Raw genomic sequence first — 46,540 nt, 5'->3', positions numbered from 1 at the left:
GCTGCGGCCCTACCTGCCGCCGGAGCTGGAGCGCCGGGCGGGCACGCCGCAGGGCGACGCGGCCTTCGGCGCCTTGCGGATGATCCAGCTGCACCTTGCACGCGCCAGCGCGGCGCAGTCTTCGCCGTCTTCGCAGTCTTCGCAGCACAACGCCTAACGCCTCCCAGCAAAGGACCGACACCATGCTCGCGCAGCTCAGCGACTTCAAACCCGATGCCGAAAGTGTGACCCCGCTCTACATGCAGCTGGCGAACAAGCTGAGTTCCAGCATCGCGAGCGGCGAGTGGCGCGCCAACGAGGCCCTGCCCTCCGAGCGCATGCTGTCGGAGATGCTGAATATCTCGCGCGTCACGGCGCGCAAAGCCATCGACATGCTGTGCGAGCGCGGCATGCTCACGCGACGGCGCGGGTCGGGCACCTACATCACGCCCAAGCTGGAGCAGCCGCTGTCGCGCCTCACCAGCTTTTCGGAGGAACTGTCGCAGCGCGGCTTCACGGCCGGGTCGCGCTGGCTGGAACGCGAGATCGGCGTGGCCGCGCCGCTGGAACTGCTGTCCCTGGGCCTGTCTCCCAACATGCCGGTGGTGCGCCTGAAGCGCCTGCGTACGGCGGACGATGTGGTGATGGCCATCGAGACCACCACCATCCCCGCGCGCCACATGCCGGACCCGAACGGCGTGACCGATTCGCTGTACGGCTACCTGGAAGCGAATGGCGCGGTGCCGATGCGCGCGCTGCAGCACATCCGCGCCGTGAACGCGAGCGTGGAGCAGGCCAGGCTGGCGGGCGTGCAGCCCGGCGCCGCCATGCTGCACATCACGCGCGTGAGCTATCTTGAAAACGGCGCCGCGGTGGAACTGACCCACTCGTATTGCCGCAGTGATTATTATGAATTTGTAGCGGAGTCGCGTCGATGAACGATGCAAGAACAGGCAACATCCTCACACCCGAAGGCTGGGTCCACGGCACCATCAGCTTCGGTGAGCGCATCGATGCAATCCAGGGGGCGCCCGGCGACCCCGATGGCAACGGCGATGACTACATCATCCCCGGCTTCATCGACCTGCACGTGCACGGCGGCGGCGGCAAGGACATCATGGAAGCGGGCGATGCGCCGCACGTGATCGCGGCCAGCCATGCGCGCCATGGCACCACCAGCATGCTGGCCACCACCATGACCGCGCCGCCACACGAGATCGTAGCCGCGCTGAAGGCCATCGGCGACGCGTGCCGCGAGCGCCGCAAGGGCGCGGCCCGCGTGCTGGGCGTGCACCTGGAAGGCCCGTACATCAATTCCGGCAAGCTCGGAGCGCAGCCCAACTACGCGCGTGCCGCCACCCTCAGCGAAGTGCAGCAGCTCGAAAACTACGCGCCGCTGCGCCTCATCACGGTGGCGCCGGAGATCCCCGGCCACCTGCGGCTGGTGAAGGAGCTGGCCGATGCCGGCATCCGCGTGCAGATCGGGCATACGCTTGGCTCCTACGAGGATGGCCTCGCGGCCCTGCAGCACGGTGCCGCGGGCTTTACCCACCTGTTCAACGCCATGACCGGCCTGCACCACCGCGAACCCGGCATGGTCGGCGCCGCGCTGGCCCACGCGCAGTACGCAGAGCTGATCCCGGACCTGCTGCACGTGCACCCCGGTGCCATCAAGGTCGCGCTGCGCTCCATTCCGCACCTGTACTGCGTGACCGATTCCACCTCCGCCACCGGCATGCCGGACGGCGACTACATGCTGGGCCGCCACCGGGTGCAGAAATGCATGGGCGGCGTGCGCCTGCCGGACGGCACGCTGGCCGGCAGCACGCTCACCATGGACCAGGCGCTGCGCAACCTGGTCGGCCTGGGCCTGGACCTGGCCGACGCCGCGCGCCGCACGTCCACTTACGCCGCCGACTATCTCGGCGAACAGGAACGCGGCCGCCTGCGGCAGGGCTGCTTCGCCGACATGGTGGTCCTGGACCGCGAACTGAACATCAAAGCCGTGTATATCGAAGGAGAAGCGTGTGACCTCAATGATGCTTAAGGAAGCCCTGTCCGCGGGCGATTGCGTGGCGCAGCAGCTGGCTGCCGACGCCGAGCGCTATGCGGACCTGGGGCGGACGCTGAGGTCCACCAGCTTCAATTCCGCGCTGACCGTGGCGCGCGGCAGCTCGGACCACGCGGCGTCGTATTGCGCCTACCTGATCATGGCCCGGATGGGCCGGGTGGTGGCCTCGCTGCCGATGTCGCTGGTCACTTTGTACAAGTCCCCGCTGGCCACGCGCGACACGCTCACCATCGCCATTTCGCAATCGGGCCAGAGCCCGGACGTGGTGGAACCGATCAAGTACTTCCGCGGTGGCGGTGCCACCACGGTCGCCCTGGTCAACGACATCGATTCGCCGCTGGCCCATGCGGCCGAGTGGGCGATGCCGCTCCACGCCGGCAAGGAGACCAGCGTGGCGGCGACCAAGAGCTTCATCACCAGCCTGGTGGCCGGGGCCCGCCTGGTCGCCCACTGGCAGAACGATCCCGAATTGCTGGCCGGCCTGGACGCCCTGCCCGACGCCCTGCGCGCCGCGGCCACGGTGGACTGGTCGCCCGCGCTGGAAGTGCTCACGCCCGCCCGCAACATCATGGTGGTCGGCCGCGGCATCAGCTTTCCGGTCGCACTGGAAGCGGGCCTCAAGTTCAAGGAGACTTCGGCCCTGCAGGCGGAAGCCTTCAGCGGCGCCGAGATCAAGCACGGCCCGATGGCGCTGATCGACGACGGCTACCCGCTGCTGATCTTCGCGACCCGTGGCCCGGCCCAGGCCAGCCTGCTGCAGCTGGCCGCCGAGATGCGCCAGCGCGGCGCGCGCGTGCTGCTGGCCGCACCCGCCGACGTGGCCGAGCGCGATCTCACGCTGCCGGTGGCCGCCACGCCGGACCTCGACCCGATCGTCGCCATCCAGGCCTTCTACGTCATGGCGGCGCATCTGTCCAAGGCCCGTGGGCTGGATCCAGACAAGCCGCGCCACCTGAACAAAGTCACCAAGACCCACTGACGTACCGGCGGCGCGCATTCCATGACCCTCTCGATCACGCGCGCCACGGCCATGGCATGCCTGCTGCTGGCTGCCAGCTGGGCCAGCGCGTCCGCCGCACCCGCGAAGATCGAGTTCTGGACCTTCAGCATGAAGCCGAAGTTCACGCCCTTCTTCAACAACGTGGTGCGCGGCTACGAGGCCGCCCACCCGGGCGTGAAGGTCGAGTGGGTGGACTTTCCGTGGGACGTGATCCAGACCAAGCTGGTGACCCGCATCGTGGCCGGGACGCCGCCCGCGCTGGTCAACCTCAACGTGCCGTGGGCCGACGAATACGCGCGCGACCAGCTGCTGCAGCCGGTCGACGCCCTGCTCGGCGAGGCACGCGCCAGCTTCATCCCCAGTACCCTGCAGGACCTGACCTTCAAGGGCCACGTCTACGGCTTCCCGATGTACTCGAACGTCGCCGTGGTGGCTTATAACAAGGAGATCTTCCGAGCCGCCGGGCTGACGCGCGCGCCGCGCACCTTCGACGAGCAGCTGGCCTACGCGCGCCAAATCGCCCAGCGCACCGGCAAGGCGGGCATCTGCCCCTCGCTGGCCAAGGTGGATGGCCTGATGATGCAGCAAGGCCTGCCCCTCATCGAGAACAACCGTGCCGTCTTCAATTCCCCGCGCCACGTGGCTTTCCTGCGCAAGCTGGCCGACACCTACCGCGTGGGCGGGCTGCTGAAGGAAGGCCTCTTTTTGGAAGATAACTTCCCGTCCGTGATGAACGCCTACGAGGGCGGCCGGGTGGGCATGCTGATCGCGCCCCCGACGGCCATGAAACGCCTGCAGGCCGACGCGCCGGACATGTACGCGCTCACCGAAGTCGCGCCCGCGCCGCTCGGCCCCACCGGCATTGCCGATGGCGGATGGCTGATCCACTTCGCCGTGCCCAAAGGCGTGGACTCGAAATTGCTGCCCGAAGTCGGCCGTTTTGCGCGCTACCTGACCAACGACGCCAACCAGCTCGCGTTCGCGCGGCAAGCCAGCGTCTTCCCGGCCACGGTGAAGGCGGCCAACGATCCGTTCTTTGTCTCCACGCCACCGAACGCCGGAGCGGCCGAACGCGCGGTGGCTGCGGGCGCCGTGTCGATGCCGCATTCGCGCACCATGTACGTCGCGGGCATCGAAGACTACGACGAACTGCGGCGCGCGCTGGTCAAGGCTGTGGAAGCCGGCGTCACCGGCAAGCAGGACATCCAGGCAGCGCTGAGCGAGGCGGTGGCGATCTGGAACCGGAAGCTCGCGCAATGAACGGCATCCACAAGCGCATCACGCCCTGGCTGTTCCTCGCGCCCGCGCTGGTGCTGCTGGCCGTGTTCTCGTTCTGGCCTGTGCTGTACGGGTCCTTCCTCGCCTTCACCAACTACAGCCTGGTACGCGAGACGCATTGGGTCGGCTTCGACAACTTCCGCGCCATCTTCCAGAACGAGATGTTCGTCACGGGCCTGCGCAATTCGCTGCTGTTCCTGCTGGTGGTGCCGTTCACGCAGGTCGGCGCGATGGCGCTGGCGGTGCTGGTGAATAACCGCCTGCCCGGCATCCGTCTGTTTCGCGCCGCGTTCTACGTGCCGGTGGTGACCACCGTGTCCGTGGTCGGCATCATGTGGAGCTTCATGTTCCACGAGCAGGGGCCGCTGAACTATGTGCTCACCGCGCTTCACGCGGTGAACCAGCCGCTCGGCTGGTTGTCCGACGACGACCTGGCGCTGGCCGCCGTGATGTTCGTGACCGTGTGGCGGGGCCTGGGCTGGTACATGGTGATGTACCTGGCCGCGCTGCAGTCTATCCCCGCCGACATGCAGGAAGCCGCGATCCTCGATGGCGCCACCGCGTGGCAGCGCTTCTGGCGCATCACGGTGCCGATGCTGCGCCCGACCATCGCCGTGTGCTCCATCCTGTCGGTGCTCGCCGCCTTGAAGGCCTACCAGGAGGTCGATGTGCTCACCCAGGGCGGGCCGATGAACTCCACCTTCACGGCGCTCTACTATGCCTACGACCAGGGCCTCAAGCACCTCAAGCTGCCGCGCGCCCTGGCCGCATCGTTTGTGGTCTCCATTTTCTGCGTCGGCATCGCCCTGCTTTGCCTGCGCTGGCTGAAGCCGAGGCACCGATGAAGACCGCCGGCCACTACCTGCTGCTGCTCGCCGTGGCGGTCCTGTGCGTGTTCCCGTTCTGGTGGACGCTGGTGACGGCGCTTTCCAGCGAAGGAAACATCTTCGCCTTCCCGCCCACTTTCTGGCCCCAAGCGCCGACGCTGGACAACTTCGCCGAAGTGTTCCGCGTGATCCCGATGCTGGACTTCTTCCGCAACTCGGTTGCCATCACCGCGCTGACCGTGCTGTGGAAGCTGGTGTTCTGCTCCATGGCCGCTTACCCGCTCGCGCGCTTGCACTTCCGCGGCCGCAAGCTGGTGTTCGGGGTGATCCTGGCCACGCTGGTGCTGCCATCCGAAGTCAACTTCCTGGTCAACTTCATCACCGTGACGAAGCTGAGCCTCGTCGACACTTACACCGGCGTGATTTTGCCGAACGTGGTGACCGCGGTCGCCATTCTGCTCATGAAGCAGGCTTTCGAGGAAGTGCCGCAGGACCTGATCGACGCGGCGCGCGTGGACGGCGCCAGCGAATGGACCATCTTCCGCCGCATCATGCTGCCGCTGGTGGCACCGTGGCTGGCCACGGTCGGCATCCTCACCGCAGTCGAAAGCTGGAACGAATACATCTGGCCTTCGATCGTGATGAGCACACCGGACGAATTCCCGCTGTCAGTCGGCATCCTTTACTTGCGCGGCACCTTTGGCAGCAGCACCCGGGTGATCGCCGCCGGCACCGTGCTGGCGATCCTGCCGACCTTACTCGCTTTCCTTTTCACTCAACGATTCTTCATGCGCGGCATGGACGGAGCAGTCAAATGAGTCTCACAACCAACCAAGATTCCCGCAAGCTGGCGGGCCAGCTGATCATGATCCGCTTCCCCGGCACCGTGCTGTCGCAGGAGCAGGCGGACTTCATCCGCGACAGCGGTATCCGCGGCGTGTGCCTGTTCCGCGGGAACATGACCGATGCCCAGCAGCTGACCAAGCTGACGACGGACCTGCGCGCTGCGATGGGCAGCGAGTCCCTGATCGGCATCGACCAGGAAGGCGGCGCCGTGGTGCGCTCGCTGTGGGTGCCGGCGCCACCGGCCGCCATGGGCCTGGGCGCGGCGAACGACACCGACCTGTCCCGCCGCACTGGCGCCGCGGTGGCGCGCGCAGTCAAGGCGCTCGGTTTCAACTGGAACTTCGCCCCGGTGCTGGACCTGAATAACAACCCGGACAACCCGGTGATCGCCGAGCGTTCGTTCGGTGCCGATCCATACCGCGCCTCCGAACTGGCGCTGGCGTGGATGGAAGGCAGCGAGGCCGAAGGCGTGGCCTGCTGCGTCAAGCACTTCCCCGGCCACGGCGACACCAGCGTCGACTCGCACCGCGACCTGCCGACCGTGGACAAGCCGCTGGCGGAACTGGACCGCTTCGAGTTCGCGCCGTTCCGCGCTGCCGCACCGCACGCCCCGGCGGTGATGACGGCGCATATCGTCTACCCGCAGATCGATCCGGACAATCCGGCGACGATGTCGCGCCCCATTCTGCACGGCATCCTGCGCACGCAGTGGAACTACCAGGGCGTGATCATCACGGACGGCATGGACATGCACGCCATTGCGGGTCACTACGGCGTGGGCCCAGCGGCGGTGCGCGCGCTGGTGGCGGGAGCGGACATGGTCATGGCCCTCGGCACCACCGAGACCCAGAACGAGACGCTGGACGCCATCGCCGCCGCCATCGACGACGGCACGCTGCCGATCGAAGATGTGCAGGCCAAGCTGGCGCGCCTGTCCGCCCTCGCCCGGCGCTACCCGTGCCAGGCCCACGAATACACGCGCGATACGGCCGACCGCGCGGTGATGGCCGAAGGCTGGCGCCGCAGCCTCACCGCGCTTGGCGACGTCCAGCGCCCGGCTGCGGGCAGCAAGGTGCGCCTGGTCGCGCGGCAGGATGTGGTCAGCGATGGCGTGTCCGAAGCGGGCGTGCCCGCTGCCGTGGTGGCGGACTCGCTGCGCCGCCTGTATCCGGATGTGGAACTGGTCACCTTTGCCGATGCGGACAGCTTCGACTGGTCTGCGCTGCCGCAGGACGGCCGCTTCACCTTCCTCGCGTCGACCTCGCGCCTGCGCTACGGCGCGCACCCACGCGCGAACTGGAAGCCCGACCTGCACCTGGCGCTGTGGAATCCCTACCAGGCGCTTGATATCGATGCCCCGGCGCTGATGACCTACGGCTTCGCGCGGCCCGCGCTGGACGCCATCAACGCCTGGCTGTCGGGCGACATCGAAGCGACCGGCCGCTGCCCGGTGCCCGGCTTCTAATTCGTCTCACACGTATCCGATCCCACCACGAGGACCGCACCATGAGTCACCCCAGCCACGACGCCACCGCGCGCAAGCCCACGACCTGGGTGCCGACCCTGTACATCGCGCAGGGCCTGCCCTACTTCGCCGTCGCCACGGTCGCCATGCAGATGTTCAAGAGCATGGGCCTGACCAACGCCGAAATCGCGCACTGGACGGCCTTCCTCGGCGCGGCCTGGATCTTCAAGCCGCTATGGAGCCCCTTCCTGGAGCTGGTGAGCAGCAAGAAGAAGGTGGTGGTGTTCTTCCAGCTGGCGGGCGCGGTGAGTTTCGGCCTGGTGGGCCTGGCCCTGCACCTGCCGCTATGGCTCGGTGCCGTGATCGCGATGCTGACGCTGGCCGCGTTTTCCTCAGCCACCCACGACATCGCGTGCGATGGCCTGTACATCACCACTCTGGATGCGAAACAGCAGGCCGCCTATGCCGGTTGGACCGGCACCTTCTTCAACGCGGGCCGCGTGATCGCCGCGGGCGGCATGCTGCTGCTGGCGGACCACTTTGAAAAGAGCATGGGCGTGGTCCCAGCGTGGACCATCGTGTTCGGACTGATCGCGTTGATGATGCTGGCCCTGGGCCTGTACAACAGCTATGCACTGCCGCAGGCGCCGAACCTGCGCACCGAGGCCACGTCGGCGAAGGCCATCGCCAGCACGCTGCAGGAAGTGATCGTCGACTTCTTCCGCAAGCCGGGCGTGTGGGTGTCCATTCTCTTCATCATCCTGTTCCGCGCGGGCGAAGCACAGGTGCAGACCATCGGCCCGCTGTTCCTGCGCGATGCGGTCAGCGCCGGTGGCCTCGGCCTCTCGACCGGCCAGGTGGGCAAGGTGTATGGCACCGTGGGCACGGTGGCCTTCATCGTCGGCAGCATCGGCGGCGGCTACTTCGTGTCCAAGCTGGGCCTCAAGCGCGCCATCCTGCCGCTGATCCTGGCCGTGAACCTGCCGAACTTCGTGTTCTGGTACCTCTCCACCTTCCGTCCGGACGACCTGACCCTGATCGCGGCGGCGCTGGGCGCCGAGATGTTCGGCTATGGCTTCGGCTTCGTGGGCCTGATCCTCTACATGATGCAGGTGGTGGCCCCCGGACGCTACGCCACCGCACACTACGCGTTTGCGACCGGCGTGATGCAGCTCGGGCAGGTGCTGTTCCGCTGGATCAGCGGCGACATCCAGACCGCGCTGGGCTACCAGAAGTTCTTCGTGTGGGTGCTCATCAGCGCCATCCCGGTGGCGATCCTGTCGCAGCTGATTCCGATGACGGCGCGCACGCCGGCCGAGGGTACTGCGGCCGATGACGCGGCTCTCTCTCCGGCTGCGAGCGAGTAAGCGGAGCGCCATGGCACAGGTCAAGCTAAAGAACATCGGCAAACGGTACGACGGAGCGGCACGCGATGCAGCCCCGGTCTTGCAGGGCATCGACCTGGAAGTGCGCAACGGCGAATTCCTGGTGCTGGTCGGGCCCTCGGGCTGCGGCAAGTCCACGCTGCTGCGCATGATCGCGGGGCTGGAATCGATCAGCGAGGGTGACCTGTTCATCGCCGAACAGCGGGCCAACGATGTGCCGCCCGCGCAGCGCGGCATCGCGATGGTGTTCCAGTCGTACGCGCTGTACCCGCACATGACGGTGTTCGAAAACATGGCCTTCGCGCTGCAGCTCGCGGGGCAGAGCGCAGCGCAAGTGAAGGCGGCGGTGGAGCGCGCGGCGGAGACCCTCCAGATCGCGCACCTGCTGCAGCGCCGGCCCAAGGGCCTGTCGGGTGGCCAGCGCCAGCGCGTGGCGATCGGGCGCGCCATCGTGCGCAAGCCTGCCGTGTTCCTGTTCGACGAGCCGCTGTCCAATCTCGATGCCGGCCTGCGCGTACAGATGCGGCTCGAGCTGGCGCGCCTGCACCGCGAGCTCGGTGCGACCATGATCTACGTGACGCACGACCAGATGGAAGCCATGACCCTGGGCGAGCGCATCGTCGTGCTCAATGGTGGACGGATCGAGCAGGCTGGCACGCCGCACGAGCTGTACAACGCGCCCGCGAACCGCTTCGTGGCCGGCTTCCTCGGGTCGCCGCGCATGAACTTCCTGCCCGCGCGCGCGGATGGCGCGGGGCGCGTGCTGCTGCGCGATGGCGCCGCCGCGGTGCTGCCGCAGTATCTTGTCCTGCCGGACGGTGAGCTCACGCTCGGCATCCGCGCCGAGCACCTGCAGGTGGCCGCCGAGGGCGTGCTTCCGGCGACGGTCGGCCACGTCGAATACCTGGGCGACCAGACCCTCCTTTACACGACAGATGGCCTGGCGGTGCGGCTGGGTGCCAATGCGGCCGCCCCCCGCCCCGGAGACGCGGTGCGGCTCGGAATTCCCCCTGCACAGTGCCGCCTGTTCGGCGCTTCAGGGGCAGCCATTCCCGCAGTACAAATGGACACAATTTAGCGGCAGGTGGCGCTGGTTTGTGTGACAATATGCGTCTTTGCCCGGGTTGCCGGGCCGTTCCAACCATCGATTGAAGGATAGATCCATGTCCCAGTTCCGTCTCGCCCGAATCAGCCTGCTCCTGGCCGCGATCGGCCTGCAGGCCGCACCGGCCCTGATCACCAGCGCCCACGCGCAGTCCAAGCCGGCCGCCGAAGCGCCGAAGCCCGACACCGTCCGCGCCGAGATGTACAAGTTCCTGGACCCGAAAGTGATCCAGGAGAAGATGGCCGCCAAGGACTACGCCTACGTGCAGGACGCGATCACCAAGGCGGAGGCCTTCCCGGACCGCACGCCGTACGAGAGCTACGTGATCGACCGCATGAAGATCTCGCTGGGTTCCGCGACCAACAACAACGCGATGACCGTGGGTGCGCTGGAGCGTGCGATCGCGAGCGGCCGCCTGACGCCGGAGGAAAAGAGCACCTTCATGCTGGCGATGGCCGAGATCCACTACGACATGCAGGACTATAAGAAGTCGATCCCGGAACTGGAAGCCTACCTGGCGCAAGCCGCGAACCCGCACGCGGGCGCGCGCGGCCGCCTGGCCCGTGCCTACTACCTGAACAAGGACTACGCGAAGGCCGTGCCGATGCTGAAGGCAGCGGTGGACAGCGCCGAGAAGGCCGGCCAGCAGCCGAGCAACGAAGACCTGCGCCTGTTGACCAGCGCCGCCGGCCTGGCCAAGGACAACGACACCACGCTGTATGCGCTGGAGCGCGTGGTGAAGTATTACCCGTCGGATGACGCGTGGACCAACCTCCTGAGCCGCCTGGTGAACCGCCCAGGCTTCGACCAGAAGACCCTGATGCCGGACGTGTTCCGCCTGCAGTCGGTCGCGGTGCAGCAGATGGATGCGGCCTACATCGTCGAACTGGCCGAGACCGACCTGCTGGCCGGCCTGCCGACCGAAGCGAAGAAGGTCGTCGATGCGGGCTTCGCCTCCGGCTCTCTGGGCACCGGCCCGGATGCCGCGGCCCACAAGAAGCTGCGCGACCGTGCCAACAAGGGCGCAGCGGAAGACGCCAAGTCCAGCAACCTGGGTGAGACCTCGGCCGCCAAGGCCAAGGATGGCACGGGCCTGGTCAACGTCGGCTACGCGTACGTGTCGATGGACCAATTCGACAAGGGCATCGACCTGATTCAGAAGGGTATCGCCAAAGGCGTGAAGGCACCGGAAGAAGCCAAGATCCGCCTCGGTATCGCGTACGCGAAGGCCGGCCGCAAGGACGACGCGCTGAAGACCTTTGCGTCGGTGGGCGGCGACCAGAATACCAAGGACCTGGCGCGCTACTGGTCGATGTGGGTGAACCGTCCGGCGGGTGGCGCGGCGGCGCCGGCGGCGGCGCCGGCGGCTCCGGCTCCGGCATCGAAGTAATCACAAACCGCTGTGCGGATCAAGGCCGGGCGCGATGCCCGGCCTTTTTTTCGTCCGCTCAGCGGATCGCGCTTGAGTGTTAGTTAGCGTACATCATCCGTGCCGGGGGCACCGCATAATCGCCGTCAACCATTCGAGGGTGAGACATGCCGACCGTACGCAAAGGCCAGGCGCCCGCCAAACTGGGGCGCGATCAGTTCCACGAGGTCTTCTCCCGCAATTTTCTCGACCCGGCCTACCGGGCCGTCGCCGAGCAGCTGAAGGCGGTGGAGGATGTCGCGTGGGATGCCTACATCCACGGGCGCAAGGCGCCAGTCACGGTGAAGGCGGGGCCGGGGTATGCCGATCCTGACTACGACCTGTCGGTGGAATGGAAAGAGGCCAGCGATAAGCTGAAGGCTGCGGAGGTGCGGCACCGCGATCCGCAAGGGCGTCCGCGGGTGCTGGTGATCTGCGGCGCCTCGCGCAATGACGGGACGTGTCCGGGCGAGGTGTCCAAGACCTGGCGGCTCGCGATGCTCGCGTGCGCGGAGCTGGAGAGCGCGGAGGTCGATGTCGACCTGCTGGATTTGTCGCTGCTGACGTCCGACTACGACCGGCATATCCATCCCTGCAAAGGCTGCGTATCGACCGCCATGCCGCTGTGCCACTGGCCGTGCAGCTGCTATCCGAACCACTCGCTGCACCAGACCAACGACTGGATGAACGAGATCTACGAACGGTGGGTGCTGGCGCATGGCGTCATCATTTGCACGCCAGTGTACTGGTACCAGTCACCGTCGCCCCTGAAGCTGATGATTGACCGGCTGGTGTGCGCAGATGGTGGCAATCCCGATCCCACGTCCACGCACGGGAAGACGCCGGAAGAAGCGAAGGCGCTGGAGCTGGCCGGGTGGCCGTATCCCAAGCACCTGGCGGACCGCATCTACGGATTGGTCGTGCATGGCGACGTAGCCGGGATCGAAGGCACGCGGCGCGCGCTGGAGGACTGGCTGGACTGGATGGGCCTCATCGACGGCGGCACCTTTGCGCGGCTGGACCGCTACATCGGCTATTACGAATCGTACGCCGAGAGCCACGAAGCCTTGGACCGCGACAGCGCGCTGCAGGAAGAAGTCCGCAACGTCGCCCGCGCCGTCCATTCCGGCGTCACCGCCCTGCGCTCCGGCCACCTGACCCGCCCCGACCGCCCCCTGCGCGCCCCCCGTCCGAAATAGTTTTTCTCCCCGCGCCAGGGACGTACCCCGCTCCCACACCGGGGACGTACCCCGGCTTCTCGATGTCAGACCAATCCGAAAGATAATGCTGGGCTGTGGTCGGCTTTGGGTATTCCGCCATTCAGCTGAGCCAAGAAAAGAGAGTCGCCCAGGGCGCGATTGCCCGGGTGCGCTTTTCGAATCCGCTCAAGCCAATCGTCGTCGAGACTTTCTGCCAGCATGTCGCGATACGCGTTCAAGCGCGCAATCTTTGAGGTGCCCAGCTGCGTATAAGAAGCATGCTCGGTAATCAAATCGTCATCTTCGCCCAGCGCGTTGTGCCGATAACTCGACCATAGATACTGCCCAGGGCTTTGCACCATCCCGGCCCGCAACGGATTCTGCTCGATATATCGATAGCAGTTCAAGAGATATTCATCAGACTGGATCAACGAGGAATGAAACCGGCCTTCCCAGAGGGAGCCGGTGCGCTTTGTAGCGTGTATTGAAGTGCTGGGCGTATCGCTGGGCAAGGGGCTTCATCAGCCGGAACAGACCGTCCTCAAAGGCTGGCGATACCAGAATGTGGACGTGGTTGCTCATCAAGACATAAGCATGGACGGTGCACAAGGCTTCTTCCGAGTACTTTCGTAGCCAGTCCAAGTACACGAGATAGTCATGCTTATCGCAAAACACGCCACATCGATTATTGCCGCGATGGACGACGTGGTTGGGATAGCCGGGAACGATCACACGAGCTCTGCGAGGCATATTCGTCTCCCTGTCACAGTGAATGATGAGATAACGTTAGCCGGAGCGGCTTCGGCACCTTATGCGTGGATCAATCGTGGGCGGGGAACTTTCCCGGAAACGGGGACGTACCCCGGTGTGGGAGAGGGGTACGTCCCCCCAAAAAAACAGGCCGAGGGGTCTCGGCCTGAAACTGGGATCACACAAACAAGAGACTCACTTTGATGCTTGGGATAACTCCCGCAAGTACGCACCGGCGGCGGCGTCAAGCAGGCCGCTGCAGGTCGGACTTGCACCTTTCGCGGGTCGGGCACAGGGCTGGTCGCGGTCCAGCGACCAGTAGTGCACACCCGCCAGGTTCAGGGACTTCGCCATGGCGGCGACGGCGCGCGCGTCGGCCACGGTGAAGTCGTTGTTCGCGGTGTCGTTCACGCCGATCATCGGCGTGACTTCGATGTTCGCCAGCGGGACACCATAGCGCGCGCTGACGTTGCGTACGGCCTGCAGCGCGGAGGCGCCCATGTCGCACTGCCCGGCCTTGACCACGCACGCCTTTGGCTCCGGCACTCCGTAATCCATCACCATCAAATTCAGGACGTAGTCGTCCAGCCCGACCTTGCGGATCGCGGCCATGATCATCTCCCCCGTGGGATTAAGGCTGCGCTGGCTGCCGTCCGCCGCCGCGAACGTGGCGACGGTGAACGAGAAGCGCAGTGTCGGCCACTTGGCGCGGGCGTTCTTCGCCCGCTGGACCAGCCCTTCGATCTGCGCAGCCGATTGCCCGGCTTCGATGTCGAAATCCACGCCGATCAGATGTGCCGACGCGTAGCGCGTGATGAAGCGGTCCATGCCCGCATCGCTCGTGCAGGTGAACACGCCGCCCTGCCCGCCCGTGGAGATGATGTAGTTCACCCGCGCGGCATCGAAGGCGGCCACGTTGGCGCGCGCGACGTCGTCCGCACTCTCCTCGCCCCACACTTCGCTGCCGCATTCGCCGGTGGCGAAGGCCCAGGTCAGCGCGGGTCGGCCGGGCTGCGCGTACGGCGCGCCGCCCGCATCGCGGATCACGTGGCCGTCGCCGCGGCCCTGCGCCAGATGCTTGTAGGGGCTGAAGACGAAGCGCGGCGTGGCCAGCGCGGCACCCGCAGACCACAGTGCACCCACGGACAGCAGCAGCGCCAGCGCACGTCCAAACAATCGCGTCACGCAGCCTCCCTCATCCGGACCTGCTCATTGAGCACGGTCCGGTGGTCGCGGAAATTGAGCACGCAGCGGCGCGTGAAATCGTCGATCTGCGCCAGCGATTCGGCGGGCTGGCGTGCATCCGCGCCCAGCTGCGGGAAGGTGCCCATGCCGGCCAGCAGCGCGTACCAGGACCCGACAGGATAGTAATGTTCGATGCCCTGGTGGCGGATCTCGGCGCCCAGGTCCTTGCCCTCGATCCAGGTCTGGAAGATCCGCTTGAGCGAATCCGAAATCTTGTCGAGCCCCATGGCGTTCGCGCGCCAGTAGTCGGTGTCGGTGCGCGTGTTGGTCTTGTAGTGCGCCACGATGTAGTCGCGGTGGCCGTCGAAGTAGCCATTGACCTCGCGGTTGTATGCGGCCTGCGCCTGCTCGCCCAGCTCACCTTTTTCCAGATAGACGAGGAACAGCCCCGCCGTGGTCTGCGTGAGATACAGCGCGGTGGCCTCCAGCGGTTCGAGGAACCCTTGCGAGAGGCCCACCGCCAGCACATTGCGGTTCCAGTGCTGGGCCACGCGGCCCAGCTTCATCTTGAGGTGGCGCGCCTGCACGTCGGCGTCGCCCACGCCCGCATGCTCGCGCAGTTCGCGTTCGGCCGCGTCGCTGCTGATGAAGGAGGAGCTGTAGACGTAGCCATTGCCGAAGCGGTCGGTCAGCGGAATTTTCCACCCCCACCCGTGCGACAGTGCGGCGGAAACCGTCACCGTCGGAATGGTCTCGCCGATCGGCGTGGGCAGCGCGACTGCGGAATCGTTGAACAGCACATCGGCGTAGCTCACGAACGGCGTCTTGAGCGCCTTCTCGATCAACAGTGCCGAGAAACCGGAGCAGTCGATGAAGAAGTCCGCCTCCAGCGTCTCGCCTTCCATGGTGGAGATACTGGCCACGCGGCCCGCCACATCGAGATTGGCCTCGGTGACGTGGCAGCTCTTGTGCCGCACGCCGCAGGCCATGGCCTTCTTCTGCAGGTACTTGCCCAGCAGGCCGGCATCGAAGTGGTAGCCGTAGCCCGGATGGAAGGGAAACGACTCCGGCGGCAGCGGCGCCAAACCCTGGCGCGCCAGTTTGCTGGCGATGAAGTAGCGGTCCGGATTGGCGTCGATGTCCACGCCGCGCTGGCGCGCATGGACGTTTTGAATATAAGCCGGCAGGGTCACATGATCGAGCATGCTCCAGAACGGATGCATGTAGCTCTCGTATCCGGGCCGGGTCGACCAGTTGGGAAAGGAGATGCCGGCCTTGTAGGTCGCATGGCACTCGGGCATCCACTCGCTTTCCACGATGCCCAGTTCGTCGAAGTAGCGCTTGAGCAGGGCCGTGGATCCCTCGCCGACGCCGATGGTGCCCACGTTGGGCGATTCCACCACGGTGATCTCGACGCCCTTCTTGATCAGGGCATCGCCATACATGAGGGCCGTCATCCAGCCGGCCGAGCCGCCGCCGACAATCAGGATCCGTTTCGGTAGTGCGCTGGGCGACATGGGTCCCTCCAGGACCGGCGAGGCGCGCGCCCCGCCGAAGAAGCTCGAAAAAAACCGGCAGCACCCACCAGGTGGGCACCGCCGGCACAACACACAGACTTAGAACTTGGCTTGCAGCGACAGGTAGATCTGACGGCCGTTCTTGTACAGCGAACCTGGAAGATCCATCACGCCTGCGGTGTGGATCACCGACTTGACGGTCGGGTTGTTCAGGTCCTTGCCATCCAGGTTGATGCTGAAGTTTTCGGTCAGCTGGTAGGCGATCGACGCGGACAGCGTGCCGATCGACGACTGGAAGGCGGCGCTGTTACGGCTGGTGCCGTTCAGGAAGCCCGAACGCCAGTTCCAGGTGATGCGCGCCGACAGCTTGTCCTGTTCGAAGAAGGCGCCGATGTTGTAGGCGTTCTTCGAGGTGCCGATCAGCGTGCAATCCGGCGTGGTCACGTTACCGCACGGCGAACCCGGAGCGTGGCCGGTCTCTTCACCCAGCGTGTAGGTGTAGTTCGCGTTCACGCCGAAGCCGTTGTTGAAGGCCTGGATGTACGAGAACTCGAGGCCCTTCACTTCCGCGGTCGTGTTGACCGGGGTGCTGACCTGGTACACCGTATTCTGCTTCTGCAGCTGGTTGTAGAAGGTCGCGGTGCTGGAACCGTAGGTGACGTAGCCGTCGAGCGCCGAGTAGAAGCCGCCCAGGGACACCATCGACTTCGGCGCGAAGTACCACTCCATGCCGATGTCGAAGTTGTTGGCGCGGATCGGGCGCAGGTTCGGGTTACCGACGTTACCGGTACCCTGCACGTCACGCAGGTCGACGCCGGCCATCATGCCCAGCTCCGGACGGGCCATCGTGCGGCTGGTGCCGAAGCGGGCGACCAGGTCCTTGGTCACGTCGAGGCGGAAGTTCGCGCTCGGCAGGAAGTCCATGTAGGAGCTCTTGTAGGTGCGCGGCTCGAAGCCACCCGACGGGCCGATCTCGAAGCGCTGCACTTCCTCGGTGGTGTGCACCACGCGCACGCCGGCGTTACCCGAGAAGTTCTCCCCCTGGAAGTTCGCCATCACGTAGGCCGACTGGGTCGGTTCCTTGATGTTGAATTCGTTCTGCTTGAGCTCACCCTCGTACTTGGCGTACTTGGTCAGCCAGCCGTTGACGGCCTCCCGCGAGAAGGTCCAGTAGCCGGCGCCGTTGGCACCCAGGTCGCCGAAGCGGTCCGGGAAGGCGGTCAGGCCACCCATCGGCAGGTTGGCGACGACGTCCAGGCCCGGATTGGCGACGATGCCGATCGAGGACAGGTCACGCTTGTGCGAGGCGACGCGTGCGCCGAATTGCAGCGAGTGGACCGCGCCCCACTCGGTGGACAGGGTGCCGTCGATCTGGCCGTAGGTTTCCTTGTCGTTGGCGGTGACGTGCGAGCCGTAGGTGTACGGCACGCCGCCCGAACCACCGGGACCGCCGCCGATCGAGAACTTGTCGGCACCGGGGGTGTTGTAGATCACCGCGCTGTCCGGGCCATTGATGGTGTAGCTGCCACCGGTCCAAGGCATCCACACGCCCAGCGCGCCGGACACGGTGTTACCCAGGCCTTTGGTGGTGCCCAGCTTGGTGCTCAGGGTCAGGCGGTCGTTGGCGCGCCATTTCACGTCCAGGTTGACGAACTCGGACTGGCTCTCGGCCACCGGGCGGCTGAATTCTTCCTGCACGGCGCTGGACATCTGGAAGCAATCGGTGCCGCAGGCATTGCCCGGCGCGTTAAGCTGGGTGACGGCATTCCCGGTCACCGTACCGGTCACATTACCGGTCGGGTAGGCGCCGGTCGCCCACGACGGGCCCAGGAAGCGGCCCAGCGACTGCATGAAGTTGTGGTTGATGTTCGGGGCGTCGAGGTGCGAGTGGAACGCGGTCAGGTCGACCGACAGGTCGCGGTTCGGCTTGAACTGGACATCGATCAGGCCGCCGTTCCGGGTGCGCTCCTGTTCGAACCAGGCCGTACCACCAAGATAGTTGGCGACGGCGCCCACGGAACCGGGGATCGCCTTGCCGATCGGCGAACCGGCTTCGACGCGGTCGTACCAGATCTGGTTTTCCTGGCCCACGCGCGACAGGGTGCGCTTTTCGTGGAAGCCCTGCACCAGGACGCCGAGGGTGTTTTCCGGGTTCTTCCAGGCGATCAGGCCGTTGACCTGCGGGTCGTTCTTGTCGGCGTTGGACGAGTGCACGGCGCCGAGGCTGACCTGGGCGTTAAAGGACTTCTTGAAGTCGAGTGGCTTGCGGGTGTCGATGTCGATCACGCCTTCGGCGCCGCCTTCCAGCAGGTCGGCCTGCGAGCCTTTGTGGACGGTGACGCGGCCGATCAGTTCGGACGGGAACAGCGAGAAGCTCACCGAGCGGCCGCCGCCGATGATGTTGTCGGCGAACCAGTCGCCGCTGGAGACCGAGTGGCCGTTCAGGGTGGTCAGGGTGAGGCCGAACGGGGTGCCGCGCAGGGCCACGCGGTCGTTCTCGCCAAACGAACCTTCGCCGCCGCCGGCGGCTGCGGTGAACACGCCCGGCAGGCGCTGGAGCGAGTCAGCGACGTTCTTGTCCGGCATCTTGCCCACGTCTTCGGCGGTGATGACCTCGACCAGGCTGTCCGAGTTGCGCTTCTGGTTGATCGATTGCTGCAGCGACGCGCGAATACCAGTCACCACCACAGTCTCGGTCTGGTCTGGTGCCGTACCGGTCTGCTGGGCGGTTGCGGGCAGAGCGGCGGCGAACAGGGCCATGCCGACTGCGGCCGCGATGGGCTTGAGTTTGACAGGTGCTACTGCTGGTACTGCGTGAGCTGAAGAGCTGCGCTTCATATTTCCCCCTTGGTGTTGGCTGGACAGCCGTGTGTCGGACTTTTTTTGGTACCACAACGTTCAAAACCAATTCAACGCCAATATACAACCGTTTAATACCAGAACACTACCAATTTCGATAATTTTTTTGTATCCAAGCTTGCTTTATGCATACCGGTTCGCCGGTTTAACGAAGTGGTATGGTCTGAAGGCGACCGTTTGCGCCGCCGCAAAGGGCGGATGTGGTTCAGTGGTCTTTTTTTGGTATTATCCGAGGTCACAGCTCTTCATTTGCTTTTACGAGACAACCACGAGCCCCCACCCATGTCCAATCTGGCAGAAATCATGCAGGGCCTGGCTGTCACCAGCAGCCAGCCGCTCTATCAGCAGCTGCAGCGCGCCCTGCGCGAGGCCATCGACCGCCGCCTGTTCGGGCCGGACGAGGCCCTGCCCGCCGAGCGGGTGCTGGCGCAGGAACTGGCGATCTCGCGCATCACGGTGCGCAAGGCCATCGATGGGCTGGTGGAGGAAGGGCTGCTGGTGCGGCGGCCGGGCTCGGGCAACTTCATCAACAACCGGGTCGAGAAGAATTTCGCCAAGCTGACCTCCTTTTCCGAGGACATGCGGGCCCGCGGGCGGCACCCGCGCAGCAACTGGCTGAAGCGTTCGGAAGGCACGGTCACGCCGGAGGAGGCGCTGCGCCTGCGGCTGTCGCCGGGCGCGCCGGTGTACCGCTTCAACCGGATCCGGTTTGCCGACGAGATTCCGATGTGCCTGGAGTACGCGACCATCGTGGCGGCCTGCCTCCCCTCGCTGGAAGCGGTGGGCAATTCGATGTACGAGGCGCTGGAAGCGACCGGCCACCGGCCGGTGCGGGCGTTGCAGCGGCTGTCGGCACTGGTGCTCAATGCCGAGCAGGCGCAGCTGCTGCAGGCGAAGCCGGGCGATGCCGGCTTGTGCGTGGAACGTCTGGGCTTTTTGAAGGACGGACGCGCGGTGGAGTTCTGCCGCTCCTACTTCCGCGGCGATCTCTACGACTTCGTCGCTGAGCTGAGCACCGCCTGACCTGAGCCCGCCTGACGGCGTGCGCGCCGGTGGGCCCGTGCAGTTGCGGCTGCGCCAAACCCTGCCACCGGCCCGGTCGGGCATTCAGCCGGACAAGCTTGACGACAAGGTCAGATGGCGGTCAGGCCACCATCCACGGCCAGCTGGTGGCCGGTCACGAAGGACGCCTGGTCCGAGCTCAGCCACAGGATCGCGTTGGCCACTTCGGACACCTCCGCCACTCGCCCCAGCGGATGGATGCGCGCCACCTTGGCGGCCCGCTCGGGCTCGCGGTCCAGCGCCCGCGCCAGCAGCGCGGTGTTGACCACGCCGGGGCACACGCTGTTCACGCGGATCCCCAGCTTGGCGTACTCGGCCGCCGCGGTCTTGGTCAGGCCGACCACCGCGTGCTTGCTCGCGGCGTAGACCGCCTGGGTCGGCGCTCCGCCCAGCCCGGCGACGGACGCCATGTTCACGATCGACCCGCCGCCCTGGCGCTGCATCTGGCGCAGCTGGTGTTTCAGGCACAGCCACACGCCCTTGACGTTGACGGCCATGACGCGGTCAAAGGCCGCCTCGTCCGTATCGGCGAGGGGCAGGTGTTCCTCTTCGATCCCGGCATTGTTGACCGCGCAGTCGAGCCGGCCGTAGGTGGCGACCACCTTGTCGACCAGCGCTTCCACATCGCGGGCCTGGCTCACGTCGCAGCGCACGAACAGGGCCTTGCCGCCCTGCTCGACAATCATCCCGGCCGTGTGGTGGCCGCCGTCCACGAAGGTGTCGGCAATCACGACCGTGGCGCCGGCGGCACCGAACGCGAGCGCCGTGGCGCGGCCGATCCCGCCCGCACCGCCGGTCACCAGGACCACCTTGCCTTCGAAACTGAAGCTGTGTTGTTTATTCTTCGACATCAAACAATCCCGAATATCTTAACCTTAGGCAATTTTAATAGCCATTCGGCAAGCATAACCGGGATGATGCTAACTGGCAATGCGTAGTCACACCGAGTGGTGGCGGCGCGACGCACTGGCACCACGGAAGGGGGCCAGGCGCTCACTGGCGCATGCGCTTTTCCTGGGTCTGCTGGTAGCCGCTGATGCGCGACAGCTCGCCCATCTCCTCGGCCAGGAATTCCAGCAGGTCGTCCGCCGACACCACGCCAGTGAGCGCGCCGCGCGCGTTCACCACCGGCACCCGGCGGATCCCGCGCAGGCGCATGTGCTCGATGGTCTCGTAGATGTCGTCCTGGTCCTCCGCCACCAGCAGGTCGTCGCTCATCACGTCCCCCACCAGCAGGCTGGCCGGATCGAGCCCCAGCGCGATCACGGACACCGCAATGTCCCGGTCGGTGACGATGCCGGCGGGCCGCGCTTCACCATCGACCCGGTCCACCACGATCACGTCGCCCACGTGGTGCTTGCGCATCAGGAGCGCCGCGCCCTGGACGGTCTCGGTCCGGTCGCAACAGACGGCGTCCTCGGTGCAGATTTTTCCGATATGCATCTCCCCTCCCGCCTTGCGCGCGCACAGAAAGACCTACCCTAACCCGGGTTATCCGCACACTCCTTGAGGAGGATCAAACGGGTTCTTGGTCAGTTCAGGCTTTGTTTTCGCCCGGAATGGGCAGCAGGCAGGCGTCGACAACTTGCAGGTCGTTGTCCTTGGCGAAGTTGACGACGAAGTGGTAGGCCAGCGGCTCGAAGTCCTGCAGCGCCTTGTCGACCACCACCGCCTTGACGCCGTTGAGCACGGTCGGGCGGACATACGGGGAAAAGCGCAGGTGGCCGTTGCGGCCGCCATCAGGCTGGAAACAGGACATCACCCCGCAGAGCCGCTCGGCCCAGTCGCTCGGACGGAACTGGCGGCCATTGCTGGTCAGGCCAAGAATGAAAAACTCATTCGCGGGTTCCTTCGGGATGTCGGCTGGCTCGGCCATGGGACGCGGTACAGGGTGAATCGGAAGACCAGTATTATATCTTATAGAAGAGTTGGCGAGCCAGACTCCCCACAATAAAAACAGAAGGCGGCAACTTGGCCGCCTTTGTTGTCTGTTAGCTCATCAGCCGCCAAACCACACGGCGCCCGACAGCAGCAGGAGCAGCATCATCCATAATAACAAAGCGCGCCAGACCAGGCCGACCGTGCTTTGCAGTGCGCGCACATTCGGCTCCTCGCCGGGCAGCACTTCCGCCTCGGCGTCGGACAGGTCGACCGTGGCGGCGTCCGCCGGCAGCACGCGCGCGGCGTTCTCGTTCGGGGTGCCCAGGCGCACGCCCATGGCCCCGCCGCCCGCGGTCAGGATGATGCCGACCGCCTCGTTGGCCCAGCGGTGCGCAAAGTTGCGCCAGGCGTAGACCGCGTCCTCGAAGTTGCCGACCACGGCAAAGGCCACCGCCGTCAGCCGCACCGGAATCCAGTCGATCCAGTAGAAGGCGCGCGCCGCGAACACACCGAACGCTTCGTTGCGCATATGCTCGGGCTCGTTCCAGGCCCGCGCCAGGTATTCGGCCACGCGGTACATCACGGCGCAGGCCGGGCCCAGCGGCATCAGGAACCAGAAGAACACGCCGAACACGTTGCGGTGCGTGGTGACCAGCGACTTTTCGACGGCCACGCGCGCGATCTCGCCCGAATCCATGCCAACGGTGTCCATCTTGGTCCATTCGGCCAGCAGGGTGCGCGCGGTATGGTCGTCGCCGGCGTTCAGGGCGATCTGGATGGAGGTGAAGTAGTGGCTGTAGTGGCGGAAGCCGAGTGTCAAATAGACGATCAGCACGTTCCACGCAAATGCCGCCAGAACCAGATCGTAGCGGCGCAGGACCCAGTAGATCAGCCCCACCGGCAGCATCAGTCCGCCCACCAGCGCGAACCAGGCCATGCGCCCATGCTCCTGGTGGCCGGCGTTGAACCAGCCCTCCATTTGCATGGCCAGCTTCTTGATCCAGGCATAGATCGCGTTGTCCGCGCGCAGGGGCTTGAGTTGTTCAATCAGCAGCGCGCAGAGAATCGACAGAAAGGTCATGCAAGGTCCTTGTTGAAGCCGTGGAAATCCAATGGCCGCTACGATAGCAAACTTATTGCCCTTTTAGAATGGCGGCAGGCGGAATCGCCTTCAGGCGCGCAGGAAATGGAACAGGTTGCGCAGCATGCCCGCCGTCGCGCCCCACACGAAGTAGCGCTGGAACGGCATGGCGTAGAAGCTGCGGCGCCCGCCTTCCGGCAGGTCGAAGTACAGGCGCTGGTGGTTGGCGCCATCCATCAGGAAGGCCAGCGGGACTTCGAAGATCTCGGCCACCTCGTTGGCGTCCGGATTCAGTTCGAACGGCGGCAGCACCAGGCCCACTACCGGCGTGACGCGGTAGCCGGTGCCGGTCAGGTAGTCCGGCAGCACGCCCAGCACCTCGATGTAGCGGCGGTGCAAACCGATCTCCTCTTCCGTCTCGCGCAGCGCGGTGTCGATGGCGCCGTCGTCGTAGTCCTCCGCGCGGCCGCCCGGAAAACTGATCTGCCCGGCGTGGTCGGTCAGGTGGTCGGTGCGCAGGGTCAGCAGCACGTGCAAGCCATCGGCGCGCTCGATGAGCGGGACCAGCACCGCGGCCGGGGTCGGCTGCGGGCGGGTGGACAGCACGGCCTCGTCCGGCTTCTCGTGCTGCCAGCGCGGGGGATTGGCGAAGCGCGCGCGCAGCCAGGCCGCGTGCAGGCGTTCCGCCGGGACCGGCGGCTCGCCGGCGATGGCATCCACGGCCAGCTGCTGGGGATCGAACTTCAGTTTGGCCACACCACTCCTCACTCCTCCGACAAACCAGGCGCCGCAACAAAAAAGGGGCACCCAGCGGGCGCCCCTTTCCACACAGATCGCAGTGCCAGATTACTGGGCAGCAGCCGCGGTCTTGCGGGTAGGCAGCTTTTCCTTGATGCGTGCCGACTTGCCCGAACGCTCGCGCAGGTAGTACAGCTTGGCGCGACGGACATCACCGCGACGCTTCACTTCGATCGAAGCGATCAGCGGGGAATACAGCTGGAACGTACGCTCCACGCCTTCGCCGGACGAGATCTTGCGAACGATGAAGTTCGAGTTCAGGCCACGGTTGCGGCGGGCGATCACGACGCCTTCGTAAGCCTGGGCGCGCTTGCGGTTGCCCTCGACCACGTTGACGTTCACGACCACGGTGTCGCCAGGTGCAAAGTCGGGAATCGATTTACCCAGGCGGGCAATCTCTTCTTGCTCGAGTTGCTGAATCAGATCCATTTTTATACTCCAAAAACCATCTTGCCGGCGCTCGCGTTTCCAAAAGGCCCGGTAGAGGATGGGGTTAAACACGCACCCAAACGAGTGCGGCAAGGTACTGCTCTTTTCGGCTCACCCTTGCAGGCTGGCCAGAAACTGTTCGTCCTTCTTGCTGAGCAAGCCCGCGGCGCGCGCTTTCTCCAGCAGATCGGGACGCTTCTGCGCGGTCGCCTCCAGCATGCGCTGGCGGCGCCACTTCTGAATCTCGGCGTGATGGCCGCCCAGCAGGACGGGGGGCACGCTCACCCCTTCATACACTTCCGGACGCGTGTAGTGCGGGGCATCGAGCAGCCCGTTCACGAAGCTGTCCTCGACCGCCGAGGCATCGTCGCCCAGCACGCCCGGCAGTTGCCGCACCACCGCATCCATCAGCGCCATCGCCGGCAGTTCGCCGCCGGACAGCACGAAGTCGCCGAGGCTGATTTCCTCGTCGACGCAGCGGTCCAGCAAGCGCTGGTCCACCGCCTCGTAGCGCCCGCACAGCAGCACCAGGCCTGGCTCGTCCTTCAGCTGCATGACCCGCTCGTGCGTCAGCGGCCTGCCCTGCGGGGACATGTACACCACGCGGGGCGAAGGCAAGCCCAACTGAACCTGCCGGTCTTTCGCCGCCCCGATCGCCTGTTCCAGCGGCTGGGCCAGCATCACCATCCCGGGGCCGCCGCCATACGGGCGGTCATCCACGGTGCGGTAGTTATTGCTCGTGAAATCGCGCGGATTCCAGAGATGCAAATGCCAGCGCTGCTGCTCGATGGCGCGGCGGGTCACGCCCGACTGCGTCAGCGCCCCGAACATCTCGGGGAACAAACTCACGACATCGAAATGCATGCTTCGGACCTCAGAAGTCGAGGCCCCAGTCCACCGTCACGGTCCGGGCCTGCAGATCCACGGTCTTCACCAGCGCATCCACAAACGGGATCAGGCGCTCGCTCGCGCCCTCTTCCACCGGCGTGATCCGCAGGATGGACTGCGCACCGTTGTGCATCATGTCGGTCACCTTGCCGAGCGCTTCGCCCTGCAGGTTGACCACGTCCAGGCCGATCAGGTCGGCCCAGTAGAACTCGTTTTCGGGCAGCTTCGGAAAGTCGCTGCGCGACACGAACACGGCCGCGCCCTTGAGCGCTTCGGCCACGTCGCGGTCGGTGAGACCGGCGAGCATCACGACGACTTCGCCGCTGTGATACTTGGCGCTGCGCACCGTCACCGGCTGCAGCGTGGGCTTATCGAGCCACCACGCCTTCACCTTGAGCAGGGCTTCGGCCTCGTCGGAGAACGGCCGCACACGCAGCCCGCCCACCACGCCGAAGGCGCCGGCAATGAATCCGACCTGGACCAGGTCGTGCGGCGCTTCGGACAAAGCCTGCTCGGTCAAACCGTCAAGCCGGATTAGGCAGCGGCTTTCTTGCTCTGTGCAACCAGGCGAGCCACAGTCGGCGACAGCTGCGCGCCCACGGATTCCCAGTGTGCCAGGCGGTCGGCGGCGATACGCAGGCCATCGGCTGCGCCGTCAGCGGCCATCGGGTTGTAGAAGCCGATGCGCTCGATGAAACGGCCGTCGCGGCGGTTGCGCGAGTCGGTTGCAACGATGTTGAAGAACGGGCGCTTTTTAGCGCCACCACGTGCCAGACGAATAACGACCATAATTAAATCCAAAAAGTTAGCTGGGCGGAAAAAGCCGACTATTATAGCGCGCAATGCCGCACAGCAGCAAGCATTGTTCTCGTGAGCGCGCGGGCCGGAGGAAAACGCGCATTATCGCCCAGTTATCAGGCAGGTGCAAGACGGCGGGTTTTCGCGGATACTCGTGTTTTTCGAGCAATGACAGCCCCTATGCCCCGCCACCGCAACAAGACTCTCGCCACCTTCCTCGGCCTCTTCCTCGGCAGCCTCGGCGCCCACCGCTTCTACCTGCGCTCGCCGGTCGACCGGCTTGGCCTGCTGCACCTGATGAGCGTGCCCGTGTGCGGGCTCATCCTCGGCCTGGCGCCGCACGTGGATCCGTTCTACAAGCTGCTGCCGCTGCTCATCTCGGGGATCGCCGCCTTCCTTGAGACCCTGGTCATTGGACTCACATCGGACGAGAAGTTCGATGCCGCATACAACGCCGGCTCCGCTCGCCAGTCCGATTCGTCCTGGCCGTTGGCCCTGCTGCTGGTGCTGACCCTGGCGGTGGGCGCCACCACCGTCATCGCCACCCTGTCGCGCCTGTTCGACCTGCTGTACACGGGCGGCGCCTACGGCTGAGGCCGGAACTGACGCGTGAACGTAACAGCAACGTTGAAAGCCGTTGACTGTTACTAGCAAGAACTATTTAATGTCGGTTCACAACAAAAAGGAACCGACATGGCCGACTATCACGGCACCGCAGGGGCGGACATTCTCGACCAGGACAAGCTCGGCGTGCAGGCCGGCGAAAACCTGTACGGCGGCAAAGGCAACGACACCATCACCGCCACCGGCGCCAACATGATCGGCGAGGAAGGCAACGACACGCTCACCGCGCTCACCGCCTGGGCCGGGGCCGCCTATTGGACCTCGCCCACCGGTGTCAAAGTCAACCTGGCCACCGGCGTCGCCCAGGACGGTTTCGGCGGCACCGACAAGCTGGTCAACGTGCGCACCGTCATGGACTCCAGCCACGACGACGAAATCACCGGCAGCAGCGCCAATGAGACCTTCTGGCTCAGCTGGGGCTCGGACAAGGTGGTCGGCGGCGGCGGCACCGACAGCGTCAACTTCTACAACATGAAGTCGAGCGAAGTCGGCATCAAGTACGACATCGCCACCGACACGTTCACCCTCACCAAACACACCGCGGCGGGCGACCAGGGCGTGGTGACGCTGACCGGCATCCAGTCGATCAACTTCACCGGCCCGCAGTCCGACAACATCCTGTACTCGCGCGACATGTTCGACGACAGCAAGGGCTTCCTGCGCCAGCTGGGCACGGTGCCGGGCGCCGAGATGGGCAACGTCAACCAGCTGCGCGCGGGTGACTTCAACGGCGACGGCAAGCTCGACGTCCTGGTCACGCGCACGCGCGGCGACGTCGGCGCCACCAAGGTGCCGCTGCAGGTCCTGGTGGGCGACGGCCAGGGCCATTTCACCGACCAGACCGCGACGCTGTTCAAAGGCGGCATCCCTTACGTCAATTACGTGCCGCGCATCTTCGCCGCGGACTTCAACAAGGACGGCATCACCGACATTTTCACGCCGGACTTCGGGCTGGACACCGAGCCTTTCCCCGGCGGCCAGAACGGCCTGTGGCTGTCCAACAAGGCCACCGGCCAGCTGGAAAACGCCACCGCGACCCTGCCCCAGGGCCTCAAGCAGAACCACGGCACCTCGATCGGCGACGTCAATCACGATGGCTACCTGGACATCCTGGTCAATGCCCTGCACGAGACCACCGGCAACGCCAACCAGCTGCTGATCAATGACGGCACCGGCCACTTCCAGCCCAACCAGTCGCTGCTGCCCGCGGCCTACCACCAGCAGAAATACGACCCGGGCAATACCTGGTCGCTGCTGCAGGACTTGAACGGCGATGGCTGGGATGACATCGTCCTGGGCACCTGGGGCCCGAACAGCAAGCCCACGCAGGTGCTGCTCAACGACGGCCACGGCAGCTTTGCCAACAGCACGCCGGTCGACCTGCCGCGCACCGGCATGGCGCAGGACACGGTGGTCGGCATCAACACCATCAACCTGAACGGAGACAACCTGCCCGACCTGGTGCTGTGCGTGACCAACGATGGCGCGCGCGACGAGTTCTATCACACGCCCTACATCCAGTTCCTGGTCAACGACGGCAACGGCCACTTCCACGATGAGACCCAGGCCCGCCTGCCGCAAAGCCTCGCGCCGCAAAAGGAGATGGCGTGGATCTACTCCGCCGTGCCCACGGACGTGGACGGCGATGGCGATCAGGATCTCGTGGTGGACGGCTCGAACGCCGCCACCTCGGGTGTGTACATGAACGACGGCACCGGCAAGTTCACGCTCGGCTGGGAGGGTGCACCCAACCAGCACCTGCTGGCGGCGGACGTCAACAGCGACGGCAAGATCGACCTGGTGGAAGCGACCTACAGCGGTTTCAGCGTGCTGCTCAACAGCTTCCCGGCGCAGATCGACGCCAGCCACGTCTACCGCTTCGGCGACAGCGGCGGCAAGGTCGCCGGCAACGCGGCCAACGAGACGATCCACGGCGGCAAAGGCGCGGACACAGTCGATGGCGGCGCGGGCCTGGACACCATGGTCGTCGCGGCCGCGCGCGGCCAAGCCACCGTCAAGGCCAGCGGCACCGGCTACACCGTCACCACGGGCGGCGTCATTGACACCCTGGCCAACGTCGAGCGCATCAAGTTCGCCGATGGCACGGGCGTGGCGCTGGACCTCACCGGCACCGCGGGCCAGGCCTACCGCCTGTACCAGGCCGTGTTCGACCGCACCCCGGACCTGGAAGGGCTGGGCTACTGGATCATGAAGCTCGACACCGGCTCCAGCCTGCACGACGTGGCCCAGGGCTTCATCGAAGGCGGCGAATTCAAGAAGCTGTACGGCGCCAACCCGACCGACGCGCAGTTCGTGGATGCGCTGTACCACAATGTGCTGCACCGGAATGGCGATGCCGAAGGCGTCCAGTACTGGAACCACGTGCTCTCCATCGGTGCCGCGCGCGCCGACGTGCTCACCTCCTTCAGCGAGAGCCCGGAGAACATGAAGGCGGTGGCCACGCTGATCGGCAACGGCATCGACTACACGCCCTTCCTGGGCTGACCAGCGGTGGCATATACTCCAGGGAGTATCCGAATCTGTTTGAACCTCTCCCTGGAGCCTTTATGAAATCCCAGCTCGCGGGCGCACTCGCCGCCCTCCTCTTCACCGTCACCGGCGCGCAGGCCAACCCGGCCTCCGCACCCGGCCACAACAAGCAGGCCAAGGTCTGCCAGGACTGCGGCCGCGTCACCGGCGTCACCACCGCAGAAGTAAAAGGCGAAGGCAATGCCAAGGGCATGCTGGCGGGCGGCGTGGCCGGAGCGCTGATCGGCAACCAGGTCGGCAGCGGCACCGGCCGCGACGTGGCCACCATCGCCGGCGCCATCGGCGGCGCCTATGCAGGCAAGAAGGTGCAGGAACGGATGAACACGAAGACCGTGTGGCAGGTCCACGTCAAGTACGACAACGACAAGACCGCCGTCTACACCTTCGACAGCAAGCCCGCCTTCCTCAAGGGCGACCGCGTGCGCCGCCACGGCGGCAGCATCGAGCGCGACGCGCACTGATACGCGCCGCTCGGGGATGGCGCGCTACTGCGCCATGCACCCCCAGCCATCATTGCGGCCGCCGAAGGGGGCCGCTTCCTGTTCCAGCAGCGCTTCGTAGTCGGTGATGTTGTCGTGGGTCGGCAGCATCACCGGGTGCGCCTGCACCTGGAAAGGCAGCTCGTCGCTGCCTTCCGTGGGCGCGAACGACACCTTCTGCCCGTTCTTCAGCAAGTGCATAGCGAAGGCCAGAGCCTGCTCTTCACTGGGCAGGATCACCGAGAAGTCGATCTCGCGGGCTACCGTGAGATCGTCTCCCTGTGCCGCCATCTCGCGCAGCACATCGCCGTTGGCGTCGTCCGGAACGTCGGAGGACATCGTCAGAACTGCTCGTTGTCCAGCGCCAGCACGCCCGCGTAGCCGTCCACGATGGCCGTGCGCAGCGAACCGGCTTGCGACAGGACGTGGTCCGCGAAGAAGCGCGCGGTGGCGATCTTGGCCTTGTAGAAGCCCGCATCGCCCTCGCCCGCATTGAGCTTCTGCTGCGCGATGAGCGCCGCACGCGCCATCTGCCAGCCACCCAGCACGATGCCGGCCAAGCGCAGGTACAGCACAGACCCCGCGAACACCGCCTTGATGTCGCTCTTGGTATTCGCCACCACGAAGTCGACCACCGCCTCCAGCGCCGCCGAACCGGCCACCAGCTGCGTGCGGATGGCCGCGAAGTCCGCGCCCTGCGCATCCGCCAGCTGCGCCTCGGTCGCGCGCACCTGTGCGATGAGCGCCTTGGCCACTGCGCCGCCATCGCGCACCGTCTTGCGGCCCACCAGGTCGTTCGCCTGGATGGCCGTGGTGCCTTCGTAGATCGGCAGGATCTTGGCATCGCGGTAGTGCTGTGCCGCGCCGGTCTCCTCGATGAAGCCCATGCCGCCGTGGACCTGCACGCCGTCCCGCGCCACGTTCTCGCTCATCTCGGTCGACCACCCCTTGATGATCGGGACCAGGTATTCGTACACGGCCAGGTTCTGCTTGCGCACCTCCGCATCCGGATGGCTGTGCGCGATATCACTGATGCCCGCGCCCACGTAGGCCAGCGCGCGCGCCGCCTCGGTCTGGGAGCGCATCGACATCAGCATGCGGCGCACGTCCGGATGGTTAATGATTGCGACCGGCCCGGCGGAACCGGCGAGGTCCTTCGACTGCACGCGGTCCTTGGCATAGGCCACCGCCTGCTGGTACGCGCGCTCCGCCAGGCCAATGCCCTGCATGCCCACGCCAAAGCGCGCCGCATTCATCATGATGAACATGTATTCCAGGCCGCGGTTCTCTTCGCCCACCAGCGTGCCGATCGCACCGCCATGGTCCCCAAACTGCAGCACTGCCGTCGGCGAGGCCTTGATGCCCAGCTTGTGCTCAATGGAGACGCAGTGCGCATCGTTGCGCGCGCCCAGCGAACCATCCGCATTGACCAGGAACTTGGGCACGATGAACAGCGAGATGCCCTTCACCCCCGGCGGCGCATCCGGCGTGCGCGCCAGCACCAGGTGGATGATGTTCTCGGCCATGTCATGCTCGCCGTACGTGATGAAGATCTTGGTGCCGAAGATCTTGTAGGTGCCATCGCCATTCGGCACCGCGCGCGTACGCACGGCCGCCAGGTCGGAACCGGCTTGCGGCTCGGTGAGGTTCATGGTGCCGGTCCACTTGCCGGTGATGAGCGGCTCCAGATAGGTGGCCTTCTGCTCGTCCGAACCCGCCGTCAGCAGCGCCTCAATGGCGCCATCGGTCAGCAGCGCGACCAGCGCGAACGACAGGCTGGCCGAATTGAGCATCTCGGTGCACGGCGTGTGCACCAGTTTCGGCAGGCCCTGGCCGCCGAAATCCGCCGGGTGCTGCACGCCCTGCCAGCCCGCTTCGGCGAAGCCCTTGAAGGCCTCCTTGAATCCCTTCGAGGTGGTGACCTGGCCGTCGGTCCAGAAGCTCGGCTCCTTGTCGGAAGGATGATTCAGCGGGGCCACGACCTCGCCGCAGAATTTCGCGTTCTCTTCGAGGACCGCTTCGACAGTGTCCGCGGTCGCGTCTTCGCAGCCCGGGAGCTGGTTGATGGTGGACAGGTCGGCAAGTTCGTTCAGCACGAACAGCATGTCCTTGATTGGTGCCTGGTAGCTCATTTGATGTCTCCGAATGGCGACGTTCCCGCGGAGACCGGGGCCTGCGCGGGAACGTCGAGGGGATTATGCAATGTGACTTAGAGGGCCTTGATCAGCTCCGGCACGACCTCGAACAGGTCGCCGACCAGGCCGTAGTCCGCCACCGAGAAGATCGGCGCTTCCGGGTCCTTGTTGATGGCCACGATGGTCTTCGAGTCCTTCATGCCGGCCAGGTGCTGGATCGCGCCCGAGATGCCGACCGCGATGTACAGCTGCGGCGCGACGATCTTGCCGGTCTGGCCGACCTGCCAGTCGTTCGGCACGAAGCCGGCGTCCACCGCGGCGCGCGAAGCACCCATGGCGGCGCCCAGCTTGTCGGCCAGCGGCTCCAGGATCTTGAAGTTGTCGGCCGAGCCCATGCCGCGGCCACCGGAGACGATGATCTTGGCGCCGGTCAGTTCCGGGCGGTCCGACTTGGCCACTTCGCGGCCCACGAACGCGGACTTGCCCACGTCGGCGGCAGCAGCCACGTTCTCCACGGCGGCCGAGCCACCGGTGGCGGCAGCGGCGTCGAAGCCGGTGGTGCGCACGGTGATGACTTTCACCTTGTCCGACGACTGCACCACGGCGATCGCGTTACCCGCGTAGATCGGGCGCTCGAAGGTGTCCGGTGCATCGACCTTGGTGATCTCGGAGATTTGGGCCACGTCCAGCTTGGCGGCCACGCGCGGCAGGATGTTTTTGCCGTAGGCGGTGGCGGGAGCCAGGATGTGGGAGTACGAACCGGCGATGGCGAGCACCTGCTCGGCCACGTTCTCGGCCAGGCCTTCGGCGAAGTACGGCGCGTCGGCGACGATGACTTTGGAGACACCAGCGATCTGCTTGGCCGCGTCGGCCGCGGCGCCGGCGTTGGAGCCGGCGATCAGCACGTGGACGTCGCCGCCACACTGGGCGGCCGCGGTCACGGTGTTCAGGGTGCTTGCCTTGAGCGAAGCGTTGTCGTGTTCTGCAATAACGAGTGCGGTCATGATGGGCTGACTCTCTGAATTAGATAACTTTGGCTTCGGTCTTCAGCTTGGCGACCAGGGTGGCGACGTCCGGCACCTTGATGCCCGCGGAGCGCTTCGGCGGCTCGGAGACTTTCAGGGTCTTCAGGCGCGGGGTCACGTCGACGCCCAGGTCTTCCGGCTTGACGGTCTCCAGCGGCTTCTTCTTCGCCTTCATGATGTTCGGCAGGGTGACGTAGCGCGGCTCGTTCAGGCGCAGGTCGGTAGTGACGATGGCCGGCAGTTGCAGGGCCAGGGTTTCCAGGCCGCCGTCCACTTCGCGGGTCACGGTGACCTTGCCCTCTTCCAGCACGACCTTGGAGGCGAAGGTCGCCTGCGGCCAGCCGAGCAGCGCAGCCAGCATCTGGCCGGTCTGGTTGGAGTCGTCGTCGATGGCCTGCTTGCCCAGGATGATCAGCTGCGGCTGCTCCTTGTCGGCCAGCGCCTTGAGCACCTTGGCCACGGCCAGCGGCTCGGTTTCAACCGAGGTCTCAACCAGGATGCCGCGGTCGGCACCGATGGCCATGCCGGTGCGCAGCGTTTCCTGGCACTGGGCCACGCCCACCGAGACTGCCACCACTTCGGTGACCTTGCCGGCTTCCTTCAGGCGCATCGCCTCTTCCAGAGCGATCTCGTCGAACGGGTTCATCGACATCTTGACGTTGGCGATATCGACGCCGCTGCCGTCGGACTTGACGCGTACCTTGACGTTGTAGTCAACCACGCGCTTGACGGGTACCAGGACTTTCATAGGTCTGCCTTTTTAATGGATTTTGATAACGAAAGCGAATAATTGGACGGATCTAAAGTGGCCTAGATTATAAGAGAAAAACCACTTACCGACGGAATTTAAGCACGATCGTGCGTTTTTTTGTTAGAACGAAGCGTCTAATCAGACGGCGCTTCATCAGAGGCGGAGCAAAGGAGGCGGGACCGCTTATTTGCGGCGCATCAAAAAGGTGAACTCGAGGCCATTCTGGGAATGGTGCAGCAGGGCGTTGCCCGTCTGTTTGGCGAAGGCCTGGAAGTCGCGCACCGAACCGGAGTCGGTGGCGACGATCTTCAGCACTTCGCCCGACTGCATCTCGGCGAGTGCTTTTTTGGCTTTCAGGATGGGTAACGGACAGTTCAGTCCGCGTGCATCCAGTTCACGTTGGAATTCCATGGTATTGGTTTCGACTAGGGTGCTCATCACTCACCTGCAAGGCTACGTAGTACCACGCGCAACGCCGCGCGTTTGCTACGCAGTCTACTCCAAATCGTGAAGTTTGACGCACCGCACCAAAACCTTGCAAGTATTGTTGCAAGACCACAACGAGAATCAGAGGCGGCGGAAGACGAGGTCCGACGCTTGCGGGCCGCGCACGAGGTGCACGGTGAGGGTCTGGCCGTCCGCGCTTAGGGACCAGTCCTCGGTGCTGGTGACCGGTGCCGCACCCGGGGTTTCGCGGGTGACGGCGATGTGGACCTGGCCGCCGGCATCCATGCGCGTGACCATGGTGGTCGGGACTTCCTGCATGCCCTGAGGGGTGCGGACCATGGCGCGGCCCTGAGTGGGCGTGCCGTCCAGGCGGTAGTCGAAGGTCACGCTGTCTGGCGCCGCACCTTCGCGCTGGATGGCGATGGCGACCTTCAGCGTCTGCGCGTCCTGCGTGTTGGTGAGCGTGTGGCTTTGCACCTGGGCGTAGTACGGCGGCAGGTTGGCGCTCTTCGCTTTGTCGAGGGACCAGGTGCCGCTGTAGTCGGCAGCTTGGGCGAGGATGGGAAGGGCCAGGGCGGCGAGCAGGGCAAGGGTTTTCAAGGATGTCTCCAATGAGGGATGGAGCCTGTATTCGCGGGCGGAGCCGGCAAAGTTCCGGGTTCGTCGGCCGCAACGGCACCGGTTAAGATTCGCCTAACGCAGCGCGGCCGCTACGTCGGCCGCTCACGTCACGCTATGCCACGCCACTCCCTCAAGAAATTTGAGACCGCGGGTGGCCGCGTCAAGCATTTCTACGCTGGCCGCAAGATCCCGCCCACTGGATCGAAGGCTGCCTGTAAACGACAAAGGGACGGACCCCGGCGTCGGGGTACGTCCCTTCGTAACGAAGCGGAAAGTTTAAGCGCGCTGGCTGACCCACTCGGTCACGCCGGCCAGCGCCTGCGCCAGCGCCTCCGGATTGGTACCGCCGGCTTGTGCCATGTCGGGACGGCCACCACCCTTGCCGCCCACCTGCTGCGCGACGAAGTTCACCAGCTCACCGGCCTTGACCTTGGAGGTCGCATCCGGCGTGACGCCCGCGATCAGGGACACCTTGCCATCGCTGACCGACGCCAGCACGATGGCCGCCGTCTTCAGCTTGTCCTTCAGCTTGTCCATGGTCTCGCGCAGGCGGGCCACGTCGGCGCCTTCCAGCGTCGCCGCCAGCACCTTGATGCCGTTGACGTCCACCGCCTTGGTCACCAGCTCGTCGCCCTGCCCTGCAGCCAGCTTGGACTTGAGCGCCGCCACTTCCTTCTCCAGCGCCTTCACATGGTCCTGCACCTGCGCGATGCGCGAGGTCAGTTCGTCCGGGCTGGTCTTCAGCACGGCGGCGGCTTCCTGCAGCTTGCGGTTCAGGGTCTGCACCATCTGCAGCGCGTTCTCGCCGGTGACGGCTTCCACGCGGCGGATGCCCGCGGCCACGCCGCCTTCGCCGATGATCTTGAAGAGGCCAATGTCGCCCGTGCGGCTGACGTGCGTACCGCCGCACAGCTCCACCGACGAACCGATATTCAGCACGCGCACTTCATCGCCATACTTCTCGCCGAACAGCGCCATCGCGCCGCTCTTGACCGCGTCGTCGAAGCCCATCAGCTTCGCCTGGGTCGCGTGGTTCTCGAGGATCTCGCGGTTGACGATGGCCTCGACCTGCGCGATCTGCTCCGCCGTCAGCGGCGCGTTGTGGCTGAAGTCGAAGCGGGTCTTGTCCGGATCGACCAGCGAGCCTTTCTGCGCCACGTGGGAACCCAGCACTTCGCGCAGCGCCTTGTGCATCAGGTGCGTCGCCGAGTGGTTGCGGATGGTGCGGGCGCGGTGCGCGGTGTCCACTTGCGCGTCGACCGCATCGCCCACCTTCAGCGAACCGGAAGCCAGTACGCCGTGGTGGCCGAACACGTCGGCCTGGATCTTCAGCGTGTCCTCGACCTGGAAAGTGGCGCCCGGCGACTTGATCACGCCCGTATCGCCCACCTGGCCGCCCGACTCCGCGTAGAACGGCGTGATGTCGAGCACCACGATGCCATCCTGCCCGGCTTTCAGTTCCTGCACCGAGACGCCGTCGGCGTACAGCGCGATGACTTTCGAATCATGGTGCAGCGACTCGTAGCCCACGAAGCGGGTCTTCTCGCCGGTGTATTCCACCTTGGCGGCCATTTTGAACTTGCCCGCGGCGCGCGCGGTTTTCTTCTGCTGCTCCATCGCCGCATCGAAGCCTGCTTCATCGAAGGTCACGCCACGCTCGCGGCAGATGTCGGCGGTCAAGTCGCGCGGGAAGCCGTAGGTGTCGTACAGCGTGAAGGCGGTGGCGCCATCGAGGTTCTTCGGATCCTTGGCCAGCTGCGCCTCCAGGATCTTCATGCCGTTTTCCAGCGTCTCGCCAAAGCGCTCTTCCTCGGCACGCAGCACTTCGGCCACGCGCGCCTTCGCCTCGGTCAGCTCGGGGTAGGCGGCGCCCATTTCCTTGTCCAGGTCTTCTACCAGCTTGTAGAAGAACGGTTTGGCCTGGCCCAGCTTGTGGCCGTGGCGCAGCGCGCGGCGGATGATGCGGCGCAGGACGTAGCCGTGGCCTTCCGAACTCGGAATCACGCCATCCACGATCAGGAAGGCGGCGGCACGGATGTGGTCCGCAATCACGCGCAGCGACTTCGATTCCAGGTCGGTGGCGCCGGTCTCGCGCGCGGCGGCGCTGATCAGGTTCTGGAACAGGTCGATCTCGTAGTTCGAGTGCACGTGCTGCAGCACCGCGGCCAGGCGCTCGATGCCCATGCCGGTGTCCACGCAGGGCTTCGGCAGGCGGGTCATGTTGCCCGCTTCGTCGCGGTTGAACTGCATGAACACCAGGTTCCAGATTTCGATGAAGCGGTCGCCGTCTTCCTCGGCCGACCCCGGAGGGCCGCCCCAGATGTCCGCGCCGTGGTCGTAGAACACCTCGGTGCACGGGCCGCATGGCCCGGTATCGGCCATCTGCCAGAAATTGTCGGACGCGTAGCGCGCCCCCTTGTTGTCGCCGATGCGGATGATGCGCTCTTTCGGCACGCCGATTTCATTGGCCCAGATGTCGTAGGCTTCGTCGTCTTCCTGGTAGACGGTGACGGTCAGCTTCTCGGCGGGCAGGCCGTACACCTTGGTCAGCAGCTCCCACGCATACGCGATCGCATCGCGCTTGAAGTAGTCGCCGAAGCTGAAGTTCCCCAGCATCTCGAAGAAGGTGTGGTGGCGCGCCGTGTAGCCGACGTTTTCCAGGTCATTGTGCTTGCCGCCCGCGCGCACGCAGCGCTGCACCGAAGTCGCGCGCGAGTACGGACGCGTGTCCAGGCCCAGGAACACGTCCTTGAACTGCACCATGCCGCTGTTCGTCAGCAGCATCGTCGGGTCGTTGCCCGGCACCAGGGGGCTGGAGCGGACGATCGTGTGGCCCTTGGATTCGAAGAATTTCAGGAACTTTTCGCGGATTTCAGCAGATTTCATGTTCGTTGGGCGAGAAAGGGCAGCGTGCTTTATTGGATCGTCGATTATAGCCGATCCTGTGGGCAAATTCGCCGAGGGAAGCCTCAGGCAAAGTCCGGGCCGATGAGGTCCAGCCGGTCGGTGCAGAAACCGTCCACGCCCCAGGCCAGGAGCTCACGGGCGCGTTGGGGTTCATTCACGGTGTAGCAGAACAGGCCGAACCCGGCCTGCTTGATGGCGGCGGCGGTGGCCGGGTCCAGCGTCACGTGGTTGTGGTGGATCGCAGCGGCGCCCAGCGAGCGGGCCAGCGTTTCCCAGTCCGGAATGGTCTCCTTCAGCAGCAGCCCGTGCGGAATGTCCGGCGCCGCCTCGCGAGCCGTTTCCAGCGCGGCCGGCTGGAAGGAGGAAAACAGCGGCAGCAGGCGCACATCGTCCTGTGCGATCTCGGGGCCGAACAGGGCACGCGTCAGCTCACCCACCACCCGGCCCGTCTCGGCCTCATAGCCCGGCGCGGGCTTGAGCTCCACGTTCATCCAGATGCCATTGGCCTTGCAGAAGGCGACGACCTCGGTGTACAGCGGCACCGTCTCCTGCGTGAAGTCCGCACCGAACCAGCTGCCCGCGTCCATGCGCGTGAGCTCGGCGGCGTCGTAGTCGTACACATTGCCCCTGCCGTTGACGGTGCGGCCGAGGAAAGGATCGTGCATCACCACCGGCACGCCGTCGCGCGCCAGCATCACGTCGAACTCGACTGCGCGAAAGCCGCGCGCCAGGCCGGTGCGAAAGCCCGCCAGCGTGTTCTCCGGCGCCAGCTTGCCGCCGCCGCGGTGCGCCACGATCCTCGGGTATGGCCACATGGTCGATCCCCTCCTCGTCAAGACAGGCGGGATGATAGCCTCAGTGCGGGCCGCTGACCAGCCAGGCGCCTCCCGCCAGGCAGGCCAGGTTGGCGAGCGCCGTCAGCCAGTGCTTCCACAGGAACGCCAGCTTGGCCGACTTGTGGCGCAGCCAGTGCTGGGCCAGGACCGCGCCGGGCCAGCCGCACAGGAAGCCCAGCAGCAGCAAGGTGCGCTCCGGCGTGCGGCGCGCGCCCTTGCGCTGGGCCGCCTGCTTGTCGAACGCGTACACGATGAAGCAGAGCACACTCATCACTCCATACGCCAGCGCAATCCCCGCCACCTCTTTCACATGCTTTCCGGACATTTCCAAAAGCCAGCAGCTTAACCGATTGCCCTTCACGGTGAGGTGTCGAACAGATGCGTGAACGCCTGGCGCCTACCCTGTCCAACCACGATCAAGCAGACCGAATTGGAGGCAAAAATGAGTTTCGACCTCGGAGGACTACTCCAGCAATATCTCGGCGGTGGCCAGCAGAACGTGAGCCAGCAGCAGGCCGAGAACGATTTCGAGCGCATCGTACCGGAAGCGGACCAGCAGACCCTGGCCACGGGCGTGACCCAGGCCCTGCGCTCGGACGCGACCCCGCCGTTCCCGGACATGGTGTCCAACCTGTTCGCCAACAGCAATCCCGGCCAGCGCGCCGGCATGCTGAACCAGCTGCTCGGCGCCCTTGGCCCGAACGTGATGTCCGTCGCGGGCGGCCTGCTCGGCAATGTCCTGCAAGGGCACAACAATGCGCAGCAGGCACCGCAGATCACCCCGGAACAGGCGGCGCAGATCGATCCGCAGCAAGTGCAGCAAATCGCCCAGCACGCGGAACAACAGAACCCGAGCGTGGTCGATCGCATGGGTGACTTCTATTCGCAGCACCCGACCCTGGTGAAGGGCCTCGGCGCGGCCGCGCTGGCGGTGGCTCTGGGCCACATCGCGCAGAACATGCAGCAGCGCCACTAACCGATCACGACCAAGGAGACGATATGGGCATCCTCAGTAATATCTTCCACAAGATTTTCCCCGGCTCGCACCCCGCCGCGCAGCAGCAGACCGCGCAGCCATCGGTGCAGTCCGCACAGGGCATGCAGCAATCCGCGCCGCAGGGGCAGCAGTACGCCGCGCCGCAAGGCCAGGCCGCTCCGCAGCAGCCCGCCGCACAACCCGCCGCCCAGCCGCAAACGATGCAGCAGGTGGACGTCGAGGCCATGCTGGACGAGAAGGCGAAGAGCGCCGGCCAGCCGCTCAACTGGCGCACCTCCATCGTCGACCTGCTCAAGCTGCTGGACCTGGACAGCAGCCTGCAGTCTCGCAAGGAGCTGGCCAATGAGCTGAACTACGCCGGCGACATGAACGATTCGGCCAAGATGAACGTCTGGCTGCACCGCCAGGTGATGAACAAGATCGCCGCTAACGGCGGCAAGGTCCCGTCCGACCTCAAGGACTGACCGGTCCCACGTGTTGCGCGGGCGTCCCGCATGCGAAGCAGTAGCGTGCGAAGGCGCCCTTGCGCGTGGTGCAGTGGCCGCAGCGGTCGAACAGGCCGATGCCGCAATGCGGGCAGAAGTCGAGCGCCGGATCCTTCAAGTCCACCTGGCGCTCGCAGCCCGGACACACCGACTTGGCCAGCCGCGCCAGGGCGGTGTCGTAACTGAGCGTTTCACGGCGCGCTTCCTCCGGCATCGCCTCGGCCGCCTTCTGGCGCGCGAGGTAGCGCTGCAAGGCGAGGATCACGTAGCGCCCGATCACCACCGTGAGCACGATTCCCACCGTGTAGCGCACGTACCCTCCGTAGCTCGGCAGGTAGGGCACCAGCTCCACGAAGAACGCAAACCCCGCAAAGAAAATGAAGCCCCACACGAACGGCCAGTAAATGCTGCGGCGCTTCTTCACGAACAGCCACGCAGCCACCGCCAGCAGGGGCAGCGTGAGCATCAGCCGATACAGGAAGACGCGCAGTTCCGCCGCGCGCGCGGCCTTGGCCGCGGCCTCGATGGCGGGTTCGTTCAGCGCGTTCCACTGCGCCTGCGCGCGGTCATGCGCCTGGCTTGCATCGAGCTGGTTCTGCTGCTGCGCTTCGACTTCGCCCTGAGCCTTGCGCTCGGCGGCCTTCAGCGTATCGAGCTCGCGGTTGCGGGCGATGAGTTCCGGATCCTGCTCGGGACGCGCGGTGACCTGGCGCGTGCGCAGCCAGTTGTCGAAGGTCTCGCGTGCGGTGCGGTAGTTATTGGAGGCGACGTTGGCCGCGAGCTGCGCCTGTTCCAGCGCGTCGTTGGCGTCCTTGAGTTTCTTCTCGGCGGCGCTCAGCGCGGCCTGCACCTGCGGTCCCTGCACCGGGTCGATGAACTGCTCCGCGGTGATGGGCTTCTCGACATAGTGCAGGTTGTCGACCACCTTCCCACCCAGGCCAATCAGGAAGGCCGCGAACACCAGCGCCACCAACCACAGGCCGCGTTGAAACCAGCGTTCGGACAGGCGTAGACCCTTGCTCATGGCAGTGCTCCGTTTCTCGGTGATTGAGGTAGCGGGAGTCTGCCACAGGGGGGAGCCGCGCTGTCAAGGGACTGCGCCAGTGCACGGCGCCGATACCAGCAGCGCCGTCACACAATACGCACAGGATTAAAAGTACGTGAGGCCGAGGGCGGCGCGTACTTCGTCCGTGGTGCGGGCAGCCACTTCGCGCGCCTTGGCAGTACCTTCCTTCAGCATCTGCAGCACCTGGCCCTTGTCCTGCGCGTACTCTTCGCGGCGGGCGCGGATCGGTGCCAGCAGCTCCTGCAGCACGGCCTCCAGGCGCTTCTTGACCACGCTGTCACCGAGGCCGCCGCGCACATAATGCGCCTTCATCTCGGCCAGCTTCTCCTTGTCCGGGTCGAAGGCGTCGAGGTAGATGAAGGCCACATTCCCCTCCAGGTGGCCCGGGTCGTCCACGCGCAGGTGCAGCGGGTCGGTGTAGACCATCTTGACCGCTGCGCGGATTTCATCGGCGCTGGCGCCCAGGTTGATGGTGTTGCCCAGCGACTTGCTCATCTTGGCGCGGCCATCGATGCCGGGCAAACGGCCCACTTCCGGCACCACGGCCTTGGCTTCCACCAGGATCTCGCGGTTCGCAATGCGGTTGAACTTGCGGACGATCTCGTTGGTCTGCTCGATCATCGGGATCTGGTCGTCACCCACGGGGACGATGGCCGCCTTGAAGGCCGTGATGTCCGCCGCCTGGCTGGCCGGATAGGTCAGGAAGCCCGCCGGGATGTCGCGCTCGAAGCCGCGCTGGACGATCTCCGCCTTCACCGTGGGGTTGCGCTCCAGGCGCGCCACGGTGACGAGGTTCAGGTAGTAGAAAGTCAGCTCGGCCAGTTCAGGAATCTGCGACTGGATCAGGATCGTGGAAATCGTCGGGTCGATGCCGACCGCGAGATAGTCCAGAGCCACCTCCACCACATTGCGATGGACCTTGGTGATGTCGTCCATGTTGTCGGTCAGCGCCTGGGCGTCGGCCAGCATGATGAACTGCTTGTATTCGTGCTGGTAGGCCACGCGGTTGCGCAGGCTGCCGACGAAGTGGCCGAGGTGCAGGGGGCCGGTCGGGCGATCGCCGGTGAGGATGATTTGATTCTGCGGTGTGGTCTCGTTCGTGGGCTGGGACATCAGGGCTCCGTTCTCTGTTCTGTGCCCCACTCCTGCCGCGCAAACAAAAACGCCACCTGAGTGAGGCGGCGTTTGGACATCTCGTTCAATCAAAGGCCGCGCGCTGTCAGCGGCGCCACCAAATCAGTCGGATCGAAGAGGATGCGGTTTTCATCATGGGCCGTATGGTTGCAGGTCCGGCGCGCTCTGTCAATCGTCGGTCAAGCTTTCAGGGCGAGTTGGGCGGCGCGGTAGCCCCACCACGCGGCTTCTTCGAATACCGAGAAGCCGGACAGGTCGGCATGGGCGAACAGGATCGGGCCATCCACTTCGCGCAGCGCGCGGGCGCCCGCGTTGGCGAGGAAGCCGGGCAGCGGCGCGGCCATCGCATGCCCGCGCAGGGTGATGTCGCAGCGCTCCACACAGGTGGCGAAGCGCCAGCCATACGCGGTCTTCAGGTCGGCGCTGGCCAGGTCGACCAGCTCTTCGGCCGTGGCCTTCATCAGCCATTTGCGCGCCTCGTCCGGCGTGCGGTCCGAGAGCGCCACATAAGAACTGAATACCGTCTTCTCGGGCGGCGCCACGCGGATGTCCTGGTGGGTGGAGACCACGTAGCCGAGGCCCGGCTCCGAGTAGACCACATTGTCCCAGGCCAGCGGGCCGCCCGGCAGCTCGCGCGGGAAGCGCTTCATCAGGAAGTTGGCGACCATCCAGGGCGCGTAAGCAGGGGGGTGCAGCCTGGGGTCGAAACCGAGGTCCTTGATATTCTCGACCACGCGCGCGGCCACGTACAGCGGCATCGCGCAGATGGCCTTGCGGGCGCGGACCAGATACGTCGTCGCCGCACCCTTCTCGTCCAACGCGAAGCAGAGCGCTTCGATCCCGCTTGGGGTGTGCTTCACCGAGACCACGGTGCCGGCCTTGCGCTCGATGCCTGCGGCCTCTGACATCATGCGCGCCAGCGGTTGCAGCCCGCCCGGCCACGTCAGCCAGGCGCCGTCGCCCGAATTGGCAGCCTTGCCCCAGCGGCTGCAGTAGTAGTGCAGGCCCGCCCAGGCGGAGACCTTGTCGTAGCGGGTGCCGTAGTCGTCCCGGCAGCAGTAGTTCAGGTACCAGTGCAGCGTGGGCGAGGTGTAGCCGTTCTGCTCCAGCCACTGCTTCAAGGTGATGCGGTCCAGCGCGCGCCACTCCGCGTCCATCGACGACTCCACCGTCGGAAATACGAAGATACGCTTGCCGTCGCTGCCCTTGAGCGCCCGTAGCCGCTCCACCTCGGCGAAGAAGCGCTTGTGCTGCGCGAGTTCCTCATGCGGCACACCCTCCACCGGAACAAAGCCGTCCTGCCACTGGCCATTGAACAGCAGCCGCTCCTCCGGCCCATGCAGGATGAAGCGCTCGTCGTAGTACGGGCGTTCGCCGAAGGGGTCCTTCTGGATGATTCCGAGGTCGGCCAGGATCTCGCGGACGTGCACCGACTCCGGCGACGGCAGCGGCAGATAGTGCGCGCCGGTCGGGAACTCAAGCTCGCCGAATTGGCCGCCCGCCGCGTTCCCCCACGGCTGCGGCCCATCGATCATCAGCGCGCGCGTATGCCCTTCCCGCTTCAGCTTCCAGGCCGCCGTGAGCCCGGCGATGCCCGAGCCGAGAATGGCGATGTCGGTCTCGATGACGGTGGACGGCGGCGGCAGTGGCTTCCGGTCCCGCAGGTAGTGACCCTCCGCCCGGCCCGGGTAATGCACGCTGGCGCCGATTTCCTCCCAGCCCTGGAACACGGCCGCGCCACCGATGCCACCGGCCGCAGCCAGCCCCGTAAGCGCGAGGAACGAACGCCGGTCCATCAGCGGATCACCTCGCGCCAATCGCGTTCGAATTCGTTCACCAGCGACTGGGTGTTGAGCCGGTTCGGCGCCATCGCGCGCGGCTGCATATCGGGCGGGAAGATAAACATCTCGCGCGTGGTCTCCGCATTCAGGAAGCGCATCGGCAGCCGGTAGGCCGTCGGCGGTGTGAACTGCGCCTGCGGAGAGGCTAGCACAAAGCCCCATTCGCCGAACGAGGGCACGTAGGCGTGGTAAGGGAAGGTCTTCATCCCCACTTCCTTGAGCGTGGAGTCGATGGTCCAGTAAGCGTGCGGCGCAAAGAACGGGGACGTGGACTGCACCACCACCAGTCCGTTCGCAGCCACGTGCTTCTTCACCAGGCCATAGAACGGCACCGAATACAGCTTCCCGAGCGCGAAGCTGGAGGGGTCGGGGAAGTCGATAATGGCCGCGTCGAACATGTCCGTGGACTTCTGCAGCCAGATCGCCGCGTCGGCGTTAATGACGGTGACCCGCTTGTCCGAGAACGAGTGGTGGTTCAGCGCAGCGAGTTCCGCGCGGTGGGTGAAGGCGCCGGTCATGGCCGGGTCCAGGTCCACCAGCGTCACATGCTCGATGTTCGGATAGCGCAGGATCTCGCGCAGGGCCAGTCCGTCGCCGCCGCCCATCACCAGCACGCGCCTGGCCCACGGGAGCGTTTGGAGCGCCGGATGCACCAGCGCTTCGTGATAGCGGTACTCGTCGCGCGAGGAGAACTGCAGGTTGCCGTTGATGTAGAGGCGCAGGTCGTCCTTCCAGCGCGTGATCACCAGCCGCTGGTACGGGGTCGAGGTCGAGAACACGATGTCGTCCCCGAACAGGCCATGCTCGCCCCACTGCACCATGCGGTCGGATGCCGCGAAGCCGGTCACCAGCACGAACAGCACCGCCCCCGCGCGCATCGCCCGCCCGCCCATGTTAGCGAGTTCATGGCGGAAGGCGGACATGGTCCAGAAGGCGACGCCCACATTCAGCATCCCGAACAGAAAGCCGGTGCGCACCAGCCCGAGGTAAGGCGCCAGCACCAGCGGGAACAGCACGGAGACCGCCAGAGCACCCAGATAATCGAAGGTCAGCACGCGGCTCACCAGCTCATTGAAGGCCGTCTGGCGCGCGTTCAGCGCCCGCATCACCAGCGGCACCTCCATGCCCACCAGCGCGCCGATCAGGAAGACCAGCACATAAAGCAGCGCGCGGAACGGCGCCGTCATCCAGGAAAAGGACAGGAACAGCAGCGCCGCCGACAGCCCGCCGATCAGGCCGACCGCCAGCTCGATGTCGATGAAGCGCGCCAGCACATCGTCGTCGTGCACGTACTTGGAAAAATGGGCCCCCACGCCCATCGCAAACAGGTAGCAGCCGATGATGGTGGAGAATTGCAGGATCGAGTCCCCGAGCAGGTAGCTGGAAAGCGCTCCCGCGATCAATTCATACGCCAGGCCACACGAGGCGACCACGAACACTGACAGGATGAGTATTTTTTTTGTCATTCTTGAAGCTTTTGTTCTAAGATTCGTCAGCCGATTCCCCTGTGACCGGAGGTCGATGTGCCCGCCATCCTAAACTATCTGCTCCACCTGTCGTTAGCGACCGTCCTGGTGCTGGTCTTCTTCATCATCTACACGAAGGTCACGCCGGCGGACGAAGTCACGCTGATCCGGCAGGGCAACCGCGCCGCGGCCCTGTCGCTCGGGGGAGCATTGATCGGTTTTTCGTTGACGCTGGCCTCGGCCCTGATGCACACCGCGGACTACCGCGAATTCCTGGCCTGGGCCGCGGGCGCGATGGTAGTGCAGGTGGTCGTCTACGCCGTCGCCACCAGTTTGCTGCGCATGGCGCGCGACCAGATCGAAGCCGACAACGCGGCCTTCGGCGGCCTGCTCGGCTCCATTTCGCTGTCCATCGGCGTGATCAACGCCGGCTGCATCTCGTAATTCCCACGGATTCCTAGGAGGTCACCATGTCGCTCGGATCATTCATCAAGAAGCAGTTTATCGACGTCCTCCAGTGGAACGAGGACCAGGAAGGCGTGCTGGCCTGGCGCTACCCGATGCAGGACTTCGAAATCCAGAATGGCGCCATCCTCAACGTGCGCGAGTCGCAGGTCGCGGTGTTCGTCAACGAGGGCCAGATCGCGGACGTCTTCGGTCCCGGCACCCATCGCCTGACCACCCAGACGCTCCCGGTACTGACCAACCTGCGCAACTGGGACAAGCTGTTCGCCTCCCCCTTCAAGTCGGACGTGTACTTCTTCAGCACCCGCGTGCAGACCGGCCGCAAATGGGGCACGCCTCAGCCGGTGACCTTCCGCGACAAGGACTTCGACATGATCCGGGTACGCGCCTTTGGCATGTACTCGTACCGCATCGCCGATCCGCGCGCCTTCTTCACGGAGATCAGCGGCACGCGCGAGATCTACACCCGCGAGCAGGTCGAGGACCAGCTGCGCGGCATCCTGATGGCGACCATGGCCAATTCGCTGGGCGCCTCGCAGATTCCGTTCCTCGACATGGCAGCCAACCAGGCGCTGATGGCGCAGCAGGTCAAAGGCGACCTGGCCGCCAACTTCGGCCGCTACGGCATCGGGCTCGATGAATTCAACGTGCAGTCGGTCAGCCTGCCGGAAGAACTGCAGGCCGCGCTGGACGAGCGCATCTCGGCGGGCATGAAGGGCGGCCTGTCTGCGGACAAGATGGCGGGCTACACCAAGTTCCAGGTCGCGAGCAGCATCCCGCTGGCCGCGCAGAACGAAGGCGGCCTCGCTGGACTTGGCGCGGGCCTTGCCGCAGGCGCGGGCTTCGGCCAGGTGATGACGCAGGCCCTCGGCGGCGGCGCGCCCGCCCCGGCCCCTGCCC

General features: G+C 65.5%; 46 protein-coding genes. 19 read left to right on the top strand and 27 right to left on the bottom strand.

All coding sequences use genetic code 11. The features are described 5' to 3' along the window. The first annotated feature begins 182 nt into the window (after positions 1-182). The 11 genes from E4L96_RS17765 (at position 183) to E4L96_RS17715 (ending at position 12,563) form a co-directional block, all read left to right on the top strand. Positions 183-917 carry a GntR family transcriptional regulator gene (locus E4L96_RS17765; protein ID WP_135208549.1) on the top strand — a complete coding sequence of 245 codons (735 nt, stop codon included), beginning with the start codon at positions 183-185 and terminating at the stop codon, positions 915-917. Further along, entirely contained in the window at positions 914-2,026 is a 1,113-nt protein-coding gene (gene nagA / locus E4L96_RS17760) for an N-acetylglucosamine-6-phosphate deacetylase (RefSeq protein ID WP_135208548.1), read from the top strand. Before E4L96_RS17765 ends, nagA begins: the two co-directional genes overlap by 4 nt. Then, positions 2,016-3,029 (top strand): SIS domain-containing protein, encoded by a 1,014-nt coding sequence (locus tag E4L96_RS17755; RefSeq protein ID WP_135208552.1) that lies wholly within the window; start codon positions 2,016-2,018, stop codon positions 3,027-3,029. Before nagA ends, E4L96_RS17755 begins: the two co-directional genes overlap by 11 nt. Before the next feature lie 21 nt (positions 3,030-3,050). Further along, positions 3,051-4,310: an ABC transporter substrate-binding protein gene (locus E4L96_RS17750; protein ID WP_135208547.1), complete on the top strand. Its 1,260-nt coding sequence runs from the start codon at positions 3,051-3,053 to the stop codon at positions 4,308-4,310. After that, positions 4,307-5,173: a carbohydrate ABC transporter permease gene (locus E4L96_RS17745; protein WP_135208546.1), complete on the top strand. Its 867-nt coding sequence runs from the start codon at positions 4,307-4,309 to the stop codon at positions 5,171-5,173. The genes E4L96_RS17750 and E4L96_RS17745 overlap by 4 nt, the downstream gene beginning before the upstream one ends. Then, positions 5,170-5,973, top strand: coding sequence for a carbohydrate ABC transporter permease (locus E4L96_RS17740; protein WP_135208545.1), 804 nt, complete (start codon positions 5,170-5,172; stop codon positions 5,971-5,973). Before E4L96_RS17745 ends, E4L96_RS17740 begins: the two co-directional genes overlap by 4 nt. Beyond that, the gene (gene nagZ / locus E4L96_RS17735; RefSeq protein WP_229414589.1) at positions 5,970-7,466 is read left to right on the top strand and encodes a beta-N-acetylhexosaminidase; all 1,497 of its coding nucleotides are present in this window, start codon (positions 5,970-5,972) and stop codon (positions 7,464-7,466) included. Before E4L96_RS17740 ends, nagZ begins: the two co-directional genes overlap by 4 nt. 41 nt (positions 7,467-7,507) lie before the next feature. Further along, positions 7,508-8,833: an MFS transporter gene (locus E4L96_RS17730; protein WP_135208544.1), complete on the top strand. Its 1,326-nt coding sequence runs from the start codon at positions 7,508-7,510 to the stop codon at positions 8,831-8,833. Positions 8,834-8,843: 10 nt separating this feature from the next. Continuing rightward, complete coding sequence (locus E4L96_RS17725; protein ID WP_135208543.1) at positions 8,844-9,929, top strand: ABC transporter ATP-binding protein; 1,086 nt, start codon at positions 8,844-8,846, stop codon at positions 9,927-9,929. Positions 9,930-10,014: 85 nt separating this feature from the next. Further along, complete coding sequence (locus E4L96_RS17720) at positions 10,015-11,346, top strand: tetratricopeptide repeat protein (RefSeq protein WP_135208542.1); 1,332 nt, start codon at positions 10,015-10,017, stop codon at positions 11,344-11,346. 146 nt (positions 11,347-11,492) lie between these two features. Continuing rightward, entirely contained in the window at positions 11,493-12,563 is a 1,071-nt protein-coding gene (locus E4L96_RS17715) for a flavodoxin family protein (RefSeq protein ID WP_135208541.1), read from the top strand. Between the two features lie 65 nt (positions 12,564-12,628). Here the strand turns inward: E4L96_RS17715 and E4L96_RS17710 are convergent, their stop codons facing one another. From E4L96_RS17710 to E4L96_RS17690, 5 genes are all read right to left on the bottom strand, one after another. Next, positions 12,629-12,994: a hypothetical protein gene (locus E4L96_RS17710; RefSeq protein WP_135208540.1), complete on the bottom strand. Its 366-nt coding sequence runs from the start codon at positions 12,992-12,994 to the stop codon at positions 12,629-12,631. Continuing rightward, complete coding sequence (locus E4L96_RS24720) at positions 12,981-13,313, bottom strand: transposase (protein WP_135208539.1); 333 nt, start codon at positions 13,311-13,313, stop codon at positions 12,981-12,983. The genes E4L96_RS17710 and E4L96_RS24720 overlap by 14 nt, the downstream gene beginning before the upstream one ends. 195 nt (positions 13,314-13,508) lie before the next feature. Next, complete coding sequence (locus E4L96_RS17700; protein WP_135208538.1) at positions 13,509-14,498, bottom strand: glycoside hydrolase family 18 protein; 990 nt, start codon at positions 14,496-14,498, stop codon at positions 13,509-13,511. After that, on the bottom strand, positions 14,495-16,015 hold the full coding sequence (locus E4L96_RS17695; protein ID WP_135208537.1) for a tryptophan halogenase family protein: 1,521 nt from the start codon (positions 16,013-16,015) through the stop codon (positions 14,495-14,497). The genes E4L96_RS17700 and E4L96_RS17695 overlap by 4 nt, the downstream gene beginning before the upstream one ends. 99 nt (positions 16,016-16,114) lie before the next feature. Next, a complete protein-coding gene (locus E4L96_RS17690; protein WP_167758728.1) occupies positions 16,115-18,775 on the bottom strand; it encodes a TonB-dependent receptor in 2,661 nt (886 codons plus the stop codon). 381 nt (positions 18,776-19,156) lie between these two features. Between E4L96_RS17690 and E4L96_RS17685 the strand changes: the two genes are divergently transcribed. Further along, on the top strand, positions 19,157-19,897 hold the full coding sequence (locus E4L96_RS17685; RefSeq protein WP_135208535.1) for a GntR family transcriptional regulator: 741 nt from the start codon (positions 19,157-19,159) through the stop codon (positions 19,895-19,897). A gap of 110 nt (positions 19,898-20,007) precedes the next feature. On the opposite strand, the gene E4L96_RS17680 is transcribed toward E4L96_RS17685, so the two are convergent. From E4L96_RS17680 to rpsP, 9 genes are all read right to left on the bottom strand, one after another. Beyond that, entirely contained in the window at positions 20,008-20,787 is a 780-nt protein-coding gene (locus tag E4L96_RS17680; RefSeq protein ID WP_135208534.1) for an SDR family oxidoreductase, read from the bottom strand. A 142-nt stretch (positions 20,788-20,929) separates the two neighbouring features. Next, complete coding sequence (locus E4L96_RS17675; protein WP_135208533.1) at positions 20,930-21,379, bottom strand: CBS domain-containing protein; 450 nt, start codon at positions 21,377-21,379, stop codon at positions 20,930-20,932. A 94-nt stretch (positions 21,380-21,473) separates the two neighbouring features. Continuing rightward, positions 21,474-21,812, bottom strand: coding sequence for a DUF3579 domain-containing protein (locus E4L96_RS17670; RefSeq protein WP_135208532.1), 339 nt, complete (start codon positions 21,810-21,812; stop codon positions 21,474-21,476). A 123-nt stretch (positions 21,813-21,935) separates the two neighbouring features. Beyond that, on the bottom strand, positions 21,936-22,898 hold the full coding sequence (locus E4L96_RS17665; RefSeq protein ID WP_135208531.1) for a CobD/CbiB family protein: 963 nt from the start codon (positions 22,896-22,898) through the stop codon (positions 21,936-21,938). A gap of 90 nt (positions 22,899-22,988) precedes the next feature. Beyond that, complete coding sequence (locus tag E4L96_RS17660) at positions 22,989-23,654, bottom strand: CoA pyrophosphatase (protein WP_135208530.1); 666 nt, start codon at positions 23,652-23,654, stop codon at positions 22,989-22,991. 90 nt (positions 23,655-23,744) lie between these two features. Continuing rightward, positions 23,745-24,125: a 50S ribosomal protein L19 gene (rplS, locus tag E4L96_RS17655; RefSeq protein WP_135208529.1), complete on the bottom strand. Its 381-nt coding sequence runs from the start codon at positions 24,123-24,125 to the stop codon at positions 23,745-23,747. A 111-nt stretch (positions 24,126-24,236) separates the two neighbouring features. After that, positions 24,237-24,989 (bottom strand): tRNA (guanosine(37)-N1)-methyltransferase TrmD, encoded by a 753-nt coding sequence (gene trmD / locus E4L96_RS17650; protein WP_135208528.1) that lies wholly within the window; start codon positions 24,987-24,989, stop codon positions 24,237-24,239. 10 nt (positions 24,990-24,999) lie between these two features. Continuing rightward, the gene (rimM, locus tag E4L96_RS17645; protein ID WP_135208527.1) at positions 25,000-25,533 is read right to left on the bottom strand and encodes a ribosome maturation factor RimM; all 534 of its coding nucleotides are present in this window, start codon (positions 25,531-25,533) and stop codon (positions 25,000-25,002) included. Between the two features lie 14 nt (positions 25,534-25,547). Then, positions 25,548-25,802 (bottom strand): 30S ribosomal protein S16, encoded by a 255-nt coding sequence (rpsP, locus tag E4L96_RS17640; protein WP_135208526.1) that lies wholly within the window; start codon positions 25,800-25,802, stop codon positions 25,548-25,550. Between the two features lie 189 nt (positions 25,803-25,991). Here rpsP and E4L96_RS17635 point away from each other — a divergent pair, with 189 nt between their 5' ends. The 3 genes from E4L96_RS17635 (at position 25,992) to E4L96_RS17625 (ending at position 29,446) form a co-directional block, all read left to right on the top strand. Then, complete coding sequence (locus E4L96_RS17635; RefSeq protein ID WP_229414587.1) at positions 25,992-26,405, top strand: TM2 domain-containing protein; 414 nt, start codon at positions 25,992-25,994, stop codon at positions 26,403-26,405. A 99-nt stretch (positions 26,406-26,504) separates the two neighbouring features. Continuing rightward, positions 26,505-28,940: an FG-GAP-like repeat-containing protein gene (locus E4L96_RS17630; RefSeq protein WP_135208524.1), complete on the top strand. Its 2,436-nt coding sequence runs from the start codon at positions 26,505-26,507 to the stop codon at positions 28,938-28,940. A gap of 62 nt (positions 28,941-29,002) precedes the next feature. Further along, entirely contained in the window at positions 29,003-29,446 is a 444-nt protein-coding gene (locus E4L96_RS17625; protein ID WP_135208523.1) for an outer membrane lipoprotein, read from the top strand. A 24-nt stretch (positions 29,447-29,470) separates the two neighbouring features. Here E4L96_RS17625 and E4L96_RS17620 read toward each other — a convergent pair whose 3' ends face one another. The 9 genes from E4L96_RS17620 to E4L96_RS17580 all read right to left on the bottom strand — a co-directional run bounded on the left by E4L96_RS17620 (position 29,471) and on the right by E4L96_RS17580 (position 38,511). Then, on the bottom strand, positions 29,471-29,803 hold the full coding sequence (locus E4L96_RS17620; RefSeq protein WP_135208522.1) for a ribonuclease E inhibitor RraB: 333 nt from the start codon (positions 29,801-29,803) through the stop codon (positions 29,471-29,473). A 2-nt stretch (positions 29,804-29,805) separates the two neighbouring features. Further along, positions 29,806-31,596 (bottom strand): acyl-CoA dehydrogenase, encoded by a 1,791-nt coding sequence (locus E4L96_RS17615; protein ID WP_135208521.1) that lies wholly within the window; start codon positions 31,594-31,596, stop codon positions 29,806-29,808. Between the two features lie 77 nt (positions 31,597-31,673). Beyond that, complete coding sequence (locus tag E4L96_RS17610) at positions 31,674-32,603, bottom strand: electron transfer flavoprotein subunit alpha/FixB family protein (protein WP_135208520.1); 930 nt, start codon at positions 32,601-32,603, stop codon at positions 31,674-31,676. Positions 32,604-32,622: 19 nt separating this feature from the next. Then, entirely contained in the window at positions 32,623-33,372 is a 750-nt protein-coding gene (locus E4L96_RS17605; RefSeq protein WP_135208519.1) for an electron transfer flavoprotein subunit beta/FixA family protein, read from the bottom strand. Positions 33,373-33,558: 186 nt separating this feature from the next. Next, positions 33,559-33,786 carry a sulfurtransferase TusA family protein gene (locus E4L96_RS17600; RefSeq protein WP_135208550.1) on the bottom strand — a complete coding sequence of 76 codons (228 nt, stop codon included), beginning with the start codon at positions 33,784-33,786 and terminating at the stop codon, positions 33,559-33,561. Between the two features lie 156 nt (positions 33,787-33,942). Continuing rightward, complete coding sequence (locus E4L96_RS17595) at positions 33,943-34,422, bottom strand: hypothetical protein (protein WP_135208518.1); 480 nt, start codon at positions 34,420-34,422, stop codon at positions 33,943-33,945. Between the two features lie 297 nt (positions 34,423-34,719). Then, positions 34,720-37,329, bottom strand: a complete 2,610-nt coding sequence (gene alaS / locus E4L96_RS17590; RefSeq protein ID WP_135208517.1) for an alanine--tRNA ligase — start codon at positions 37,327-37,329, stop codon at positions 34,720-34,722. An 83-nt stretch (positions 37,330-37,412) separates the two neighbouring features. Continuing rightward, positions 37,413-38,165 (bottom strand): glycerophosphodiester phosphodiesterase, encoded by a 753-nt coding sequence (gene ugpQ / locus E4L96_RS17585; RefSeq protein WP_135208516.1) that lies wholly within the window; start codon positions 38,163-38,165, stop codon positions 37,413-37,415. Between the two features lie 40 nt (positions 38,166-38,205). Then, positions 38,206-38,511, bottom strand: a complete 306-nt coding sequence (locus tag E4L96_RS17580) for a DUF1294 domain-containing protein (RefSeq protein ID WP_135208515.1) — start codon at positions 38,509-38,511, stop codon at positions 38,206-38,208. A gap of 117 nt (positions 38,512-38,628) precedes the next feature. On the opposite strand from E4L96_RS17580, the gene E4L96_RS17575 reads away from it, so the two are divergent. Both E4L96_RS17575 and E4L96_RS17570 read left to right on the top strand, forming a co-directional pair. Then, positions 38,629-39,162 (top strand): hypothetical protein, encoded by a 534-nt coding sequence (locus E4L96_RS17575; protein ID WP_135208514.1) that lies wholly within the window; start codon positions 38,629-38,631, stop codon positions 39,160-39,162. A gap of 23 nt (positions 39,163-39,185) precedes the next feature. Further along, positions 39,186-39,647 carry a DUF3597 domain-containing protein gene (locus tag E4L96_RS17570; protein ID WP_135208513.1) on the top strand — a complete coding sequence of 154 codons (462 nt, stop codon included), beginning with the start codon at positions 39,186-39,188 and terminating at the stop codon, positions 39,645-39,647. Here E4L96_RS17570 and E4L96_RS17565 read toward each other — a convergent pair. From E4L96_RS17565 to E4L96_RS17550, 4 genes are all read right to left on the bottom strand, one after another. Next, positions 39,637-40,692 (bottom strand): zinc ribbon domain-containing protein, encoded by a 1,056-nt coding sequence (locus E4L96_RS17565; protein ID WP_135208512.1) that lies wholly within the window; start codon positions 40,690-40,692, stop codon positions 39,637-39,639. The genes E4L96_RS17570 and E4L96_RS17565 overlap by 11 nt on opposite strands. Before the next feature lie 126 nt (positions 40,693-40,818). Then, a complete protein-coding gene (gene trpS / locus E4L96_RS17560) occupies positions 40,819-41,847 on the bottom strand; it encodes a tryptophan--tRNA ligase (protein WP_135208511.1) in 1,029 nt (342 codons plus the stop codon). A gap of 200 nt (positions 41,848-42,047) precedes the next feature. Continuing rightward, positions 42,048-43,664 (bottom strand): NAD(P)-binding protein, encoded by a 1,617-nt coding sequence (locus tag E4L96_RS17555; protein ID WP_135208510.1) that lies wholly within the window; start codon positions 43,662-43,664, stop codon positions 42,048-42,050. After that, positions 43,664-45,175 (bottom strand): polyamine aminopropyltransferase, encoded by a 1,512-nt coding sequence (locus E4L96_RS17550; RefSeq protein ID WP_135208509.1) that lies wholly within the window; start codon positions 45,173-45,175, stop codon positions 43,664-43,666. The genes E4L96_RS17555 and E4L96_RS17550 overlap by 1 nt, the downstream gene beginning before the upstream one ends. Before the next feature lie 57 nt (positions 45,176-45,232). Here E4L96_RS17550 and E4L96_RS17545 point away from each other — a divergent pair, with 57 nt between their 5' ends. Further along, a complete protein-coding gene (locus E4L96_RS17545) occupies positions 45,233-45,619 on the top strand; it encodes a DUF350 domain-containing protein (RefSeq protein WP_135208508.1) in 387 nt (128 codons plus the stop codon). Between the two features lie 26 nt (positions 45,620-45,645). Further along, a partial coding sequence (locus tag E4L96_RS17540; RefSeq protein ID WP_135208507.1) for an SPFH domain-containing protein occupies positions 45,646-46,540 on the top strand: 895 nt, incomplete at its 3' end.

Source organism: Zemynaea arenosa, assembly GCF_004614185.1.
In the GTDB taxonomy this organism is placed as follows: domain Bacteria; phylum Pseudomonadota; class Gammaproteobacteria; order Burkholderiales; family Burkholderiaceae_D; genus Telluria; species Telluria arenosa.
Note: the sequence above shows the minus strand (reverse complement) of the source record. Positions and strands in the feature narration are given on the sequence as shown.

What these genes read in the sequence shown, in the direction of transcription:
- E4L96_RS17765 (WP_135208549.1), top strand. Translation starts at nt 183, where the DNA reads ATGCTCGCGCAGCTCAGCGACTTCAAACCCGATGCCGAAAGTGTGACC.
- nagA (WP_135208548.1), top strand. Translation starts at nt 914, where the DNA reads ATGAACGATGCAAGAACAGGCAACATCCTCACACCCGAAGGCTGGGTC.
- E4L96_RS17755 (WP_135208552.1), top strand. Translation starts at nt 2,016, where the DNA reads ATGATGCTTAAGGAAGCCCTGTCCGCGGGCGATTGCGTGGCGCAGCAG.
- E4L96_RS17750 (WP_135208547.1), top strand. Translation starts at nt 3,051, where the DNA reads ATGACCCTCTCGATCACGCGCGCCACGGCCATGGCATGCCTGCTGCTG.
- E4L96_RS17745 (WP_135208546.1), top strand. Translation starts at nt 4,307, where the DNA reads ATGAACGGCATCCACAAGCGCATCACGCCCTGGCTGTTCCTCGCGCCC.
- E4L96_RS17740 (WP_135208545.1), top strand. Translation starts at nt 5,170, where the DNA reads ATGAAGACCGCCGGCCACTACCTGCTGCTGCTCGCCGTGGCGGTCCTG.
- nagZ (WP_229414589.1), top strand. Translation starts at nt 5,970, where the DNA reads ATGAGTCTCACAACCAACCAAGATTCCCGCAAGCTGGCGGGCCAGCTG.
- E4L96_RS17730 (WP_135208544.1), top strand. Translation starts at nt 7,508, where the DNA reads ATGAGTCACCCCAGCCACGACGCCACCGCGCGCAAGCCCACGACCTGG.
- E4L96_RS17725 (WP_135208543.1), top strand. Translation starts at nt 8,844, where the DNA reads ATGGCACAGGTCAAGCTAAAGAACATCGGCAAACGGTACGACGGAGCG.
- E4L96_RS17720 (WP_135208542.1), top strand. Translation starts at nt 10,015, where the DNA reads ATGTCCCAGTTCCGTCTCGCCCGAATCAGCCTGCTCCTGGCCGCGATC.
- E4L96_RS17715 (WP_135208541.1), top strand. Translation starts at nt 11,493, where the DNA reads ATGCCGACCGTACGCAAAGGCCAGGCGCCCGCCAAACTGGGGCGCGAT.
- E4L96_RS24720 (WP_135208539.1), bottom strand. Translation starts at nt 13,313, where the DNA reads ATGCCTCGCAGAGCTCGTGTGATCGTTCCCGGCTATCCCAACCACGTC.
- E4L96_RS17695 (WP_135208537.1), bottom strand. Translation starts at nt 16,015, where the DNA reads ATGTCGCCCAGCGCACTACCGAAACGGATCCTGATTGTCGGCGGCGGC.
- E4L96_RS17690 (WP_167758728.1), bottom strand. Translation starts at nt 18,775, where the DNA reads ATGGCCCTGTTCGCCGCCGCTCTGCCCGCAACCGCCCAGCAGACCGGT.
- E4L96_RS17685 (WP_135208535.1), top strand. Translation starts at nt 19,157, where the DNA reads ATGTCCAATCTGGCAGAAATCATGCAGGGCCTGGCTGTCACCAGCAGC.
- E4L96_RS17680 (WP_135208534.1), bottom strand. Translation starts at nt 20,787, where the DNA reads ATGTCGAAGAATAAACAACACAGCTTCAGTTTCGAAGGCAAGGTGGTC.
- E4L96_RS17675 (WP_135208533.1), bottom strand. Translation starts at nt 21,379, where the DNA reads ATGCATATCGGAAAAATCTGCACCGAGGACGCCGTCTGTTGCGACCGG.
- E4L96_RS17670 (WP_135208532.1), bottom strand. Translation starts at nt 21,812, where the DNA reads ATGGCCGAGCCAGCCGACATCCCGAAGGAACCCGCGAATGAGTTTTTC.
- E4L96_RS17665 (WP_135208531.1), bottom strand. Translation starts at nt 22,898, where the DNA reads ATGACCTTTCTGTCGATTCTCTGCGCGCTGCTGATTGAACAACTCAAG.
- rplS (WP_135208529.1), bottom strand. Translation starts at nt 24,125, where the DNA reads ATGGATCTGATTCAGCAACTCGAGCAAGAAGAGATTGCCCGCCTGGGT.
- trmD (WP_135208528.1), bottom strand. Translation starts at nt 24,989, where the DNA reads ATGCATTTCGATGTCGTGAGTTTGTTCCCCGAGATGTTCGGGGCGCTG.
- rpsP (WP_135208526.1), bottom strand. Translation starts at nt 25,802, where the DNA reads ATGGTCGTTATTCGTCTGGCACGTGGTGGCGCTAAAAAGCGCCCGTTC.
- E4L96_RS17635 (WP_229414587.1), top strand. Translation starts at nt 25,992, where the DNA reads ATGCCCCGCCACCGCAACAAGACTCTCGCCACCTTCCTCGGCCTCTTC.
- E4L96_RS17630 (WP_135208524.1), top strand. Translation starts at nt 26,505, where the DNA reads ATGGCCGACTATCACGGCACCGCAGGGGCGGACATTCTCGACCAGGAC.
- E4L96_RS17625 (WP_135208523.1), top strand. Translation starts at nt 29,003, where the DNA reads ATGAAATCCCAGCTCGCGGGCGCACTCGCCGCCCTCCTCTTCACCGTC.
- E4L96_RS17620 (WP_135208522.1), bottom strand. Translation starts at nt 29,803, where the DNA reads ATGTCCTCCGACGTTCCGGACGACGCCAACGGCGATGTGCTGCGCGAG.
- E4L96_RS17615 (WP_135208521.1), bottom strand. Translation starts at nt 31,596, where the DNA reads ATGAGCTACCAGGCACCAATCAAGGACATGCTGTTCGTGCTGAACGAA.
- E4L96_RS17610 (WP_135208520.1), bottom strand. Translation starts at nt 32,603, where the DNA reads ATGACCGCACTCGTTATTGCAGAACACGACAACGCTTCGCTCAAGGCA.
- E4L96_RS17605 (WP_135208519.1), bottom strand. Translation starts at nt 33,372, where the DNA reads ATGAAAGTCCTGGTACCCGTCAAGCGCGTGGTTGACTACAACGTCAAG.
- E4L96_RS17600 (WP_135208550.1), bottom strand. Translation starts at nt 33,786, where the DNA reads ATGGAATTCCAACGTGAACTGGATGCACGCGGACTGAACTGTCCGTTA.
- alaS (WP_135208517.1), bottom strand. Translation starts at nt 37,329, where the DNA reads ATGAAATCTGCTGAAATCCGCGAAAAGTTCCTGAAATTCTTCGAATCC.
- ugpQ (WP_135208516.1), bottom strand. Translation starts at nt 38,165, where the DNA reads ATGTGGCCATACCCGAGGATCGTGGCGCACCGCGGCGGCGGCAAGCTG.
- E4L96_RS17580 (WP_135208515.1), bottom strand. Translation starts at nt 38,511, where the DNA reads ATGTCCGGAAAGCATGTGAAAGAGGTGGCGGGGATTGCGCTGGCGTAT.
- E4L96_RS17575 (WP_135208514.1), top strand. Translation starts at nt 38,629, where the DNA reads ATGAGTTTCGACCTCGGAGGACTACTCCAGCAATATCTCGGCGGTGGC.
- E4L96_RS17570 (WP_135208513.1), top strand. Translation starts at nt 39,186, where the DNA reads ATGGGCATCCTCAGTAATATCTTCCACAAGATTTTCCCCGGCTCGCAC.
- E4L96_RS17565 (WP_135208512.1), bottom strand. Translation starts at nt 40,692, where the DNA reads ATGAGCAAGGGTCTACGCCTGTCCGAACGCTGGTTTCAACGCGGCCTG.
- trpS (WP_135208511.1), bottom strand. Translation starts at nt 41,847, where the DNA reads ATGTCCCAGCCCACGAACGAGACCACACCGCAGAATCAAATCATCCTC.
- E4L96_RS17555 (WP_135208510.1), bottom strand. Translation starts at nt 43,664, where the DNA reads ATGGACCGGCGTTCGTTCCTCGCGCTTACGGGGCTGGCTGCGGCCGGT.
- E4L96_RS17550 (WP_135208509.1), bottom strand. Translation starts at nt 45,175, where the DNA reads ATGACAAAAAAAATACTCATCCTGTCAGTGTTCGTGGTCGCCTCGTGT.